Source organism: Rhodococcus sp. UYP9 (assembly GCF_040547235.1).
In the GTDB taxonomy this organism is placed as follows: Bacteria; Actinomycetota; Actinomycetes; order Mycobacteriales; family Mycobacteriaceae; genus Rhodococcoides.
Map to the genome: position 1 here is coordinate 1 of NZ_JBEPPH010000002.1, position 57,280 is coordinate 57,280.

The 57,280-nt window shown below is 62.5% G+C and carries 52 protein-coding genes and 1 riboswitch; of the genes, 29 read left to right on the plus strand and 23 right to left on the minus strand.

Annotation, left to right across the window (positions count from 1 at the left end):
- Positions 1–357: NAD(P)(+) transhydrogenase (Re/Si-specific) subunit beta (locus ABIB36_RS06255; protein ID WP_354560198.1), on the plus strand; the 357-nt coding region annotated here is incomplete at its 5' end.
- An 811-nt stretch (positions 358–1,168) separates the two neighbouring features.
- Here the strand turns inward: ABIB36_RS06255 and ABIB36_RS06260 are convergent.
- A complete protein-coding gene (locus tag ABIB36_RS06260; RefSeq protein ID WP_354560196.1) occupies positions 1,169–2,812 on the minus strand; it encodes a sigma-54-dependent Fis family transcriptional regulator in 1,644 nt (547 codons plus the stop codon).
- Positions 2,813–3,111: 299 nt separating this feature from the next.
- Here ABIB36_RS06260 and ABIB36_RS06265 point away from each other — a divergent pair, with 299 nt between their 5' ends.
- The 9 genes from ABIB36_RS06265 to ABIB36_RS06305 all read left to right on the plus strand — a co-directional run bounded on the left by ABIB36_RS06265 (position 3,112) and on the right by ABIB36_RS06305 (position 13,166).
- On the plus strand, positions 3,112–4,566 hold the full coding sequence (locus ABIB36_RS06265; RefSeq protein ID WP_354560194.1) for an aldehyde dehydrogenase family protein: 1,455 nt from the start codon (positions 3,112–3,114) through the stop codon (positions 4,564–4,566).
- A 115-nt stretch (positions 4,567–4,681) separates the two neighbouring features.
- Positions 4,682–5,794: an NDMA-dependent alcohol dehydrogenase gene (locus ABIB36_RS06270; RefSeq protein ID WP_088942683.1), complete on the plus strand. Its 1,113-nt coding sequence runs from the start codon at positions 4,682–4,684 to the stop codon at positions 5,792–5,794.
- Positions 5,795–5,892: 98 nt separating this feature from the next.
- Entirely contained in the window at positions 5,893–6,792 is a 900-nt protein-coding gene (locus ABIB36_RS06275; RefSeq protein ID WP_354560192.1) for a DUF7973 family transport facilitator, read from the plus strand.
- Positions 6,793–6,928: 136 nt separating this feature from the next.
- On the plus strand, positions 6,929–7,705 hold the full coding sequence (locus ABIB36_RS06280) for an enoyl-CoA hydratase-related protein (protein WP_354560190.1): 777 nt from the start codon (positions 6,929–6,931) through the stop codon (positions 7,703–7,705).
- Complete coding sequence (locus ABIB36_RS06285; protein WP_354560188.1) at positions 7,698–9,620, plus strand: AMP-binding protein; 1,923 nt, start codon at positions 7,698–7,700, stop codon at positions 9,618–9,620. Before ABIB36_RS06280 ends, ABIB36_RS06285 begins: the two co-directional genes overlap by 8 nt.
- A 55-nt stretch (positions 9,621–9,675) precedes the next feature.
- Positions 9,676–10,677, plus strand: a complete 1,002-nt coding sequence (locus tag ABIB36_RS06290; RefSeq protein WP_354560186.1) for an acrylyl-CoA reductase family protein — start codon at positions 9,676–9,678, stop codon at positions 10,675–10,677.
- Positions 10,678–10,938: 261 nt separating this feature from the next.
- On the plus strand, positions 10,939–11,820 hold the full coding sequence (locus tag ABIB36_RS06295) for an SGNH/GDSL hydrolase family protein (protein ID WP_084345802.1): 882 nt from the start codon (positions 10,939–10,941) through the stop codon (positions 11,818–11,820).
- A gap of 45 nt (positions 11,821–11,865) precedes the next feature.
- Positions 11,866–12,456, plus strand: a complete 591-nt coding sequence (locus tag ABIB36_RS06300) for a DUF937 domain-containing protein (protein ID WP_354560184.1) — start codon at positions 11,866–11,868, stop codon at positions 12,454–12,456.
- A 68-nt stretch (positions 12,457–12,524) separates the two neighbouring features.
- Positions 12,525–13,166, plus strand: coding sequence for a LysE family translocator (locus ABIB36_RS06305; protein WP_354560182.1), 642 nt, complete (start codon positions 12,525–12,527; stop codon positions 13,164–13,166).
- Between the two features lie 30 nt (positions 13,167–13,196).
- Here ABIB36_RS06305 and ABIB36_RS06310 read toward each other — a convergent pair whose 3' ends face one another.
- Positions 13,197–13,988 (minus strand): SDR family NAD(P)-dependent oxidoreductase, encoded by a 792-nt coding sequence (locus tag ABIB36_RS06310; RefSeq protein ID WP_084345800.1) that lies wholly within the window; start codon positions 13,986–13,988, stop codon positions 13,197–13,199.
- A 124-nt stretch (positions 13,989–14,112) separates the two neighbouring features.
- Here ABIB36_RS06310 and ABIB36_RS06315 point away from each other — a divergent pair, with 124 nt between their 5' ends.
- Positions 14,113–14,619 carry a MarR family winged helix-turn-helix transcriptional regulator gene (locus tag ABIB36_RS06315; RefSeq protein ID WP_084345799.1) on the plus strand — a complete coding sequence of 169 codons (507 nt, stop codon included), beginning with the start codon at positions 14,113–14,115 and terminating at the stop codon, positions 14,617–14,619.
- A gap of 61 nt (positions 14,620–14,680) precedes the next feature.
- Here the strand turns inward: ABIB36_RS06315 and atzF are convergent, their stop codons facing one another.
- The 5 genes from atzF to ABIB36_RS06340 are packed head-to-tail and all read right to left on the minus strand — an operon-like array spanning position 14,681 to position 21,382.
- Positions 14,681–16,396 carry an allophanate hydrolase gene (gene atzF, locus ABIB36_RS06320; RefSeq protein ID WP_354560179.1) on the minus strand — a complete coding sequence of 572 codons (1,716 nt, stop codon included), beginning with the start codon at positions 16,394–16,396 and terminating at the stop codon, positions 14,681–14,683.
- Positions 16,383–18,407, minus strand: a complete 2,025-nt coding sequence (locus ABIB36_RS06325) for a 5-oxoprolinase/urea amidolyase family protein (RefSeq protein WP_354560243.1) — start codon at positions 18,405–18,407, stop codon at positions 16,383–16,385. Before ABIB36_RS06325 ends, atzF begins: the two co-directional genes overlap by 14 nt.
- On the minus strand, positions 18,407–19,033 hold the full coding sequence (locus ABIB36_RS06330; RefSeq protein ID WP_084345797.1) for an urea amidolyase associated protein UAAP2: 627 nt from the start codon (positions 19,031–19,033) through the stop codon (positions 18,407–18,409). The genes ABIB36_RS06325 and ABIB36_RS06330 overlap by 1 nt, the downstream gene beginning before the upstream one ends.
- Positions 19,030–19,827, minus strand: a complete 798-nt coding sequence (locus tag ABIB36_RS06335) for an urea amidolyase associated protein UAAP1 (RefSeq protein ID WP_084345796.1) — start codon at positions 19,825–19,827, stop codon at positions 19,030–19,032. Before ABIB36_RS06335 ends, ABIB36_RS06330 begins: the two co-directional genes overlap by 4 nt.
- Positions 19,828–19,831: 4 nt before the next feature.
- Positions 19,832–21,382, minus strand: a complete 1,551-nt coding sequence (locus tag ABIB36_RS06340; RefSeq protein WP_354560176.1) for an amino acid permease — start codon at positions 21,380–21,382, stop codon at positions 19,832–19,834.
- A gap of 199 nt (positions 21,383–21,581) precedes the next feature.
- Between ABIB36_RS06340 and ABIB36_RS06345 the strand changes: the two genes are divergently transcribed.
- From ABIB36_RS06345 to ABIB36_RS06355, 3 genes are all read left to right on the plus strand, one after another.
- Entirely contained in the window at positions 21,582–22,295 is a 714-nt protein-coding gene (locus tag ABIB36_RS06345) for a TetR/AcrR family transcriptional regulator (protein ID WP_354560174.1), read from the plus strand.
- A complete protein-coding gene (locus tag ABIB36_RS06350) occupies positions 22,285–23,118 on the plus strand; it encodes a spermidine synthase (protein ID WP_084345794.1) in 834 nt (277 codons plus the stop codon). The genes ABIB36_RS06345 and ABIB36_RS06350 overlap by 11 nt, the downstream gene beginning before the upstream one ends.
- Before the next feature lie 66 nt (positions 23,119–23,184).
- Complete coding sequence (locus ABIB36_RS06355; RefSeq protein ID WP_084345793.1) at positions 23,185–23,481, plus strand: putative quinol monooxygenase; 297 nt, start codon at positions 23,185–23,187, stop codon at positions 23,479–23,481.
- Positions 23,482–23,494: 13 nt separating this feature from the next.
- On the opposite strand, the gene ABIB36_RS06360 is transcribed toward ABIB36_RS06355, so the two are convergent.
- From ABIB36_RS06360 to ABIB36_RS06370, 3 genes are all read right to left on the minus strand, one after another.
- Entirely contained in the window at positions 23,495–25,363 is a 1,869-nt protein-coding gene (locus ABIB36_RS06360; RefSeq protein WP_256895504.1) for an EAL domain-containing protein, read from the minus strand.
- A gap of 243 nt (positions 25,364–25,606) precedes the next feature.
- A complete protein-coding gene (locus tag ABIB36_RS06365; RefSeq protein WP_084345791.1) occupies positions 25,607–27,982 on the minus strand; it encodes a lysylphosphatidylglycerol synthase transmembrane domain-containing protein in 2,376 nt (791 codons plus the stop codon).
- Between the two features lie 57 nt (positions 27,983–28,039).
- A complete protein-coding gene (locus ABIB36_RS06370) occupies positions 28,040–28,645 on the minus strand; it encodes a GNAT family N-acetyltransferase (protein WP_354560171.1) in 606 nt (201 codons plus the stop codon).
- 126 nt (positions 28,646–28,771) lie between these two features.
- On the opposite strand from ABIB36_RS06370, the gene ABIB36_RS06375 reads away from it, so the two are divergent.
- On the plus strand, positions 28,772–29,941 hold the full coding sequence (locus tag ABIB36_RS06375; protein WP_354560241.1) for a macrolide family glycosyltransferase: 1,170 nt from the start codon (positions 28,772–28,774) through the stop codon (positions 29,939–29,941).
- Here ABIB36_RS06375 and ABIB36_RS06380 read toward each other — a convergent pair.
- The 5 genes from ABIB36_RS06380 to ABIB36_RS06400 all read right to left on the minus strand — a co-directional run bounded on the left by ABIB36_RS06380 (position 29,922) and on the right by ABIB36_RS06400 (position 33,449).
- Positions 29,922–30,296: an Rv0313 family protein gene (locus ABIB36_RS06380; protein ID WP_354560169.1), complete on the minus strand. Its 375-nt coding sequence runs from the start codon at positions 30,294–30,296 to the stop codon at positions 29,922–29,924. The two genes, ABIB36_RS06375 and ABIB36_RS06380, sit on opposite strands and share 20 nt — an antisense overlap.
- A 27-nt stretch (positions 30,297–30,323) precedes the next feature.
- On the minus strand, positions 30,324–31,070 hold the full coding sequence (locus tag ABIB36_RS06385) for an AIM24 family protein (RefSeq protein WP_354560167.1): 747 nt from the start codon (positions 31,068–31,070) through the stop codon (positions 30,324–30,326).
- Positions 31,071–31,078: 8 nt separating this feature from the next.
- Positions 31,079–31,777: an AIM24 family protein gene (locus ABIB36_RS06390; RefSeq protein WP_354560165.1), complete on the minus strand. Its 699-nt coding sequence runs from the start codon at positions 31,775–31,777 to the stop codon at positions 31,079–31,081.
- A gap of 1 nt (position 31,778) precedes the next feature.
- The gene (locus tag ABIB36_RS06395; RefSeq protein ID WP_084345786.1) at positions 31,779–32,402 is read right to left on the minus strand and encodes an AIM24 family protein; all 624 of its coding nucleotides are present in this window, start codon (positions 32,400–32,402) and stop codon (positions 31,779–31,781) included.
- Positions 32,403–32,471: 69 nt separating this feature from the next.
- Entirely contained in the window at positions 32,472–33,449 is a 978-nt protein-coding gene (locus ABIB36_RS06400; RefSeq protein WP_354560163.1) for an LLM class F420-dependent oxidoreductase, read from the minus strand.
- A 94-nt stretch (positions 33,450–33,543) separates the two neighbouring features.
- Between ABIB36_RS06400 and ABIB36_RS06405 the strand changes: the two genes are divergently transcribed.
- Positions 33,544–33,924, plus strand: coding sequence for a VOC family protein (locus ABIB36_RS06405; RefSeq protein ID WP_084345785.1), 381 nt, complete (start codon positions 33,544–33,546; stop codon positions 33,922–33,924).
- Between the two features lie 4 nt (positions 33,925–33,928).
- Here the strand turns inward: ABIB36_RS06405 and ABIB36_RS06410 are convergent, their stop codons facing one another.
- From ABIB36_RS06410 to ABIB36_RS06425, 4 genes are all read right to left on the minus strand, one after another.
- Positions 33,929–35,014, minus strand: coding sequence for a S1C family serine protease (locus tag ABIB36_RS06410; RefSeq protein ID WP_354560161.1), 1,086 nt, complete (start codon positions 35,012–35,014; stop codon positions 33,929–33,931).
- 226 nt (positions 35,015–35,240) lie between these two features.
- Entirely contained in the window at positions 35,241–37,034 is a 1,794-nt protein-coding gene (locus ABIB36_RS06415) for an HNH endonuclease signature motif containing protein (protein ID WP_354560159.1), read from the minus strand.
- A 73-nt stretch (positions 37,035–37,107) separates the two neighbouring features.
- Positions 37,108–37,869 (minus strand): nuclear transport factor 2 family protein, encoded by a 762-nt coding sequence (locus ABIB36_RS06420; protein ID WP_084345782.1) that lies wholly within the window; start codon positions 37,867–37,869, stop codon positions 37,108–37,110.
- A 167-nt stretch (positions 37,870–38,036) separates the two neighbouring features.
- Positions 38,037–38,828, minus strand: a complete 792-nt coding sequence (locus ABIB36_RS06425; protein ID WP_354560157.1) for an IclR family transcriptional regulator — start codon at positions 38,826–38,828, stop codon at positions 38,037–38,039.
- Between the two features lie 150 nt (positions 38,829–38,978).
- Between ABIB36_RS06425 and ABIB36_RS06430 the strand changes: the two genes are divergently transcribed.
- The 6 genes from ABIB36_RS06430 to ABIB36_RS06455 all read left to right on the plus strand — a co-directional run bounded on the left by ABIB36_RS06430 (position 38,979) and on the right by ABIB36_RS06455 (position 44,821).
- The gene (locus ABIB36_RS06430; protein ID WP_084345780.1) at positions 38,979–39,854 is read left to right on the plus strand and encodes an isocitrate lyase/PEP mutase family protein; all 876 of its coding nucleotides are present in this window, start codon (positions 38,979–38,981) and stop codon (positions 39,852–39,854) included.
- A gap of 17 nt (positions 39,855–39,871) precedes the next feature.
- Positions 39,872–41,134 (plus strand): 3-isopropylmalate dehydratase large subunit, encoded by a 1,263-nt coding sequence (locus ABIB36_RS06435; RefSeq protein ID WP_084345937.1) that lies wholly within the window; start codon positions 39,872–39,874, stop codon positions 41,132–41,134.
- Complete coding sequence (locus ABIB36_RS06440) at positions 41,131–41,676, plus strand: 3-isopropylmalate dehydratase small subunit (RefSeq protein WP_084345779.1); 546 nt, start codon at positions 41,131–41,133, stop codon at positions 41,674–41,676. The genes ABIB36_RS06435 and ABIB36_RS06440 overlap by 4 nt, the downstream gene beginning before the upstream one ends.
- Entirely contained in the window at positions 41,673–43,001 is a 1,329-nt protein-coding gene (locus tag ABIB36_RS06445; RefSeq protein ID WP_084345778.1) for an MFS transporter, read from the plus strand. Before ABIB36_RS06440 ends, ABIB36_RS06445 begins: the two co-directional genes overlap by 4 nt.
- 24 nt (positions 43,002–43,025) lie before the next feature.
- Positions 43,026–43,856 carry a DUF72 domain-containing protein gene (locus ABIB36_RS06450; RefSeq protein WP_354560153.1) on the plus strand — a complete coding sequence of 277 codons (831 nt, stop codon included), beginning with the start codon at positions 43,026–43,028 and terminating at the stop codon, positions 43,854–43,856.
- 89 nt (positions 43,857–43,945) lie between these two features.
- Positions 43,946–44,821, plus strand: coding sequence for an aldo/keto reductase (locus ABIB36_RS06455; protein ID WP_084345776.1), 876 nt, complete (start codon positions 43,946–43,948; stop codon positions 44,819–44,821).
- On the opposite strand, the gene ABIB36_RS06460 is transcribed toward ABIB36_RS06455, so the two are convergent.
- Complete coding sequence (locus ABIB36_RS06460; protein WP_084345936.1) at positions 44,818–45,591, minus strand: GTP pyrophosphokinase; 774 nt, start codon at positions 45,589–45,591, stop codon at positions 44,818–44,820. The genes ABIB36_RS06455 and ABIB36_RS06460 overlap by 4 nt on opposite strands.
- Before the next feature lie 494 nt (positions 45,592–46,085).
- Here ABIB36_RS06460 and ABIB36_RS06465 point away from each other — a divergent pair, with 494 nt between their 5' ends.
- A complete protein-coding gene (locus ABIB36_RS06465) occupies positions 46,086–46,499 on the plus strand; it encodes a DoxX family protein (protein WP_084345935.1) in 414 nt (137 codons plus the stop codon).
- 18 nt (positions 46,500–46,517) lie between these two features.
- Here the strand turns inward: ABIB36_RS06465 and ABIB36_RS06470 are convergent, their stop codons facing one another.
- A complete protein-coding gene (locus ABIB36_RS06470; RefSeq protein WP_084345775.1) occupies positions 46,518–48,515 on the minus strand; it encodes a helicase-related protein in 1,998 nt (665 codons plus the stop codon).
- 225 nt (positions 48,516–48,740) lie between these two features.
- Between ABIB36_RS06470 and ABIB36_RS06475 the strand changes: the two genes are divergently transcribed.
- The 5 genes from ABIB36_RS06475 (at position 48,741) to ABIB36_RS06495 (ending at position 55,001) form a co-directional block, all read left to right on the plus strand.
- Positions 48,741–49,901 carry an alpha-hydroxy-acid oxidizing protein gene (locus ABIB36_RS06475; RefSeq protein ID WP_084345934.1) on the plus strand — a complete coding sequence of 387 codons (1,161 nt, stop codon included), beginning with the start codon at positions 48,741–48,743 and terminating at the stop codon, positions 49,899–49,901.
- Complete coding sequence (locus ABIB36_RS06480) at positions 49,898–51,217, plus strand: alpha-amylase family glycosyl hydrolase (RefSeq protein ID WP_084345774.1); 1,320 nt, start codon at positions 49,898–49,900, stop codon at positions 51,215–51,217. The genes ABIB36_RS06475 and ABIB36_RS06480 overlap by 4 nt, the downstream gene beginning before the upstream one ends.
- Positions 51,218–51,328: 111 nt before the next feature.
- Positions 51,329–51,418, plus strand: a riboswitch (TPP riboswitch).
- Between the two features lie 46 nt (positions 51,419–51,464).
- Positions 51,465–52,235, plus strand: coding sequence for a 3-oxoacyl-ACP reductase (locus ABIB36_RS06485; protein WP_084345933.1), 771 nt, complete (start codon positions 51,465–51,467; stop codon positions 52,233–52,235).
- 1 nt (position 52,236) lies between these two features.
- Entirely contained in the window at positions 52,237–53,508 is a 1,272-nt protein-coding gene (locus ABIB36_RS06490) for an LLM class flavin-dependent oxidoreductase (RefSeq protein ID WP_354560148.1), read from the plus strand.
- Between the two features lie 38 nt (positions 53,509–53,546).
- Positions 53,547–55,001: a glycoside hydrolase family 183 protein gene (locus tag ABIB36_RS06495; protein ID WP_354560146.1), complete on the plus strand. Its 1,455-nt coding sequence runs from the start codon at positions 53,547–53,549 to the stop codon at positions 54,999–55,001.
- On the opposite strand, the gene ABIB36_RS06500 is transcribed toward ABIB36_RS06495, so the two are convergent.
- Positions 54,998–55,891, minus strand: a complete 894-nt coding sequence (locus ABIB36_RS06500) for an alpha/beta fold hydrolase (protein ID WP_084345771.1) — start codon at positions 55,889–55,891, stop codon at positions 54,998–55,000. The two genes, ABIB36_RS06495 and ABIB36_RS06500, sit on opposite strands and share 4 nt — an antisense overlap.
- A 143-nt stretch (positions 55,892–56,034) precedes the next feature.
- Between ABIB36_RS06500 and ABIB36_RS06505 the strand changes: the two genes are divergently transcribed.
- Positions 56,035–56,535, plus strand: a complete 501-nt coding sequence (locus tag ABIB36_RS06505; RefSeq protein WP_354560144.1) for a hypothetical protein — start codon at positions 56,035–56,037, stop codon at positions 56,533–56,535.
- 54 nt (positions 56,536–56,589) lie between these two features.
- Here the strand turns inward: ABIB36_RS06505 and ABIB36_RS06510 are convergent, their stop codons facing one another.
- Positions 56,590–57,072, minus strand: coding sequence for an alpha-isopropylmalate synthase regulatory domain-containing protein (locus tag ABIB36_RS06510; RefSeq protein ID WP_354560142.1), 483 nt, complete (start codon positions 57,070–57,072; stop codon positions 56,590–56,592).
- Positions 57,073–57,280 lie beyond the last annotated feature (208 nt).

Sequence of the window (57,280 nt, forward strand, 5' to 3'; positions counted from 1 at the left end):
GCCGGCCGTATGCCGGGACACATGAACGTGTTGCTTGCCGAGGCCGACGTCGAGTACGACGCGATGAAGGAAATGGACGACATCAACGACGAGTTTTCTCGCACCGACGTCACCTTGGTGATCGGCGCGAACGATGTCACCAACCCGGCTGCTCGCAACGATTCGTCTTCCCCGATCTACGGGATGCCGATTCTGAACGTCGATCAGTCCAAGTCGGTTATCGTGCTCAAGCGTTCGATGTCCTCCGGATTCGCGGGAATCGAGAATCCGCTCTTCTTCGCCGAGGGCACTTCGATGCTCTTCGGTGACGCCAAGAAGTCGGTGTCCGATGTGACCGAGGAACTCAAGGCGCTCTAATGCGACACTACCTTCGGCTCCGCGTATCGAATGCGACTCCGCTCTAGCTGTAGTGCTGGGCTGTGCCAATTTTCCGCAAACAACCCCACCTGCTGGTGTCGCTTGCCCGGCGGGTGGGGTTACCCATTTGCCAGGCCCCTCGTCGCGGGCGGGATCACCCAGCTGAACTGACTCGTCGAGCTTGAACGGATGCTTGTGAAGTAGGCCAGTGGCAGAGCAGGGACTGCGAATCACTGACAGTGCTTGGTCCGTCTGACTCGCGTGGTGCCGGACGAAGCAAAAAACGACCACACCGATTCCGCATGTTTCGCATCTCGGTCAGCGGTGAAAGAAAAATCACCCAGAGACGACCGAGGATGCGGGGCGTCCTGGAGCGGGCTTTGAGTCATTCTGCCGTGCAGGTGAATTCAATGATCGTACGGCCATAGTTCCAGTCTGATCCGCTGCTACCGATGCGCCGGTAGCGGGCAAGTACGAGGCCATGGCACCAGTCGCCCGCTGAACCACATGCGAAGCTCTCACCCGGTGGCTCGCGGTGGACACCCCGCGGCGTCTCGGGAAGAAAAACTCAGTACGATACGTGTGCGAATCAACGAACCACCGTGTCGCGAGGCATACCTTCACATCCGCAGCGACGGCAACGCTTATCGGCTCCACGACTCGCCACGCCAGCGGAACGAGGTCGGCGTCGAGGCGGCAGAGTGCGATCAGGTCGGGGTGGCGAGGAGTTCGTCGGCCCTGGACTCGAGTACTAGTGCTTCGCTGAATTGCGAGTCCAAGGGGTCGATTTGGGGCACAACAAGTTACGAAGCTACCCGATAATCCCGTATTCCTTGATGTGGTGGTAGAGGGTGCTGCGACTGATTCCGAGGTACTCGGCGGCGTGCGCCTTGTTACCGTGACAGCTTTCCAACGCCCTGATGATTGCGTCACGGCTGGCCTGCTGCCACGGGGTCATCGACTTGGTGGTGGATTTCATCCGCAACTCCGTGGGCAGATCGGCAACGTCGATGAGCGCTCCGCGCAAGCGCACCATGGAGCGGAGCACGGTGGACAACTCCCGGTGGTTACCCGGCCATGAATAAGATTCGAGTACGCGAGTCGCTTTCGACGTGAAGCGGTAGCGCACGCCGGGACCCGCCAACTCGTTGAGTGTGGTGATAAGTTCCGAGCGCTGCATGCGCAAGGTCGGCAAGTCCAGGCGACGCTCGAAGAGGTCGAGCATTCGAGCGCTGTCGCTGTCCGAGATCGTGAGCGCGGCCAAAATTCGCGGTGCGCCGACGAAGAGCAGGTTTTCGACGAGCGCCTGCGATAGGGCGGACAGCTGGTCCAGGTTGTCGATGACGAGTAGATCGTGGCAGGGCCTGTCGGCCAGAGCGCGCAGCTTAGCCTCGACCTCGGTCTTGTCCGATGAGCGCCCGTCGATGGTGCAGTGCGACTGAGTACCGGCCGCCTCCCGCAGTGCAGTACTGCGACCGGTACCTGACTCGCCGACGATCACGCCTGAGTCGTTGCCGGTGCGAAAATCGTCGAACCATTGGCGCAGGCGGCTCCAATGGCGCAGAGGCTCTGCGGTGCGCGGGACCATCGGCCGCTGTCTGCTCTGCACCCGGATCAACACCCCGTCCGAGTCTCCGACCAGTTCCATGTCCACCTGGGCGGTATACCCGCTGGTCAGCTCGATTTCGGCGCGGGTGGACCTGTGTAACCCCTCGGCGAGCTGCTGCAGCCAAGCCAGATCGGTCGAGGACAGCACTCTCGCGGCGGCCGAGCTCTGCAACACCATGGACCGCGACACGGCCACCACCATCGCGGCCGGATGCTGAGCGGCCTCCTCGAAGGCTCGGATCACCGACTGGGACTTACTGCCGACGCTGCGCTTGATGTTTCGTTCGATCTCGGCGATCGCCGAATCGACGAACGGCCGCATCAAGGCAGACTCGGCACCTGCATCGCTCATGATGTCCAGCACACCCACCAGCTGACCGTTGAGCGGGCTGAAGATAGGGCGGCCGTAACAACTGTAGTTGTGCAAGCCCTCCACATAATGCTCTGGACCGCGAACGAACAGCGGCTCGCGGGTCACGAACGGTGTGGCCAGAGCATTGGTTCCGGTGGTTTCCTCGCGCCAGAGAGCTCCAGGGGTGGCACCGATGCGCGCAACGACCGAGTCGATCTGAGTGCAGCCGTTGATAGTTGCCAACATCTCGGCCCTCGCGCCGACGAGCATCACCGACAGCCGTTCGCCGTCGATCTCGTTGCGGACCCGGTCGAGGACCGGGGCGGCTGAGCGAAAGAGCCGGCTCTCTGTGTCCACGCTGGCGGAGGTGGGCGGATCCATGGGCTTGGACGGATCGAGACCGGCCTGCTGAGAACGCGCCCAGGACGCCTTCAGATTGCGGCCCTCTCGGCTCGCGGAGAACGTTGCGAATGCACGCTCGACACTGTCGACCATTGACACCAGACCTCTTATCAACTTAGGCGGAGGCTATCCAGCCAGCGGCTCAGCACGTCCTACGCAGCCGCTCGACTGTGAAACCGATCACTGGCAATGGTTCATACCGTAGCCGAACGGACAGCCGGCAGACCCCCGGTATGCGGATGTACGGATCACGGACAAATAGCTGTGACGGAAGTCGCAATGATGATCTTGGCGCTTTTCCCAGTCCGATTGTCGGGCCACTGACCCGCTGGAAGGCATACACGGCAACGGCCTTCCCCGTTCATACATGCACAACATTCGAGAGGATTCTGATGACCTCACTACTCACGCCCAGCACCGCACTGAGCTTCGATCTATCATCCAAGAAGTACGGCCAGCTGATTGACGGCCGACTGGTCGACGGCGCTGACGAGATGCCGGTGTTGGATCCGGGTACTGCGGAGAGAATTGCGACCACTCCGGTCGCGTCGTCCGAGCAGCTGGACCAGGCAGTGCAGGCCGCTCGACGCGCCCTGCCCGGCTGGGCGGCTCTCGGATACGACGAGCGCAGCAAGGTTTTGCACGCAGTGGCAGATGTGCTCGCCGCTCACCACGAAGAACTCGCGCAACTGACCACGCTCGAACAGGGAAAGCCGATAGGCGAGGCCCGCGACGACGTGGCGTGGTCCATCGATTTCACTCGCTACTTTGCTGACTACCGCCTCGACAACGAGATCCTGCGCGACGACGCGTCGAGCTACGTGGAGTTGCGCCGCAGGCCGGTCGGTGTGGTCGGAGCGATCACGCCATGGAACTTCCCGCTGTTCCAGGCCGTCTACAAGTTGGCTCCGGCACTGATCGTCGGCAACACGATGGTCCTCAAGCCCTCACCGACCACCCCGCTTGCCACCATTCACTTCGCCGAGCTGGTGCGTGAGGTGATCCCGGCCGGTGTGTTCAACGTCGTCGGTGATGGCGGAGACCTCGGCCCTCTGCTCACCTCTCACGAGGGGATCGACAAGGTGTCGTTCACCGGCTCTACGGTGACCGGAAGGCGAGTCATGGCTGCGGCCGGCCCCACCCTCAAGCGCCTCACCTTGGAACTCGGCGGCAACGACGCGGCAATCGTGCTGGACGACGCTGACATCGAGAAGACCGCCGACGGTCTGTGCAACTGGGCCTTCGCCAACGCCGGTCAGGTATGCGTGTCCATCAAGCGGATCTACGCGCCGTCCTCGCTCTACGAGCCGTTGGTCGAAGCGCTCGCCCAACGCGTGTCTGCACTGACCGTCGGCCACGGCCTCGACCCGCTGACCCAGCTCGGTCCGGTACAGAACGAGATGGCCTTCCAGAAAGCACGGGAAGCACTGGAGGTGGCTGCACGGGACGGCCGAGTCGTGGCCGGCGGTGAAGTGCTCGACCAGCCCGGTTACTACGTGCAGCCCACGCTGGTGCGCGACCTGGACGAGAACAGCCCCCTGGTTCGCGAAGAGACCTTCGCCCCGATCCGCTCGGTGATGCCCTACGACGATCTGGACGACGCGATCGCGCGCGCGAACGACACCCAGTACGGCCTGGGTGGCTCGGTGTGGGGCAGCGATGTGGAGCGCGCGATCGAGGTCGGCGCTCGATTGAACGTCGGTACGAGCTGGATCAACCACCACTTCCAGCTCACCCCGGACGTGCCGTTCGGTGGCGTAAAGCAGTCCGGTCTGGGTGCGGAGTTCGGCCGGAGCGGAATCGAAGAGTTCACCAACGTTCACGTTGTGAACCTCAAGCGCTCCTAGCAGACGCGTCACCAACAGCCTCGACGGCGCAAGTGCGCTGCCGCCGAAGAGAACTGAACAAAACTTCCGAGCCGCTCCCACCGGGGAGTGGCCGCGGCCAACCGAAGGAACCGAAATGAAAACCCTCGCAGCTGTCGTCATCGAGCCGGGCAAGCCCATCGAGATCGAAGAGCTCACGCTCGAAAAGCCCGGCCCCAACGAAGTGCTGATCCAGTACCTCTACGGCGGCCTGTGTCACTCCGATGTACACATCTCCATCGGCGACACGATCGCCCGCCTTCCGATGGTTCTCGGCCACGAGGGCGCGGGAATCATCCAAGAAGTCGGGCCGGGCGTCACCAGGGTCAAGCCGGGCGACCACGTCGTCTGCTCGTTCACCCCTACCTGTGGCCGGTGCAAGTACTGCGCAACCGGACGTAGCTCGGTCTGCGACATGAACGCCGCAATGCTCGATGGCCACCTGGAAGGCCCGCGCTGGCCCATCAGCGGGCCCCGCGGAACGTACGGCGCAATGTGCACCCTGGGCACCTTCAGCCAGTACAACGTGATCAACCAGTACTCGGTCGTCAAGGTCGACGACGACATCCCCCTCGACAAGGCCGTACTGGTCGGCTGCGGTGTTCCCACCGGCTGGGGTTCGGCTGTGTACGCCGCAGAGACCAAGCCCGGTGACGTCGTTGCCATCTTCGGTATCGGCGGCATCGGCATCAATGCCGTGCAGGGAGCCAAGCATGCCGGCGCTCAGCACATCATTGCCATCGATCCGCTGAAGAACAAGCGCGACAAGGCAATCGAACTCGGTGCCACCCTGGCCTTCGAGACCGCGGCCGAGGCCAAGACGGCCATCGACGACCTGACCAACGGACAGGGTGGCGATTCGGCGATCATCACCACAGACCTGATCACCGACCAGCAGGTTAGCGACGGGCTGTCGATGATCGGACGCTGCGGTGTCATGGTGCTCACCGCGCTCAACCGTATCGACGAGGTGACCGTCAAGGTACCGAGTACCGAGATGAGCTACTTCCGCAAGACCATCAAGGGCTCGCTCTTCGGCGATTGCAACCCGGCCTACGACATTCCGAAGCTCATTCGCATGTACGTCGACGGCAAGCTCGAGCTCGACGGGCTGATCACCAAGGAGTACAGCCTCGATCAGGTCAACGAGGGCTACGCCGACTTGTTGGCAGGCAAGAACATTCGCGGAATCATCAAGCACCAGCACTGACCGCTGCTCGGCCACGCGGTGGGGCAGCGCCATGTAGACGGTGCTGCCACCACCGCGTATCCGGCTGTCTCCATGACACTTCGACTGAAGGGCTTCACATGACGCTCACTGTGAGTGAGTTCGTCGGCGCCGCGGGCGGCGGCGCCTTGGGAGCGGCACTGGGTGCGCTGGGGGGCTTCGCCCTGATGGGCGTCATCGTCGTGGTCGCCACCCTGCTGGCATCGGTCGATCCGGACACCACGCTGGTCGGGGGCCTCGCTTTCGGCCCCGTTTTCGGCCCCCATGTGATGTTCGCCAGCGGTGCGGCGGCCGCCGCTTATGCCACCTACATCCGTCGTCACGACTCCGCGCGTGATATCGCGCAGCCGCTGATTACGTATAACAACATGTCCATCGTTGGTGTCGGCGCATTATTCGGCGTGCTGGGCCAGTTCCTGGCTCGCCTTGCCGGTAGCGTCCCTGCCGTCCGCACCTCTGATGGCAAAGAAATTGCGATGATGGATTCGCTCGCGGTCAGCGTGGTGCTCACTGCGCTGATCGCCGCCGCCCTATGGGCGCGCAAGCCCGCTGCCATACGCCAACAATGGCTGCCCTGGCAGCACAATGCCGCCGCGGTGCTCACTATCGGCGCCGTCGCCGGCGCGGTGGCCGGATCGGTCTATCTAGCCTGGCCGGAGGAGTCCCGGCCGATGGCAGGACTGTTCCTTTACGGCGCGTCAGCGCTTACACTGCTCGCTCTCGTCTTCGGTAAAGCGGTGCCGGTGACCCACCACATCACGCTGCCCGCGGCGTTGACCGCCGGCGTCGCTGCTGCGCACACCGACGAGGCCACGCTGATTCTGCTCGCCGCCGTCGGCTCAGGCCTCCTTGCCTCGGTGCTCGCAGAAGTCTGGGCGAGACTGGTCCTGGAGCGCTGCCGTATGCACCTGGACCCGCCGGCTGTCGCCATTGCGATCATGGCAACCTTGCTGGCCCTCATTCAGCTCGGGATTGGCTGACACGGACACCATCGAGCCGTGAGCCGGGCAGCTCGGCCCGGATGGTGAATGCAGACCACCCGTGAAGAAAATCGCAGCCATTCAAAGAATTCGGTGCATTCCGCACATACGCGAACAGAAAGAAGTCTGTGAACCAATGGCCAATTTTGACACTCTCACCCTGACCGTCGACGACGATGGCATCGCCCAACTGACCTTGGACCGGCCGGAAGCGCTGAACGCTCTGAACTCAGCGATGATGACCGAATTCTCCAAGGCCCTTCGCGAGGCAACCAGATCCGGTGCGCGCGTGCTGGTGCTGACTGGCAACGGCCGCGCTTTCGCTGCCGGCGCGGACATCGCCGAGATGCGCGACCAAACTTTCGGAAGCATGAACGACGCCAACCACCTCGCCTTGTGGGAAGGACTAGCCGACCTACCCATCCCGACCATCGGCGCGATAAACGGGTTCGCGCTCGGGGGCGGCTGCGAAATCGCCATGATGTGCGACATTCTCATCGCCGGCGCGAGTGCGTCCTTCGGCCAGCCGGAGATCGCACTGGGCATCATCCCTGGGATTGGTGGAACGCAAAGGCTGACCCGAATCGTGGGCAAAGCCCAGGCGATGGATTTGATCCTTACCGGACGCCGAATCGATGCCGACGAAGCCCACCGGATTGGTCTGATCAGCCGCGTTGTCCCCGACGGTGAGGTAGTCGAACAGGCTCGCGTCATCGCCCGGCAGATAGCCGGATTCTCCCCGCGTGCGGCGCGGGCGGCTAAAGAATGTGTCCTGCGGGCCGACCAGACCTCGCTGGCGGAGGGTTTGCTCTTCGAACGGCGCTGGTTCCATTCGCTTTTCGCGTTCAGTGACCAGACCGAAGGCATGACAGCTTTCCTGGAGAAGCGTCCGGCCAGGTTCCTCGATGCCTGAGCGCGACGCGGCCGCACCGCCCACGATTTACACCACGACGATGGATGACGCCAGCCGGGACCCGGGTGACTTCTGGATGACAGCAGCACGTGCAATCACCTGGATCGATGAGCCGAAGCGTCCCTATGAGGAGAACCCGAACGGCCTGGTCGATTGGTTCCCCGGGGCGACTCTCAATACCGCGTACAACGCCCTGGATCGGCATGTCGACGCTGGTCGCGGTGACGCGCCGGCACTCGCGTACATTTCGGCCGCTACCGGCCTGGAGTACGTCTACAGCTACCGTGAGCTTCTCGAGCAGGTATCCCGGGCGGCCGGCGCCCTCGCCGGACTGGGCGTGAGCCGGGGCGACCGGGTGCTGATCTACCTGCCGATGATTCCCGAAGCGGTCATCACGATGCTGGCCTGTGCGCGCCTGGGTGCCGTACATGCAGTGGTCTTCGGCGGCTTCGGCGCGGCCGAGCTCGCCTCCCGCATCGATGATGCGCGGCCGGCCGTCATCGTCACTGCGACCGGTGGCCTGGAGCCCGGCCGAATCGTGCCCTACCTGCCGTTGCTCGACGCCGCGCTCACCGAGGCGCAACACCGTCCCGGGAACGTCGTCGTGGTGAACCGGCCACAGATCGAGCCCCCCGCTGGGCGCGGGGTCGACTGGCCGGAACATGGATGGTCCGAACTGCTCGAGGCTGCCGAGCCGGCAAGCTGCGTCCCGGTCGTTGCTACCGATCCGCTATACATCTTGTACACATCCGGCACCACAGGAAAGCCGAAGGGGATCGTCCGTGACAACGGCGGCCACGCCGTCGCCATGCAATGGTCAATGCAGTACGTCTACGGCATCGAGGCCAGCGACGTCGTCTTCGCCGCCAGTGACATCGGCTGGGTGGTGGGGCACTCCTACATCGTCTACGCGCCACTTCTAACTGGTGCCACCACCGTGCTGTTCGAGGGCAAACCGGTCGGCTCCCCCGACGCCGGAGTCTTCTGGGACATCATCGAGCGGTATGGCGTCAACGTGCTACTCACCGCGCCCACCGCGATGCGGGCGATCCGGCGCGAAGATCCGCAGGCTGCTCTGCTCGTTCGGCGGGACCTGCACACGCTGCGCGGAATTTTTCTGGCGGGAGAGCGATTGGACCCCGACACGCAGCGGTGGCTCGGCCAGGTGCAGCCGGCTCCGGTGATCAACAACTGGTGGCAGACCGAGACAGGCTGGCCTGTGGTGTCGAACTTCCTCGGCCTGACTTACTTTCCGCCCAGACCAGGTGCATCGACAAAGCCGGTCCCCGGTTTCGTCGTGGGGATCCTCGACAGCGACGGGAACGAGGTCGAGTCCGGGCAGGAAGGTGCTGTGTGCCTGCGGTTGCCGCTGCCGCCCGGCTTCATGACCAACGTGTGGGGTGATGAAGCCCGCCTGGCGAAGTCATATCTGAACCAGTACCCCGGATACTATGACTCCGGCGACGGCGGCCATATCGACGAGGACGGGTACGTATACATTCTCGGCCGCACTGATGACGTGATGAACGTCGCCGGGCATCGGATGTCGTCGGGGCAGATCGAGGCGGCTATTGCCGAACATCCGGGTGTTTCCGAGTGCGCAGTCGTTGGGGTCAGCGACTATCTCAAAGGGCAGCGTCCTTATGCAGTCGTCGTGCCGGAGCTCGACCACGTGGACCGGGTCGAAGAACTGCGTACGCAGATCCAAGAGCTGGTCCGTCATCAGATCGGACCGATCGCCTCACTAGGCGGCATCGACATCGTTGCCGCTCTACCCAAGACACGTTCAGGGAAGATAGTGCGCCGTTGTCTGCGACAGATCCTCGACGGAGACAAGCCTGATATTCCACCGACTATCGAAAACGCTTCGGTCGTCGACGATCTGATATTCACACTCAAAGCAACAAATCGCTGAATCGGTCCCCGTACGAGGCCACATCGAATCGAATATCCAAGGAGGAAACGCTTCAATGTCCACTTACCTCGCCCTTACCGCCGTCCTCACCGATGGAACCATCCATCCGGAGGTCCGAGAGCTCGAGCAGCAGGCCCTCGGACCCGATGAGCTACGCATCCAAGTCCGCTATTCCAGCGTCAACTTCAAAGACGCTCTCGCCTTCACTCCCGGAGGCGGCGTCGTTCGTGAGTATCCGATCGTCCCCGGCATCGACATCGCTGGTGTCGTCTCCGAATCAACCTCGCCCGACTTCCAGGTCGGCGACAATGTGATCGCCCACGGCTACGGGATTGGAACCGCCCGTGACGGCGGTTACGCGCAGGAGGCCGTCGTGCCGGCGGCATGGACTGTGAAGCTCGAGGGACTCACGCTGCGGGAAGCTGCCACCATCGGCACCGCCGGTTTCACCGCCGCGATGAGCGTGGCCGCAATCCTCGAATGGGGCGTCACCCCCGATTCCGGTCCGGTCATCGTCACCGGCGCTACCGGGGGCGTCGGATCGACGAGCATCGATCTGTTGTCGGCGAAGGGCTTCGAAGTGGTTGCCTCGTCCGGTAAGCCAGATGCCACGCAGCGCCTGCATGACCTGGGTGCCACCGAGGTGATCGGCCGCCTACCGCTGGACCCGGACGCCAAACGTAGGCCGCTGGGTCGGAGCCGGTGGGCCGCGGCCGTCGACTGCGTCGGCGGCGCAGCCCTTGCCGATATTCTGAGCACCATGAATTACGGCGGAGTCGTCACCGCCAGCGGGTTGAACGGCGGTATCGCTCTCGAGACCACAGTGATGCCGTTCATTCTGCGAGGGGTGGGCCTGCTCGGTATCGACTCGGTACAAATGATGATCGCCTCCCGTCGCGCGCTTTGGCAGCGAATCGAAACCGAGCTCAAGCCGCGCAACCTGGAAAACATCTGCGTCGAGGTTCCGATCAGCGAGGTCTCGACAGTGGTGGACGCACTACGGCGCGGTGAGTTCACTGGTCGTGCTGTCATCGACATCAGCGAGAGGTGGGCATGACACTGGTGCGGGGTCACCGGATAACGAGCTGTGCTGTGGGTTATAAGGAGGCATCGAACTTCGTCGAGTGCGTCGACGGCGTTGGTGAGTCGCGGCGGAATTTGCCTCCATCTTGGAGGGCATCGATGACAGCGCCGTGAATTTTGCGGAATGCGCACATAGGAGTGCCATAGCCGATGAGGGCGGTATACGAGGTGGTCGGGTCCATTCATAGGTCCACCCAGCCTCGAACCGGCGTCGAACCGGCGTAGCGTCGATCCAATGCGGCGTGTCGCGGTGGGTCTGTTGGCAGCTCTCGCGCTGGTGAGTTGCTCCCAGAGCCCTTCCGGACAGGATCCCGCCGACCCGGTTACCGAACTGCCTCCGGCCATCGACTACGTCGCACTCGGTGACTCTGCGGCTTCGGGACCGCTGATTCCGGACCAGGTGGGATTCGCAGGGTGCCTGCAATCAGACGAGAACTATCCGCACGTGTTGGCAGGCTTGATCGGGGCCGCGTCGTTCACCGACGTGTCGTGTTCTGGCGCGAAGTCCGAGAACATCACCACGGTCGAGCAGATCACCGACAGCGGGTCGGTGCCCGTCCAACTGAATGCGCTCTCTGCGGATACGGACCTGGTGACCATCACCATCGGCGGCAACGATGTGGATCTGGTGTCGACGGCGCGTCAGTGCATCAACTTCTCGCCGGAGCCGACAGGGCGGTCGTGTCGAGATGCTCTGACCGAGGGCGGCACGGACAAGCTCGCCGACGCGATCGCCGCGGCGGCTCCGCGCTGGGGGCAGGTCTTCGAGGACATCAAGGGACGCGCCCCGAACGCGGATGTCGTCGTAGTCGGCTATGGAACCTATGTACAACCGGGCGGTTGCTATGGCGTGCAGCCGGTATGGGCCCGAGACGCCGACTACCTGCAGCGGAGCATCGACACGATGAACGACGCTCTCGCCGAGCAGGCCTCGCAGCACGGTGCGAGTTTCGTCGATACCAGGCCCGTCAGTGTCGGTCACGACGCATGCGCAGCGGGCGATCAGCGCTACCTCGAGGGTGTGTTCCCTCTGAACCGAGCGGCACCACTTCATCCGACTGCGGCAGGAATGGCGGCATTCGCCCAGGTGGTAGGAGATTCGCTTACGCTGAACTGACCGCGGCTCCCAACGGGGGGAGCCCACGCTCGGTAGGTGGACTTCATGGCATCGCTCGACGAACTTCTCGCACAGATTCCCATCGGTCAGATTGCATCGAAACTCGGTGTCGACGAGGAGACGGCGAAATCTGCTGTCACTCGGGCATTGCCCACATTGGTCGGCGGCCTCGAAGCCAATGCCCAAGACCCGGCAGGTGCTGCGTCTTTGGAGAATGCGCTCCAGCAGCACAGTTCTTCGGGATTGCTCGACGGCGGCGTAGACATCGACCAAGTGGACGAGTCAGACGGTGCGAAGATCGTGTCGAATGTGTTCGGAGACAAGAAGAACGATGTAGCAAGCGCGCTCGGCGGAATCAGCGGCGGCGCGGACAGCAGCCTCGTGAGCAAAGTGCTGCCGATCCTCGCGCCGATCGTATTGGCTTATCTGGCAAAGAAATACACCGGCGGTCAGAGCTCGGGTGGCTCGGGCGGCGGCGGTCTCGGTGACCTGCTGGGCAGTGTCCTCGGCGGAGCAACCAGCGGTTCGGGATCCGGCGGCGGCCTTGGCGGACTCCTCGGCGGCATTCTAGGCGGTGGCTCCGGTGGCGGTATCGGCGATCTGCTCGGCGGATTGCTCGGGGGCGGCAAGAAGTAGCGCGTTCGAAGTCCACGACTCGGGAACTGGCCCGATACAACTTCGTCGACCGGTGCGATCGTTGGACCATGGTGACAATGACGGCGGTGGCGGGGGTGTTCGCCGTCGCTCTGGCGATGGTTCTGACCCCCGGTCCCAACATGGTGTATTTGGTGTCGCGCAGTATTTCTCAGGGCAGGGTCGCTGGGCTCGTCTCGCTCGGCGGCGTCGGGGTGGGGTTGGTCGTTTATGTGGTGGCGACCAATCTCGGGCTGGCAGCGATGTTCGCTGCTGTTCCGGCGCTGTACGCGGTCATCAAGACGGCCGGCGCCTGCTACCTCGCCTGGCTGGCGTGGACGGCACTGCGCGGGAGCCGATCGGTGTTCGAAGTTTCAGGACTGCAGCATGATTCGAATACTCGACTGTTCACGATGGGGATACTGACCAATCTGCTGAACCCCAAAATGGCCGTCATGTACATCTCGATCATTCCGCAGTTCATCGACCCTGCAGCAGGATCGATACTGATGCAAGGACTGGCACTCGGCGGCGTTCAGATTCTGGTCGGGCTTACCGTCAACGCCTTGATCGTGCTTGCTGCAGGATCGATCGCGATGTTTCTGGCGTCGCGGCCGTCGTGGATCAAGCTGCAGCGTTACGTGATGGGCACGGTTCTCGGGCTGTTGGCCGTCCGGCTTGCGGTCGATCCTTCTCGCCCTGTTCCCGCGTGAAATCGCGGCGGCTCGAGTCGAGAGATGACCTCAGACCATGGCCGTCAGGACACCCCCGTCGGCACGCAGTGCTGCACCGTTGGTGGCGGCGGACAGCGGACTTGCCAGGTAGACAGCGAGGTTGGCGATCTCGGTGGGTTCGATGAACCGTTGCAGCAGTGAAGTCGCGTTGCCGCCGATGATGGCGGCCTTGAGGTCATCGGCGGGCATTGCCTGAGCTCGAGCGATCTGGGTGACAGTGGCTGCGACCCCGTCGGAATAGGTCGGCCCACCGAGGATCGTGTTCACGGTTACTTCGGTTCCGCGTGTGAGCTTGGCGAGGCCGTTGCTCAGCGCGAGCATCCCGGCTTTTGTGACTCCGTAGTGCACCATGTCGGCTGGTATGTTCACCCCCGATTCGCTGCCGACGAAGATGATCCGGCCCCACCCGGTTGCGAGCATCTTGCCCAAGACGTGCCGCGACAACCGGACCCCGCTCATGACGTTGATGTCGAAGTAGCGTTGCCATTCTTCGTCGGAAATCTGTTCGAAGGGCGCGAGCTCGAAGAGGCCGACGTTGTTGACGAGTATGTCGATATCGCCGAGAGATTCCAGAAGCCGGCCGACGTCTACTGGATCTTCGAAGTCTGCAACGGCCCCGGAGATCGTCGCGCCCGGAACCTCTAGCCTCAATTGCCGGACGGCCTCGTCGAGCTTGCTCTCGCTGCGCCCGTTGATGACGACCGACGCTCCCTCCTGGAGGAGAGCTCGCGCAATCGCGTAGCCGATTCCTTGCGTAGAACCGCTGATGAAAGCCGACTTGCCGTGCAGCTGCAGATCCATGTCTCTCCTGGTGCGCTCGATCGATGCCGTACAGGGCACCAAATGACTTTCTCAGTCAAGTAAAACTATGGTGATTAACTTTCTCAGTCAAGTCATCGGGCGTGGTGTCGAGTAGTCTGCTCCCATGCCGGACCCCAGCGAACGAGCAGCGCTCAGCGACGAAGACCTCCAAACATGGGCCGCCCTGGCCACTCTGCTGGAGTGGCTGCCCACTGCTCTCGACGCACAACTCCAACGCGACGCGGGCCTGACTCACTTCGAGTACGGCATCCTCTTCGCCCTCTCGAAAGCGGACGACCGCACCCTCCGCATGAGCACGTTGGCAAGCTATTCCAACAGCTCACTCTCACGGCTCTCGCGTGCAGTGGCGCGCCTCGAGACAAAAGACTGGGTACGACGCGCTCCTGATGCTGCGGACGGCCGCTACACCCTGGCGACCCTGACAGAGTTGGGGTCGGCGAAGGTCGACCAGGCAGCCCCCGGGCACGTGGACGTCGTCAACCGGCTCGTCTTCGACCCGTTGACGCAGGTCCAGGCGCGTCAGCTCGGCGGAATCAGTCGTCGCATCATGACGGCGATCCGTTCCGAGGAGGGCTGGCAACCTTCGGCCGACCCCGGGCGCCCACGCTGAGAGCGCACACCCTTTTTCCAAAGCGGCGCGCTACATTCGCGTCCGAGCGCGGCCGATCGGTTTACAAAAAGGGTGCACGGTTCAACGAGCCACCGCTCACCGAAGCCATGTACGCCCGCCAACCACCGAACTCGGTGATGTCGATGCCTGCTTCGCCCGCTTCGTGTGAGCAGCAGAAGCCGGTGACCCAGCGCCCGTCGGACAACTCGACCGACGTCAGACCCATCGGTGCGGGCAGAGCGGCCAGGAAGGTTCCGAGTCCGGCGGCGGACATTCGGTAGAGCTCGCCGACAATTGCCGAACCCTCCCCTGGGTGGTGGCGCACCAAGCCCGGTTTCGCGGGCGTCGTTCCCAGGTCGACCATTCGATACGCGTCGGACGTGTGGACCTCGCCGAGGTATCGCGCGCCGCGATCGGTCAGTTGATGGTGAACCGGAAAGCCCTCGAGATGTGCACCGACAACGAGTACGTCATGGCCGTCGGTGACCAGCGACGGTGAGGGTGTTCCGATGAGCCGCGCAGCAAGGTCGATGGCGATCTGGTCGTGAAACTCGGGTACGACGAACATGACCCCGAACGGATCGCCACTGCTCGTGGGGGTGCCGGGGACAGCGACGGCGGCCATGTTGAGCAGGTTGCAGAAGTTGGTGAAGGTACCCATTCGACGGTTGATGGACACTGGATCTGTTTGAACTGCAACAATTGTCGGATGCTCGGTGGTGGTCGGCAGTAGCAGTCCGTCGAAACCGTCGAGCAACGCCACCGCGAGCCGCTTCGTGCGTTCGAGAACAGAGACATCGTCGACGTATCGGTGCGCCGACGGCTCGGCGGCATTCAGGATGATCTGTGCAACGGTCGGATCGCAACTGGCCCCGTTACTTTCGACGAAACTCCCGACGGCCGAGAATCGTTGCGCGACGATGGCACCGTCGTACAGCAGGGTGGCCGCGTCGAGCAGCGGTGAAATGTCTATCTCGGAGTGCGTGAATCCCTGTGCTTCCAGGCGAGACACCTGGCGAGCGAATGCTTCTCGGTACTCTGGGCAAAGTTGCTCGAGATCAGTTGCTCGCGGAACGGCGATGTGAGGAACAGTGTTCGCAGACAACCGCACGTCCGCGGGCCAACGCCGGCTACGTGGGTCAGCGTCGTCGTAGCCGGCCATGACCCGCGTCGCCAGGGTCGCGGTCTCGAGGTCGGCAGCGAGTACTGTCACGCAGTCGAAGTCGATACATGCTGGGACGACGCCGGTCGTCGGGACGATCCCCAGGCTCGTCTTGACGCCGATGAGGCCGTGGAATGCAGCCGGCACGCGACCGGAACCGGCTGTGTCGGTACCGATGCCGATGTCTGCGATTTCGAGAGCGACGGCGACGGCCGATCCGGAACTGGATCCACCGGACACCCGATCCTGATCCCAGGCGCACCGGACCGCGCCGTACGGACTTCTCGTCCCGACGAGACCGGTGGCGAACTGATCCAGATTGGTCTTGCCGAGGATCACCGCGCCCTGCTCCACCAGTCGCGCTACGGCCGTCGCGGTGCGAGCGGGGATGTAGGCGAACTCCGGGCACGCTGCGGTGGTCGGCAGACCTGCGACATCGACGTTGTCCTTGACGGCTACCAGTAACCCGGCCAGCGGAAGGGCCGTGTCGACTGTTGCGGCATCGGCCAGTACGTCGTCCTCCTCGCGTAGGGTGATCCAGATTTCGGGTCGGTTCACCTCGGCAATGCGCTTGTACGCCTGCCGTACTCGCTCCGAAATATCATGCTGCTGCATCGGAATCACCCTTTGTCGTGAACTCGCCTGCCGCGGACCATGCCATGCGTTCGGCGTCGAAGGCGACTGCCTGCGAGGCCCTGAACTTCTCGATCGAGGAACTGTTCGACGCGAGGAATTGCTCGTGTTCGGCGAGTGAGAATTCGCCGTCGACTATCTCGACACCTCCACCGCGTCCGGCTGCGGTGTCGGCGCGAAGATCCATCAGCTCATCGGGTTCGACTGGGTACCAGGAGATTCGGTCGAAGAACCGCAGCAACCAGGGCGACTCGCGCTCGAACGGTCCGGACTGCTCTGGATATCGGTGATTCCACACCTGCGTCGTCCGGCCGACGAACTGGTATCCGCCGGGCCCTTCCATGCCGTAGATGCACAGATATGCCCCACCGATCCCGACGGCGTTCTCCGGTGTCCAGGTCCGCGCCGGGTTGTACTTGGTGGTGACCAGCCGATGCCGCGGATCGAGCGGAGTCGCAACGGGTGCGCCCAGGTAGACGTCGCCGAGACCGAGCACCATGTAGTCGGCCGCAAAGACGGTATCGAAAACGTCTGCGACGGAACCGAGTCCGTTCATTCGTCGGATGAACTCGATGTTCCACGGGCACCACGGTGCATCCGCTCGTACTCCGTGCATGTAGCGCGCAATTGCTTCTCGGGTCGACGGGTCGTCCCAGGACAACGGCATCCGAACGGTACGGCTCGGGACCACGAGCTCCGAAGCAGCGGGTAGATCGTCTTCGACCTCGGCCAGTAGCCCCATCACTGTGTCGATCGAAAGAACGTCCGGATCCACTTTGACCTGCAGCGAGCGGATGCCCGGGGTCAGGTCCAGCAGCCCCTTCGGTGAGATCGCCTCGATGCGCTGGTGCAGTGCGTGTGCGCGGGCACGGAGCGCGAGGTCCAGCTTCATGTCCCCGTACTCCACCAGCACGTTGTCGTCTCCCGAGCGGCGGTAAGTCACGCAGGTCTCTGCCTCACGCCGGGCAATGACGCCGTCGTCGCCGTCGCCACCGCTCGAGAAGACGAACGGCAATGATGCGCGACGTGCGACACCGAGCGCCCCGAGCGGAGCCGCGTGGGCCGCGCGCACGGGTACGAACCGGATCGTGTCTCCAGCTTTGAGCTGCCCGAGCTTCCATCTTTCGGCGGCGACGACGGTGACCGGGCAGACGAATCCGCCAAGGCTGGGGCCGTCCGGGCCGAGCAGAATAGGGGTGTCGCCGGTGAAGTCGAGTGCGCCGACCGAGTAGGCATTGTCATGGATGTTCGACGGGTGAAGCCCCGCCTCGCCGCCGTCCGTGCGCGCCCACTCCGGCTTCGGCCCGATGAGCCGGACGCCGGTGCGATCGGAGTTGAAGTGCACCTCGTAGTCGGTGGCGAACAACGTGTCCATGTCTGCGCGCGTGAAGAACTCCGGTGCCCCATGCGGTCCCTCGGTGACGGCGATGCTCCACCTCGTCGTCAGTGCCGGTCGGTGTTCGGAAGGAATGCAAGTAATGCGCTCGGCGGCGTCGTTAGGCGTCGAGATCTCCAGAATGTCTCCCTCGCAGAGAGTTCCACCTCGGTGTCCACCGAATTTGCCGAGTGTGAACGTCGATGCACTGCCCAGGTACGGCTCGACGTCGATGGCGCCTTGGATGAGCACGTACACGCGCAAGCCGGCCCCGGTTGTCGTTCCCACATCGAGCGTCGTATTGGCCGGCACCAATACCGGACCCCACTGCGCGACGTCGAGACCGTCGACGCGGACCCGAGCGTCGGCACCGGTGACGCACACCCAGGTATCTGCGTCGAAGGTCAGTGCTGGTCCAGCCATGGCAGATTCGAGTCCAGGTGCGCCCTGCGGGTTGCCGAGGGCGACGTTGCCGAGGCGGAACGAGAGGTCGTCCATCGGCCCGGACGGCGGCACCCCGACCTTCCAGTATCCGACGCGTCCGGGCCAGTCCTGAACCGTGGTCAGCATCCCCGGCCGCAGTACCGTCATCTTCGCTCGCCTGCTGTCGGTCGACATCATGGTCGGGTAACGATCATGCGGACTGCGGTGGGGTCGAATCCGTTGCACGGGTTGTTGATTTGCGGGCAGTTCGAGACGAGTACCAGCGTGTCGATCTCGGCTCGCAGAGTCAGCGATTTGCCGGGTGCCGATAACCCGTCGACGATTCCGAGTGTTCCATCGGTGTCGACTGGCACATTCATGAAGAAGTTGATGTTGGACACCAGATCTCGCTTGCCCAGTCCCCACTTGGATCCTTCGGCCAGGAAGTTCTCGACGCAAGCGTGTTGATGCTGCGTGTGATGCCCGTACCGCAGCGTGTTCGATTCCTGTGAGCAGGCGCCGCCTACTGTGTCGTGATTGCCGACTTCGTCGGAGACGATCGTCATCAGCGACGTCGAATCATCGCTGCGCAGCACGCTGCCGGTGGTGAGAAACAGATTCTGTTGCGCGACCACGGTTGCGGCCGCGCTATAGCGGATGGTGTGATCGTGCGCCGCGTAGACCAGCGTGTCGACGGCCTGGTTGCCGTGCAGATCGACGATGGTCAGCAGGTCTCCGGCCTTCACGACGGCAGACCATGGGCCGAAGGCGTCGGCGATCTGGTCCAGCACTACTGTGCCTGATTCGAGAGTGATTGTCATCGTGCGCCTTTCGCGTATGTGGCGTTCCAAGCGTCTTCGGTGTTGGCAACAGCGCGCAGATACTCGGGGTCGGTATTGGGCAGGTCGTCGAGCTCTTCCGGTGCTTGCCAGGCCAGAACCTCGAGCGCCGTTGTGTCGAAACTCGGCGACGGGTCGAGCGGGTGCGCGGTGTTGGCCAGCAGCACGATTACCGGCAGGTGGATCAGCAGGTCCACTTCGGTGCCGCATCCCGCATTGCCGGTCGAGTGCAGGTGTCCGTCGGCTTCGACGCGTACACCGTGGAAGAACGAGATCGACGGGGGCAAGTCGCGTGGTCGAAGGCCGTTCTTGGAAGCTGCCACCGTGAACAGTTCACGACCGGCAGGCGATACCCCGTGCAACGATCCGTCACCGTACTTGGTGCGATTGGTGGCCAGAGATGTTGTACCGCAGAGTGCGTCGTGCCGGGACGAACTGTCGGCGACGATCGTGGCGAGCACTCGTCCCTGATCCGAGAGCAGTGGGTGCCCGATTCCGAGGTATGCGTTCCACGGAACTTTGACGGTGTCCGCGGCATTCAATCGCTCCCACGGGGCGTCCGCGCGGTACAGCAGTAGGTTGGCGCATGCGGCGCCGTCGACGTCGCGCAGCCGTACTCGGGTACCGCGAGCGAGAACTCTGGTGGTGTAACGACCGCCGGGTACCGATTCGGCCCAGGTGAGTTCGGTGACGCCGTCCGGGGCAACCGGGGCGGAGACTTTCTCTGCCTGGCTCCGAGCATGTTCCTTGGCGGCGAGAGTGGTTGCGGTGCTCATGTCTTCAGGCTCCGATCGTGACTGGCTTGGGGTGTGTTCTGCCGCGCGGCAGGCAGGCGATTCCGGCCAGCACTACCGCGATCACCGTGAGTGGTGCTGCCCACTGCAGAAGCGGGAATTCGCCGGTGGGGTTGAAGATCTCGGCGCGTGGCCAGGAAAGATTGATCACCATCAGCCCGCCGTAGAGTACGGCGGCGATATTCACCGGGATGCCGAACTTACCGAGGGTGAAGAGCTTCTCCTCTGCCGAGATGGGCGTTGCCTGCCGACCACCGTGCGGCCATCCTTTGAGGCGTTGGACCAGCAGTGGCACGGTCACCATCAAGTAGGCCAGGTAGATCAGGACGATGCAGACGCTCGACAAGGTGGTGAAGATCGCCGAGTTCCCTACGTTGACGGCAAGGATTGCCACACAGGCGAATCCGATCAGGACCGACGGTGCGATCGGGGTGCCGGTGCGGGAGTTGACTTTCGAGAGAATCGTCGACGCGGGTAGGCGGCCGTCGCGAGCCATCGAGAACATCAACCGCGATGCCGCTGTCTGGATCGCGAGGGTGCAGATGAAGACGGCGATGGCGACGTCGATCAGCAGTACCGTGCCCCACGGGGAGCTGAGGATGGAGTCGATGACGTACGGAAGTCCCTGCGTCGCAAGGTTGCCGTCGGTGAGAGAAGGCGCGGCCATCAAGGCGCCGACGATCATCAGGCCTCCGCCGAGAGCAGATGCGGAGAGTGCGAGCCGGATCGTGCGAGGCGCCACGCGTCGTGGATTGTGTGTCTCTTCGGCAAGTTCGCCGGCCGAGCCGAAGCCGACCATGACGTATGCAGCCATGAGCCCGGAGACGATCCAGGCCCAGATGTATCCGGGATCGGCACCGGGTGCGCCGGTGTCGAAGACGACCTGAGGTCCGCGTTCGGCGTGCGTGAAGAAGACGAGAACGAGGACGATGACGCCGACGATCTCGCAGGTGACACCGATGCTGTTGATCCGCGACATCCAATTGACGCCGATGCAGTTGATCGTGGTGGTGAGTACCAGGAGGATAGAGCCGAGAATGACGGCGTTGGCGGCGCCGTCGGCCGAGGTCAGTGCGGTGTCTTCCCCGACGAACTGGAGTCCGCTCCAGATGCTGGGCAGGACGACCTGCAGCGCAATTGCGGCGGCCGATGCCGTGACGATCTGCGCGATGATCATGAACCATCCGGCGAACCAACCGGTGATTTCACCGCCCATGCGCCTGGACCATTGGTAGATGGCACCTGAAATGGGATATCGCGCTGCAAGTTCGGCGAAATTGAGTGCCACCATGAACTGACCCAGAAACACCAGCGGCCAGGTGAAGAAGAACGCCGGGCCGCCGAAACTGAAGCCGAGACCGAAGAGCTGGAAGATTGTGGTCAGGATCGATACGAACGAGAAACCGGCGGCGAACGACGCGTACTTGCCGAGACTGCGATGCAGTTGCTGGTCGTACCCGAGTTCGGCGAGGTCCAAGTGGTCAGTGCCGAACGACGGTGCCTTTTCCCCGGGCGAGGGCAGAGTAGTCGAGCTCATGTCTTTGTCTCCGTACAAGAGGTGAGAAGGACCGCCCGTCTGCGTCGACAGGTGCGGGGTTGCCGGTGCGGTTTCTGTCAGTTGATAGTTTTCCGCGCCGTTGTGCCCGGCTGGTGACCGTCGTGAAACGAGCTTGTTTCGTCTATTTCGATCAGATGACAGGAATCTCACGGGCGCGGATTGCTGACAGGATGGACCAATGTCCGTTACCGGTGCCGGGAGGCCGAGGCTTGCCACCAAGAAACGTCCGGGTGACACCGCACGTGAAGAAATACTCGACGCGTCCGCCGAACTCTTCACCACCCGTGGGTACACCAACACCTCGACACGCATGATCGCCGACGCCGTTGGCCTGCGGCAGGCCTCGCTCTATCACCACTTCTCGAACAAGGACGACATCCTCGATTCGCTGCTCAGCGGGACTGTCGACGAGCCACTCGCCGTCGGGCAGGGCATTCAGGGTGTCGAGGAGTCGGCGGTAGTGAAGATGTACGCGATGGCCTGGTTCGATGCCGATCAGCTCAGCCGTTCCCGTTGGAACCTCGGTGCGCTCTATCTGTTGCCCGAGCTCCGGACCGATCGGTTCGGCTCGTTCAGAGAAAGCCGCTTCACGCTGATGAATCTGTATGCCACCATCGCTGGTGGGGTCGTGCAAGAGCTCGAGTCCGACGTGTCCGCCGGCACCGAAGAGTTACCGTTTCGACTTGTCGAGACGATAGTGAACGGCCGGGCCGATACAGAAAACGGTCGAGGCTCGGCGGGCCTGCATCACGCTCCGCTCATTGCCACCGCCGCGGTCCGAGTTCTCGGATTCTCCGGTGACATCGACGGCATCCATGACAGGGCGGTACGCGTGGCGTCCGACGTGACCGCACGCAGTATTTTCGAGAAGAAGGCAGGGCATGGCCAATAAGAAGGCACGGCCGGAAAAACAGACAGGGCCCAAGGCTGGGGTCTACGACATCGACACCGGCACTTGCGAACTGGTACGCGACACGCTGACCGCGGACGGCTGGACGGTCCATGTCAACGGTGTGCCGAGTTCACACATCGATATGGCCGACCCGTCACAGCTGGACTTCGAGTACATGCGTTGGATGGCGGGACTTGTTCGTTACCATACATTTTCGAGCTCCAAGCTGCGCACTTTGCATCTCGGTGGTGGCGCCTGCACTCTCGCACGCTATTTCGCTGCGGAGTATCCCGATGCAAGACAGGTTGTCGTCGAGCTGGACGGCAAGCTGGCCGAGTTGGTACGCGAATGGTTCGACCTCCCCCGCGCACCGATGCTGCGTATCAGAGTCGGTGAGGCCCGTGCGGTGACCGAGACGCTGTCCGAGGACAGTCGAGATGTGATCGTCCGCGACGTTTTTGCCGGAAGTGCCACTCCGGAACCGCTGTTGACTCTGGAATTCACCGAGCAGGTGCGACGCGTACTCGCCCCGTGCGGGATCTACGTCGTCAACTGCGGCGACACCCGTGACCTGACGAGAACCCGTCGAGAGGCTGCCACTATCGGACAGGTCTTTCCGCACACGGTGATCATCGCGGATCCGGCGATGTTGAAGGGGCGCCGTTACGGGAACGTCGTCATCGCCGGGAGCGACACACCGATCGGCGAGGACCCGGCGTTGGCTCGTGAACTGCTCGGCGGAGGAGTGCCTGCGCAGGTATGGCTCGATGAGAGGGTGCGGAGTTTCAGCGGCGACGCGAAAGTCCTACGGGACGTCGTATGAGCGATCGGTAGGCTGGAGAAGTAGTTCGAAGCTCGTACGTTTTCACTGTCGATTTGGGAGAACCGAATGGCGCTCATCGCCCTGCTCGATCTGAAGTTCAAGCCCGAAGCACTCGACGACGCCAAAGTCGTTCTCGCCCGTGTGCTCGCCGAGACGAGGGCATTCGAGGGGTGCCTAGGAGTCGACGTTCTCGTCGACGAAGCCGACCCGACGCACTGGATCGCACACGAGCGCTGGGATTCCGCCGAAGCAGACGCGAAGTACCGCGATTTCCGTGCCGGTCCCGGAAAGATCGCTGACCTGGCGCCACTCCTCGCCGGAGCGCCGAGTTTGACGAAATACACGATCACCGACGCAGTCTAGAAAGTCACCTACGTCAGGCTGGTTCGACCGATGCCGGTCGGCCGGTGAGATAGCCCTGCACCATGTCGATGCCGAGTTCGACGGCGACCCGCAGTTCGCCGTCGGTCTCGACACCTTCCATGATCAGGGTCGCGCCGACTTCCCGCGCGAACGCGGTGAGCGACGCCACGGCCGCCCTGCGGGTCGGATCCAGGTCCACGCCGTGGACGAGTGAATAGTCCAATTTCAGCGTGTCGGGTTTCAGTTCCACGACTTGGCGGAGTCCGGCGAATCCTGCTCCGACATCGTCGACGGATATTTTGACGCCGGCGGCTCTGAGGTCTTCGACGGATCGAGCCACAGCGCGGTAGTCGTCGACCCGTTCATGCTCTGTTATTTCCAAATATATTGTGCGCGTGCCTATGTGCGGCCGCAGGCGGGCCAGCATGTCGGTCGTCCTGATGGTTGCGGCCGAGGCGTTGACCGAGACGAAAGCATCGGCAGGAAGGCCCGCCATGGCGCGTAGCGCCGTATCGATCGCGGCGAGTTCGAGACGTGGACCGACACCGGCACATGTCGCGTCGCGAAACCAGATGTACGGCGAACCGTGACCGAACGGGAAGCGGCAAAGTGCCTCGTACCCGACCACGGCTCGGGTAACGGTGTCGCAGATCGGCTGGAACACGATCGAGGGTCCACCGGAGTCGATGAGCGCCTCGATTCGATCCCGTATACCGAGAGGATCCAAGCAAAGATCGTTCGCCGCCGCGGCCGGATCTGCTTTCTCGCGGTACATCTCGATATCGGCCAGTGCAATCAACCGCCGCATGGGTGCGTCCGTGCTGTCTCCGCAGATCAGGCGGTCGCCGGCCGACCCGATACTGGTGGTGAACGGCGGCCCGCTGAAAGATTCTTCGAGTTCCGCGCGGATCCGCGTCTCGGCGTCGTCGACCTTGTTGCGGCTGCCGATGTGTACACATACGAACTGGTCGCCGCCCAACCGTGACACCACCGCATCGACGGACGCAGCGTGCAGCAACCGGCCAGCAACCTCCGTCAACACCGCATCGCCCGAGGGGTGCCCGAATCGTGCATTGATGGCCTTGAACCTGTCGATGTCGATCACGACTACGCCGATGTAGCGCGTCTCGTGGATCGGCGAGGCGTTGAGGGTATTGAGGTATCCCACCGCATGGAAGAGTCCCCGACGGTTCCACAGCCCGGTCAGCGGATCCCGCAACGCTCCGTCGGCGCGTTCGCGGAGATAGCGGATGTAAGGACGAAGAGCGAACGGCATCACGAACATCGATGCGACGGTGACGGCGCGCGAGGAAACTGTCCAAGGGTCTGCCCCGTCGAGTATCGACATTCCAGCCGTGAGCAACAGTGCTGTGACAGCACACGCGAGATGGATGCCGAGCACCCTGGACGAAGTCCCGATGATGGCAAAAAGGGCGACGATGGCGAACATTGCCGAACTCGACATCGCGAGCATCGGCGAGTTTGGTAGCAGCATTACCGCCAGGATCCCGAGGTCGGCCCAGATGATGAACGCTTTGATCAGAGTCGGACTGGGCCACGCTCCGAGAAACCAGCGGAGTGCGACGGGGATTGTACTCGCAGAGGCGACGAATAGGAGGATTGCCGCGGGGAAGGCCAATTGCCCGGATGGGACCAGCAGAATTCCGGCCAGTCCGAACGACAAGGTCAGTGAACCGATGAGGACCTTGGCCCATCGCTCACTGTTCGGTGGGCGAACTCGAAAGGAGTAGTCGGCCGTTTTCGGGGCCCGAGGTTCGAGCGCGCGAGAGGCCACTGGGTTGGTATCCACTGGGTTGATATTTACTGCGCGGGAAGCCCAGGAGTCAGAGGACTCTTCGTGGAACGCGAGCTTGCCGGTCACCGATCGACAGCCTTTCATGCGGGACCTGCCGGTACTCGAGAACTTTCTTGTCCATGTAACGGCCGATCGTTCGTATTCTCAGGTCCCCGACCCTGTCACGGAACGGTACCAGTGAGCGGGCGGTTCGACGGCCGAAACCGGATCCAGCTGCCGGTTACGACCGACGAATGTGTATGCACGATGCGTTTTACTCGGGCAATGCAATGTGAGTGACTGCCGAGACGCTGAGTATGAGGCGTCGTATCAGACCATGTCCTTTTCGGTCAGCCATCGCAGCGTCGGCCAACCGCAGAACACCGGTAACCAACAGGTGAGCACCCGGTAGAGCAGTACGGATGGAACGGCGATGCTGGCGGGGAGGCCGAATGCCGCGAGGCCACCGATCAGGGCTGCTTCGACGGCTCCGACCCCGCCTGGCGTCGGGGCCGCTGACGCCAACGTTCCGCCGATCATGGTGACGACGGTGACCGTGATGAACGTGGTCCCACCCCCGAATGCCTCGATGCTCGCCCAGAGCGCCAGCGCAGCCCCGAGAGTAGTTGCAGCGCAGCCGAGTACGATGATCGAGAAACGTTTCGGATCACGCGCGAGTTCGCCGAGTTCGCCGAACAGCTCTTTGAGTTGGGGGCGCACGTCGTTCCGCAGCCAGCGGCGCAGTTTCGGTACGAACAGCAAGGTGCCCACGGCGCCGAGGGCAACACCGGCGATGAGGTAGAGAACAGTCGGGTCGGGCACGAAATGCGACAGATCCGCCGACGTGCCGGCAGCGAAGGTGAAGAGGATCAACAATCCCACGTGGGTGATCACCTGAACGGACTGTTGCAGAGCAACTGCGGCCGTCGCTCGAACGGCGCCGAGGCCACCCTTCTGCAGGAACCGCACGCTCAGTGCGAGGCCGCCGACGCCTGCAGGGGTCGTCGTTGCCGCAAACGTATTGGCTAGCTGCATGATCGTCAGGTTGCGGAAACTCACCATGCCCGAAGCGCATGCCCACAATGCTGCGGCAGCGCCGACGTAGGTCAGCGCCGACACGACGAGTCCGAGTAGCGCCCACCACCAGTTCACCGACTGCAGCTCTGTCAGGAATGTGGGCACCGCACTGATGAACGGGTAGGCGACGTAGACGAGGCCGATCAGCAGGACGAGCTGAATGATCTGACTCCGCGAGAAGCGGGTGACCTGCTCGGCCTTGATCTTGTCGGCACCCGTCTGTTTCGCCACCTCGTCACGTACGGCCTTCATGACCTCGTTGCCGTCGGGAACCGATGTGCGGACGCGTTTGGGTACCGCCGATTTCGTCAGCCGGCCCGATGCCGCGAGAACAGTGTCTGCGTCGAGGGCCTCGATGGCACTGCGCACGGCGTGTTCCTTACCGAACAGCGCAGCAGTGGTGATCAGCAGCTGCGCAATGTCGGACTGCATCTGCGCGTCGGTTGCGCCTAGTTCGGCGTTCGCGAATCCACCGAAGAGTGCCTTACCGTCGTCGTTTCTGATCTCCGCGGTGCGCAGGTCGCCATGGGAGATCTGGAACCCGTGCAGAGTCTGCAGTCCCTTCCAGATGCTCGTGACCAGGGCGTCCGGGGAGGTGTCGTCGACGGGACTTCCGATGGGCGCGGTATGCGCATACATTGCCCACCCACGTTCGAGCGCCGACGCCGCAAGCGGGCGGCTGCTCGCGATGGACAGGTTCCCGATCGCAATGCCCATCAACGCCCGGTGCTCGACGGCTCGGTGCAGTGAGCCATGCAATGGAACGAACTCTGCGCTCCGGAAGGACAACCACCTCCACAGTTGGCGCAACGCACCTCCACTGCGCTGATTCTGGCCGTACATTTCGACGATCAGATCTGGTTCTGCACCCTCCGTCGACGCCGCCAGCACGAGGGGTCCCGGGCCTGCAGGTTTCACCACGCGTAGGGAGTCGACGATGTGCCCGCGCTTGGACAGCAGACGTACCGCGTCGTCGAGCGGCACTTCGAGGGCTGGTGTGCCGACGACCAGGACGATCAATGCGCCGATGAGCCAGCCCACCGACAGGCCGAGCAGCGAGCGGGCAGGCACGACAGTGCTGACGAACAGGTGGATCGGAACGAACGCCAGGAGCAGGAACCACCAGACTCGCCGCCAGCGCTGCGGTAGCCACGGCCCGGACACGGTGAGCACCGCGGCGAGCATGCCGATCCAGCGTGGATCGTCCAGGAACTGGGAAAGAAAGGTGTCGAGCTGATCGGGGACTTCGAGGTGCCAGGCGGGCGTCGAGATTCCGCTACCGGTGATCGACAACGCCAGACCGGCGAGCAACCCAGCCGCGCCGTACCCGGCCAGTAGCTTCCATTCCCGGCCGGCGATCAGTCCGATCAGAATTCCGAAGGGCAGCGCCAGGATCGCCACGCCGTACAGCACGTACACCAGATTCGACTTGTCCGGACTGAGCACCCCGACGATGTTCGAGACCGAGTTCTCCAGCGCGTCCCATTGATTTCGAGTGATGAGCGAACCGGCGATGACCGTGGACAGAAGGAGCAGCGCCAGAACGACTCGCATGATGTCACTGGTGCGTCGTACCAGCGGTTGCAGCAGGCTGCCCGTCACCGGTATGTCGCGCCCGTCAACCCGCATGCTGCTATCAGTACCTTCGATCGAACCCGTGCGCGCCGGCCGACGCTATTGGCAAACCTACCGCGCGGGGCCGCGATGGTGCGTGATCCGGCGGTCGAGTTCGTTTCTTACCGCGGGCCACTCCGACTCGATGATCGAGAACACCACGGTGTCACGCAGCGACCCATCGGGCATGCGGGTGTGGTTGCGAAGAACCCCATCCTGTTTGGCCCCGAGTCGCGCAATCGCCGCTCGTGACTGAAGATTCATCCAGTGCGTCCGAAATTCGACTGCAATGCAATCCAATTCGTCGAACGCGTGGCTGAGAAGCAAAAGCTTGCTCGCCGCATTGGTCCCGCTCCGGTGCGCAGATGAAGCGTTCCAGGTGTACCCGATCTCTACCCGTCGGTGCGCCACATCTGCATTCGCGTACGTCGTCATCCCGAGGATCTGGCCAGTGTCGTTTTGTCGCAGCGTGAACGGCAACATCGACCCTGTCTGCTGCAAGCCCAATCGTCGATCGATCTCGGCGGCCATATCGTCGGGGTGCGGAACCGAGGTGTACCAGAGGTTCCATAGCTCACCGTCACGGGCGGCGTCACACAGTCCTTCGAGATGATCGTGACTCAGTGGCTCGAGCGTCACTACATCGTTCGACAGGGTTACCGGCTGCAGGAAAGTCACACTGCGGACGATACGCGAGCGGGCCGACGCCGAACACTGAGATTGATTGTGGCCCGATTCGGCTACATGACCATCCGAAGGAAAACCGTTGGCGTGCGTGCGCACTGCAGTTCTATCGTGACAGCCATGCACATCGGCATGATCGGTTGCACGGCCCCTAGCCACATCTATCCCTCACTCGGCCTCGTGTCCGAACTCGTGCGACGGGGACATCGAGTCACGTACGCCGTCGGCGACGCAGTGGCCGACCTCGTCGAACCCGCTGGGATCGAGCTTGTTTCCTTCACCTCGATCTTGCCTCAGGGGGAAGAGAATTGGCCTGAGGACCCAGCGTCGGCGATGCGGGTATTTCTCGACGAGGCCATCTACGCGTTCGGTGTCCTCACCGACTTCTACGACGACAACAGGCCGGATCTACTGCTCTACGACATCGGCGGGTTGGCGGCGCCCGTTCTGGGTAGGCGCTACAGCGTTCCGGCCGTGCAACTTTCGCCGACCTACGTCGCCTGGGACGGATACGAGGAGGACATGGGCGAGGTGCTCGTGCAGATTCGTGAATCCGAAAGTGGGAGAAGGTACTACAGCGCCTACTCCTCGTGGCTGCGAGAAAACGGTGTCGACGCCGATCCATGGCAATGGATCTCGCACCCCGATGATGTTCTCTCCCTCGTCCCGCGAGTGATGCAACCGAATGCCGACCGGGTACCCGAGACCGTTCGGTTCGTTGGACCTTGTATGGACCTCGCTCGCCTCACGAACTCGTGCTGGGCACCACCGACGGACGGTGCGAGGGTCCTGCTGGTGTCGTTCGGAACAGGATTCAATGAGCGCCCCGACTTCTACCGAACGTGCATCGAAGCCTTCGCCGGAACGGAATGGCATGTGGTCATCTCGATCGGCCACCGCGTCGACGCCGGTGAGCTGGGTCCCGTGCCGTCGAACATCGAGATCCGACCGCACGTTCCGCAGCTCGCCGTACTTGCCGCCGCCTCTGCTTTCGTCACACATGCAGGAATGGGCAGCTGCACCGAGGCATTGTGGTTCGCAGTACCGACCGTCGCCATTCCGCAAGCAGTCGATCAATTCGGCAACGCGACGATGTTGGAGGAACTGGGCGTCGGCGTTCGTCTCGACGACGAAGACGTGACGGCGTACTCGCTGCTTCAGGCCGTCGAAGGCGTCGCGAATTCACCGGAACTAGCCGCGAGACTGGCACATATCAGCGCCGACGTACGAGCGCACGGCGGAATTGCCCACGCGGCCGATGCAGTGGAATCTAGACTTCCAGCACGCTGACGCTGACGCCGTAGGGCAGGAAGCGGACGCGTCTGGCCGGGTCCACATTGTCCTTGTGGGCGCGTAGGGCATCCAGTTCGGTCGCATACAGCTGGTCGATGTGCGCAGAGCCGTCGGAGTCGACGGTGTAGATCGCCCAGACACCATCGCCGGTCTCGCCGGTGGTCTCCGGCTCCGGCTCCGGCTTCCTCTGTGCCGATGGTTCTCCGAAGAACGCGCCCCAAGACCCGCCTGCGCCGGATTGCCCGAAAATTTTACCTACCTGATCGACGACGTCGCGGAGTCCGTCGCTCGCTTCTTTGGCGAAGCGATCGAAGTCCTCGGGGTCGACGCCGAAGGGTCCGTTGTTTGTCATCACTCCATAATGCGCTTGCGAGTCAAGTCAGTGCTGCTGCAGTCGCGAACCGATTGTGCCGTGCAGCGTCCGTAAGCTGTTCTGCCCTAGCGAGACGGTCTGCGACTCGATGTGGCGCAGCAGGTGTCCGTCGTTCAGAACCTTCTCACTGGATTGAATGAGCACCGTTCCTGCGCCGGTGAAGTCGAATTGACGCTCTTCGCCGGTGTTGGCCCCGAGGTATCCATGCGCGGCACCCAGAAAGTTTTGCATCCACCCTGCGTCGAAGTGGTGCGACGGCGACGGACAATCGGCCCAGCCGACCAGTGCTTCGGGGTCGATGCGCAACGGTGGCTCGGCAAACATGACAGGCCCGTTGGACGAGGCCAGGAACTTGCCCGTGCCCAGTAGCGTCAGGAATCCGGGGACGATCGACTGCTTCAGATCGAGCGTTGGTTCGAAGGCCAGGAGGTTCGAGGCTCGGATGGTCAGGTTGCCGTCGTCCAGGTCGTAGCTGTTGATGTTGAATCCACGGTCGCCGAGGATCAACTTCCCTTGTCCTTGCGCGAGCACCCAGTCGTTGGAATACAGCGGCGAGGAGAATCGAGCGGCGACGATGGCAGGCATCGACGTCTGACCGAGCGGCTCGAATCGAATATTGCCGTAGTACGCAATCATCGCGCCCTTGGATGTGAACCAGGGTTGGCCGGCGAGTTCGACGCAGAAGGCGTAATCGTTACCGGGGATGTTGTCGTCGACGGGCAGCGTATGGGGGGTGTGGATCTCGATCGTCATACTCGCCCTCAGAACTTCTTCTCGGAGGCCTGGACCCATACGGTGCCCATGCCGGTCGTCTTCAGCTGAACGGCCTCGCCGCTGCCACGCCCCACCGCGTCACGCCAGCCGACGTTCGCCGAGATGTCGACGGTGATGTTGCCGAGGTGGCAGACATAAGCCTGTGGATCCACCACGACCTGAGGGTGCTCCGGACCGACCTGCAGCGCAATCGCTCCACCGTGTGACAGAACTGCGACGCTGCCCATGCCGGTCAGCTGCGTCGTGAAGAGGCCCCGCCCGGTCATCGCACCACGGACGGCGCCCCGCACTGCACCGCCCTGAGAGCCAAGGGACACAATGGAACTCGACAAATTGCCGTCCTGCGCAAGCAGCCGGTCGGCCTCGACGGTGAGCATCGACGACCCGTCGAGGTGAATCACTTCCACGTACAAGCCGGCGTGGCCGTAGAACACCTCCCCCTGGCCCTCGGCGGCCATCATGGCAACATGCTCGCCCGACATCATTCGTCCCGCCATTCCCGCGACGCCGCTCGCTGAAAAACCCGACCGGCCTCCGGGCATGGAGCCTGCATACCCACCCATCGAATGTGGAATGAAGTGGACGTCGCCGGTGTAATACAGCATCGAACCCTTACGGGCCAAGACGTTCTGCCCGGCCGCGAGAGAGGATTTTACGACTTTGCTGTTGACGAGCTCGAGCGGCATGTCAGCGTTCCTCGGGTTGGATGTAGACGACGCCTTGGCCGTCGAAACGGAGCGAGAAGGCTTCACCGCTCCCACCACCGACGGCGGATCGCCAGGTGACGTCGGTGACGAAACTCTGGTTCAGCTGACCGCGATGTGCCACAAAGGAATCTGGATCGACGACGAGCGGGTACGTCGGGTCGACGGCGAGCGCGATCAAGGGTCCGCCTGCCGAGAGTAAGGCCACCGAACCCGAACCGCTGACGACGGTCGTGAACAGGCCCTGGCCCGAGGATGCGCCGCGGAGGCCGGCGAACTTGACCTCGGTCTTCAGTTGGCCGGTCAGCGCGAGCAGCTGGGAGGCCTCGACGTGCATGGTGTCGTTCGCGATCTCGACGACAGTGATGTCCTGAGCGTCGACGGCGAAATACACCGTGCCCTTGCCGGAAACCTCCATGAGAGAAAGAGATTCACCGGTTGCTTTCTGCTTCAGAGCCGCGCGTAGTCCACCGCCTCCGCCCATTCCTGCACTCTTGAAGGCGACGTCACCCTCGTACGCAATCATGGAACCGGACATCGCACGTAGCGAATCGCCCTGCGGTGATCCCTGAAGGAGATTCGCAACGAGCACCCTGTGCCCGTTCATTGTCAGCTGAGCCACGGGGGAACTATCCCACGCAACGTTCCCCCGTGCCAAAGCTGAAGTCGGTTCGAACTACACGAGCGGGCGCAGTGTCTTACCTGCGAGTTCGACGATGCCGGGCTCGTGACCGTTGGTGATCAGGTTGATGATGATGCCGTCGATACCCTGATCGAGTACACGCGTCTGCACCTGTTCGGCGACGTCGTCAGGTGTGCCGCAGAACTGGCGGTCGGTTGCTGCCGCCTTGTCGGTGTCGGAGAGGTTGGACAAGTCGACCCCGTTCGACAACAAGTAGTCGTTCTGCAGCTTGCGCGCTTTGTCACCGTCCTCGTCGAGGATGACGAAGGCCAAGAAACTTGTCTCGAGATCCTTCGGATCACGGTCTACCTCTTCGCACCGAGCTTCGACTGCCTTCATCTTGCGGGGCAATTCGCTTGCGTCGCAGATGATGTTGAGGTGATCGGCGAACTGGGCAGCGAGACCGAAGGTCTTCTTTTCTCCGCCTCCACCGAGCATGATGGGCAGATCGTCGCGCATACGTGGCTCGTTGATGGCGTTCTCGACCTGGTACCACAACCCGTCGAAGCTCGGCCGTTGCCCGCGGAGCATCGGCTCGATGATCTGCAGTGCCTCGTCGAGACGCTCGAATCGATCGGTGAAGGTACCGAACTCCAGGCCGAAGCTCTGGTGTTCGAGCTCGTACCAGCCGGCTCCGATTCCCAGGATCGCGCGGCCTCCGCTCACGACGTCGAGCGTGGTCACGGTCTTCGCCAAGATTGCCGGGTTGCGGTACGTGTTTCCGGTGACGAGGGCCGAGAGCTGGATCGTTTCGGTAGCGGTGGCCAGAGCCGACAGGGCCGAGTACGCCTCGAGCATCGGCTCGTCGGGCTTGCCGATTCCAGGTAGTTGATAAAAGTGGTCCATGACGAACGCGGTGTCGAATCCTGCTGCCTCGGCTTCGCGCGCTTGCGCGATGACCTTCGGGAACAGCTCTGCGACGGAACCTGAGTAGCTGAAATTGGGCATTTGATAACCGAGGCGGATAGTCACCCGTTCAACGGTACTCCCGTCGGTGACCTGCTCGGAGGCGCAACGACGGCTTCGATACCTCCCCGTACCGACTTCGACAGGGGCACGATGAGGTATGCCCACTATCGAATTGACCCGCGCGCCCTTCTCCGGCTTCGCTGTCGACGACATCGAGGCCGCCCGCATCTTCTACTCCGACATCCTGGGACTTACCGTCGTCGATGGTGAGATGGGCCTGATCAACCTGCAGCTCAGCGAGAGAAACGAAGTGTTGATCTACCCCCGGCCGAATCATGTGCCCGCGGCCTACACCATCCTGAACTTCCCGGTCGCAGACATCGAAGCAGCCGTCGACGCCCTGACCGCCAAAGGTGTGGTGTTCGAGCACTACCCCGACATGGGGACCGATGAGCGGGGAATCTTCAGACACGGCGGCCCGCTGATCGCGTGGTTCACCGATCCCGCAGGAAACGTCCTGTCCGTGTTGCAAGCCTGAGCGACTACGCAGTCGGAGTCCCCAGTTCGAGGGTCACCGATTGCTGCTGACGGACTCCCTGCCCAGAGACCCACTCGAGTTCGATGACGTCGCCCGGACTCTTCTCGACCATCTCTTCGATCAGATCCTTCGACGTACGCACCGGCCTCCCGTCGAACGACACGATCACGTCGCCGCGAAGCAAACCGGTCCGTTCGGCTGGGGAATCGTATCGAACGGACGTGACCGCGGCACCCTGCGATGGTCCCGTCTCACGCGATGCCGAGATATCGCGAACGCCGATACCCAGATACGGGGTCGGCCCAACGTGGACAGTGCCCCCGGATCGGCCGTCACGGACCTGGGCGAGCACGGCCATCGCGGTATCGATGGGAATGGCATACGCCTCGGGGGCAGATACCGCCCGAGCCTTCTCGGACAGGCCAGCCGCGTCGACGCCGATGACATTGCCCCACGCGTCGACGAGCGGGCCGCCCGAATCGCCCGCGCGTACGTCGGCGTCGATTCGAATCATGTCTGTCAGTTCGTTCCGCGACCCATCGACGGAGCTTTCGGCGATGACGGATTCCTGCAGGGCAACCACGCGTCCGGGCGCGGCGACGAGGACTCCCCCGCCGTCCGCGTTGCCTACCGCGGTAACTCCGTCGCCGACGGCAACGTCTGCAGACCTCCCGATCGGGGCCACCGGAAGATCCACGGCAGAAGCCAATCGGAGAACCGCAACATCACGGGTCTTGTCGTAACCGAGCACCGACGCGTCGTAGATCAAGCCATTGCCCATATGTACCGCAGTGACGTCGGTTGCTTCCTCGATTACATGGAAGTTGGTGAGCACGAGGCCGTCCGAATCGACGACGAACCCGGTGCCTGCGACGCCGTAGAAGCTGAATTCCGCCGATATGGTCACGACCGTCGGATTCACCCGAGCGGACAACTCCTTCAGCGTCAGCGGCGCAGGTGGTGGCTCCGCGAGCACAGGTGCCGGGGTAGCCACGAGGGGCTCTCGCACACCGGGCGCAAGGGGCGTCGGCAGAGCCGAGACAGCGAAAACCAGCACCGTGAGGAGCGCCGCCCGACTTGCCGCCTGCATGGGTATCGATTATGGCTGCGATGGCTGCGGAATGGAGTGTTCTGGCGGTGCGGAGTTCTGGGGGCCTGGTGCTGTCGGCGCGCGGCATGACTGTTGGCGGGACAGGTGGTGCTCTGCGACGAGGGGCGGAGCTGTCCGGGACGCCTTGGCTCGTGGCATGACTGTCGGCGGCACGTGTGGGGCTCTGTGCCGCTGGAAGTCACTGGTGGCCGGCTACCCGGTGGTGTCAGGTGGGTGGCGGGTGTGGATCGGGGGCACCGGGCTTCGGTATTCTGGGTTGCATTGAGGGAGAGTGTGTTTCGGTTGTTGGGTAGATGTATTCGTTGGGGTGATGGTAGTGGTTGATGCGGCCTTTTCTGCTGGGGTCGAGTGTGGTCGGGGGATGCCAGAGAGTGCGGCCGGGGTAAGGGTGATCGGGTCCGGCTTTGGTTGTTGCCCAATCGGTGTCGTCGGGTCCGATGAGTGGATGGTGCATGTCGCAGCCGTAGGTGAGGGTGTCGATATCGGTGTTGCCACCGGTGGCCCATTCGTCGATGTGGTGGACCTGTGACCAGGTAGCGGGTCTGGTACATCCAGGGAAGGTGCAGCCGCGGTCGGCGGCGATGAGGACGATGCGTTGATCAGCGGTGGCGATTCGTTTGGTTCGTCCAAGGTGCAGGGACCGTCCGTGATCGTCGAAGAGGACGAGGTAGTGGTGCGCGTGGGAGGCCATCCGGATCGCGTCGCGCATTCGGATGAGGGACCCGGTGGCAGTGACGGCGTGGCCGGTCGCCGATTCGAGGTCGGACAGGCTCATCGTGATGACGGTGGTGACGGGTAGCCCTCGATGGGTGCCGAGGTCGCCGGAGGCGAGCATTTGCCTGACGATGGTTTTCAGTGCGTCGTGTTGGCGTCGTCCTTGGCTGCGGCAGTCCCGTCTGGCGCGATCGTCGGTGTCGGTGTCGGTGTCGGTGTCGGTGCTGCTGGCCTCGGAACTACCACTCCCGCTGCCACTCGGACTGTCACTCCCCTTGGTACTCGCACTGCCACTCGCACCCCCTGTCGCACTGATACTCCGGCCGCTACTCCCGCCGCCACTTTCGCTGCGACGATCACCGCTGCTGCTGCTTCCACTGTCGTGGTGAATGCTGTCGGTGGTGGGTGTGGCATCGGAGGGATTGCACATTCCTGGTTTGGCCCATTTGGCGAAAGCTGCTTCCAGGTAAGCGCGGGTTTCGGCGTCGATGAGGAAGGTGCCTTTGGAGAGTCCGTGTTGGCCTTGGTCTTTGATGCGGAAGTAGCACTGTTCGGCGATCTGTTGTTCGTCTTCGTTGGTGCCGTCGGGGTCGAGCGTGTCGAAGAGTCTTCTGGCGGCAACTTTGAAGTTGTCGGGGCCGAGTTGGCGGGCTAGTTCGGTGAGTTGCTGCTCGGCGTGGTGGCGGGTTTCGGGATCGATGTCGGGACTGAGGGTGCGAAAAAATTTGGTGATGATGTGTTGGTGTTCTTCGTCGAGGGCGCCTTCTGTGGCGGCGGTGGCCGTGGTAGCGAGGATCGGGCCGAGTCGCTCGCCGGTGATAGCTGAGCGTTGACCGTACTGTTCGGCGTGGCGAATGCGTTGGCTGGCGCGTCTTCTGGAGAGTCGCAGGAGTATTGCGAGTGTGTCGGGTACGGATCCGTAGATGTGGTCGAGTCCGTGTTGGGCGATGAGGTCGGCGATCCAGGTGTGTGAGAGCGCGAACAGGGTGCGTTGGACTGTTTCGGTGCGGACCAGTAGTGCTCGTCGATCGGAATTCGATGCTCCGGCGGTATCGAGGCGTCGGAGCATCGAGACTTGATCTTCGATTGTCGCTATCGCGTGTGCGAGGTCGATGTCCTCGATCGTCAACGCCGACGATGGCGTGGGCTCTGCCGAAGCGCAGCTGCCATCGGAAGACACACTGCCGCCGGAAGACATACTGCCACCGGAAGACTTACTGCCACCAGTGAATCGAGCGTCAGCTGCCACCCCGGCTATTCCTGAAATACCATCCCCCGAAAGCATGTAATGAGAGTAACCCCAGCCACCGACAAGAACTCGAACATATGTTCCCATCGTCGATCGGTGGCTTTCCTGCTCACGAGTTCGGTCGAAGTCCGAACGCAGTAATCGAAGCGACGTGCAACGACTTGTCGCCGAACTCGACAAAGACGACGCCCCGTCGAGACTCGTGTTCGACTGTCGCACTGACGGTATTGCCGGCGGCGATCAGCTTCCGGAATGTCATTCCACGCAGTGAACCCGCAGCGACGTCGTCTCCTGCGCCCGTTCGTACGGCCGCACCGTGTCCCTGTGAGACCGCTTCCAGTGCTTCGGTTGCCGCGCGCTTACCTTTGCTCCCGACGCCACGCAGGCCGCCCATGAAACCAACTACGCCACCGATGCCTTGGTTCCCGATCAGCTGAGGTGTCAGCTTCGCCGACGCAGCCAAGCCTTTGGTCCCCGCACGCAGTAATTGTCCGATCATCGATGCCAATTCCCAGTGCGCAGCGAGGCGTGCGATCTTCAGTTCGCCTTCCTCGTCGACGATGTCGTACCGAATATGCATCGGGACGTTCAATGTCGCTCCGGTGGACATGATGGTCTCGAGTGACAGATCCCGGACGACGGACATTCCGTCCACCACATCGTTCTCGACGTGAAAGTTGATCGTGTTGGGAGCGATGAAGGTGTCGTAGAACTTTTCTATCGCCTGCCTGCCCTGATGCGGTCGAGAGCCAACGGGATCGTTGACCACTCCTCCGCGTGCGTACAGGTTCACCCAGGCTTCGCGGTCGTGGACAGCGACCGCGGCGGGGGATGCATCGATCGTTGCCACAAGGTCTTCGGAGGTGTGCACGCCAACGAAGCTATCGGTTCTGCGCGGTCGAGGCGCGGGAATGCTCGCATCTCGCTTGTTGGGACTTGGTGGATTACTGCGTGCTGACGGCAATGATTCCACCGTCGAGTTGGGTGATGGTTGCGGTCCGCGAGGCCGTTCGGCCCACTCAATGACCGTTACGAGTGCTACTGAGGCAGGGCCTCGGCGACCCTGGTGAGCCGGGCGGCCGCATCGCAAACTTGCTCTATCTTCTTTTCGAGAGCTGTCCCGGTGAAGGCTTCGACTCGACCGCCGATGCTGATCGACGCGATCACCGAACCGTCTCGGCCGAGGATGGGTGCCGCCACTGCCGCAACGCCTTGGAGGTAGTCGGAGTTGCTCACGGAATACCCAGCGGCCCGCACCGAGTCCAGGTGCTTGCCGAGCGCGGCGGCATCGGTCAACGTGTGTTCGGTGAACGACGGTAGCCCACGCTCGATCCATCTGCTACGCAACATATCCGAGAACGCCAGCATGACGATCGGTCCTGCCGCGGCGTGGTAGGGCATCACCGATCCGATGTTGATCCCCGCGACGACGAGGGGATTGTTTCCTTCCAGGCGGTCGATACACACTGCGCCCTCTTCAGCAGGGACCATGAGATAGGCAGTGTCACCGAATGTCTCGGCCAGGTCGACCATGAACGGCCTTGCAGCGGTGCGAATATCGAGGTTCACCAGTGCAGCGGAGCCGATCTCGAATACCGGCATCGCAATCCGATACGAGCCCTCGGCGGTTCGATCGACCCAGCCCGCGTGGATGAGGGTCGTCATCAGGCGGTGCACGGTCGTCTTGTTCATACCGCTCGCGGAGGTGAGTTCGTTGAGCGTCCAGACGGGCCGAGCGGCATCGAAGTGTTCCAGAAGGCTGCATGCCTTGAGTACGGCTCCGACTATGTCGCGGCCGACTTGTGCTTCGGACTCGATAGGCGCAGCCACAGGTGCTCACTTTCGTTTCGGCGGGTGGTCGGTCTCGTCATCATACGAACAGATGATGCGGGGCCGAGCCCTTGACATGTGACTCCGACCACTCTAGCTTCGGTGGAGTGATCTGCGGAACGCATTCCGCAATACGAAACGGATGGTGACATGACTGAATCGGCTCCAACTCTCAAAGAACTCACTTCGCGCGGACTCGTCTACGCCCCAGGCGTCTGGGACGGGTTGACTGCGCGACTCGCCGACCAGGCCGGATTCAGCGCTCTGTGTGCGTCGGGATTCGCGGTGTCCGCAGCTCTCGGGCTGCCCGACGCCGAGCTCTACACGATGACCGAGAACCTGAATGCCGTGCGCACCATCGTCGAATCGTCGAAGCTTCCCCTGGTCGCAGACATCGATACCGGGTATGGCAACGCAGTGAACGCAGCCCGGACGGCATCGAAATTCGTCGACGCCGGGGTACAGGGCATGTTCATGGAGGATCAGGTTTCCCCGAAATCATGCCCGATCTGCGTCGGCGAGCCCGTAGATCTGATCGACGTCGCCGAGGCCACCGGAAAAATCCATGCCGTCCGAGACTCGATTCCCGACGGCGTGCTGCTCATCGCACGGACGGATTCACGTGGCGACGACGCCATCCGTCGAGCACAGGCTTATGTAGAGGCAGGTGCGGACATGATCATGCCCGTTACCAAGACGTTCGAGACCATCGAAGAATGGGAGCGCTGCCACGAGGAAGTCGGAGTACCGCTCATGGCGACCCTGACTGCGTCGACGTGGACCGAACGGGACTTCACGCCCGAAGTCCTCGATCGAATCGGGGTACGTCTTGCACTGCTGCCGACACAGGTCCTGATGGCTGCAACGGGAGCAGCGCAGGAAGCGTTGCGCCGGCTGGCTCGGGGTGAAGCACCGGCTGCGGTCAGTGCCGACGCGCTCTCGCATCAGGACTTCGTGAACCTGATCGGCTTTCCCGAGGTGGAGGCAAAGCAACGCAAGTACCTTCCCGCGGAAGCGAAACGGTGACCGGCATGGGATTCACGATGACGGAAAAGATACTGGCACGGACCTGCGACAGTCCGATGGTCCGCGCAGGGGAAAATCATGCCGTGCGTCCGGCGCGCATGATCGCCTACGACTTCCCCGGCTACACCGACGTGATGTTCCGCCAGATGCGGGAGGACTTCGGAATCACCGAGCTGTCGGATCCGAGCCGCTACGTCGTCTTCATCGACCACATGCTGACCAGGAACGACGACAAGGAAGCCGAAGTTCACAAGGTCACTCGTGATTGGTGTGAGTTCTACGGAATCGAACTCCACGAAGGCCGCGGAATCGGTCACCAGCTGACCGCAGAGCTCGGTCTCGCAATTCCCGGCGACTTTCTCGTGCACTTCGACGGCCACATCAGTGGGATCGGCGCCTTCGGTGCGCTCGGTTGGGGAATTCGCCGCGACCTCATCGAAGCCTGGGTGACGGGCCAACTGTTCGTCGACATACCCGCAACCACCAGGTTCGACCTGATCGGCGATTTCGCCCCTGGCGTCGACAGTCGAGATCTGGTGCACACCATCATCGATCTCGTCGGTGCCGACGGCTGCGCCCATCAGGTCATGGAATTCGGCGGCACTGGTGCGAAGACGATGAAGATCGATCATCGTCAGGGGCTGTGCGGTATGGCGATGTTCACCGGGGCCGTGTCCGCGGTGTTCGAACCCGACGAGATCTCGTTGTCTTACGCGAAAGATGTTGCGCGGCGAGAATTCGAGCCGGTCTATCCCGATGCCGACGCGACCTACGCAGCGCGGTACACGATCGATCTTGCCGACGTCGTCCCCCAGGTTGTGCAGCCAGGTTCGGCTCGGGCAGCCAATACCAAGACCGCGAGGGAACTGGCCGGTACACCGATAACCAAGGCTTTCATCGGCTCGTGCGCCAGCGGCCGAATCGAGGATCTCCGCGCGGCAGCGCTGGTCCTCGACGGGCGTCGAGTGGCGCCGGGCGTCGATCTCAACGTGGTGCCGACGTCACAGAAGGTGCACGAGCAGGCAGAACGTGAAGGCATCCTCGACGTACTGCGTGCCGCCGGAGCCACGATCGCGGTGTCGAGTTGCGACTTCTGCTTCGGATATCAGAAACCACTCCAAGCCGGTGAGAACTGTATTTCTACCGGCGTCTTGAATATCTCGGGTCGGATGGGAAGCTCGGACGCGAACATCTACATGGGGTCGCCCTTCACGGTGGCCGCCAGCGCATTGGCCGGTGCCATCACGGAGTCTGCGCAGACGGTGGAGGTCGGTCGATGAGCGCTTACCCACCACCTCCCGACGTGATCACCGGCAAGGTCGCCTGGGTGTTCGGCGACGATTTCGACATCGACCTCGTCGTCGGAGTATCCAACATCAAATCCTATGATCCCGTGCACCTTCGCGCGGTCTGCATGACGGCTTACGACAATAGTTTCGTCGACAGGGTCGGACGGGGCGACATCATCGTCGGCGGTCGCAACTTCGGATACGGGCACCCGCACTATCCACCGATGGTCGCGCTCAGAAACTGCGGGATCGCCGCAATAGTCGCCGAGTCCTTCTCGCCCGGATTCTGGCGAGGCGAGACGTTCAACGGGATGCCGCTCATCACTGTGCCCGGCATATCCACCGCAATCACGACGGGGGATGCAGTGACGCTGGATTGGCGTGCGGCGACGCTGCGGACCGTCGGCGGCCTCGAACTCGTGGGTACTCGCCCCAACGCCCGAACCGTCCAGGTCATCGAAGCAGGCGGGTCGTACGAACTTCTGCTCGAAGAACACTCACGCTCCCTCACAGCACAAGGACAGGCACAATGACGAACGTGGAACATTCCCCCGCTCGCTCTGGCACGGGTGGCTCTTCGCCGGCGCCGACGACTACCGCGCGCCGGGCCGCAATCGCGGGTGGCGTCGGAACGCTCATCGAGTACTACGACTTTGCTGTCTACGGGTTTTTGGCGGTCGTCATCGCGCCCCTGTTCTTTCCGTCGACGAGTCCCGGGGTTTCGATTCTGGCAACCCTCGCCGTCTTCGGAGTTGCCTATGTGGCCCGTCCGCTGGGTGGGATCTTTTTCGGGCGTCTCGGTGACCGGCGCGGTCGTAGGTCCGCACTGGTCATCACCGTCGTGTGCATGGGAATTGCATGTGGTGTTCTAGGTCTTCTACCGACACATTCGTCGGTTGGCGTGCTTGCCCCGATTCTCCTCGTCTTCGTCCGCCTTGCGCAGGGCTTCTCGGCGGGAGGTGAAATCGGCGGGGCAGCAACATATATCGCAGAGTCCGCACCGCCGAACCGTCGTGGATTCTTCGGCTCTTTCACGCCCGTCGGGTCGACCCTGGGCTTCGCCGTCGCGGCCGCAGTGGTCGGTCTGGTGGCACTGGGCACCACCGACGAGCAGATGTCCTCATGGGGTTGGAGAATTCCGTTCCTGCTGGCATTGCCACTCGCATTCGTCTGTCTCCGAGTCCGGTTGAAGCTCGAGGACACCCCTGAGTTCGAAGAGATGGCAGAGAAGAATCAGGTTGCCAAGAGCCCGCTGTCCGACGTGGTGAAGAAGAATCCGAAGTCGGTGTTGCGAGTGGTCGGCATCGCGATCGCCATGAACGGCTCCGGATACATCGGGCTCACATACTTCAGTGTCTATCTGATCAATGATCTCGGGTTCTCGAAGGATGCCGTGTATTGGACGTCGGCGATCAGTATTGCGCTGGCGTGCGCCACATTCCCTCTCAGTGGCATGCTCACCGACCGCTACGGCAGAAAACCGGTGCTACTGGCCGGTTATCTGGGATACATCGTGATTGCGTTGCCCGCGTTCATGATTCTGGGTGCGACGGCAAGCATCTTCGTCGTCGGATGCGTTTACTTCGTGTACATGGTGCTCAACGGTGTCGTTCAGGTTCCGGCCTTCCCATTGTTCACCGAACTCTTTCCTCGATCGGTTCGATACACCGGGGTGTCTCTTGGATTCAACATCGGCACCATCGCCGCCGGCGGCACTGCGCCGTACGTGGCGGCTCAGTTGGTGGAGTCGACCGGCAACAGTATGTCCCCGGCCTATTGGGTGATGGGCGTCTGTGCGATCGGCGTGGCCACCGTGCTGACAATCCGGGAGACCGGAAAGTCCGCGCTTCCCGTGTAATGCAGCGAAGTGCATACTCCTCCTATGTCACGCCGCACGCGAGAGCCAGAGGTTCGAATCGGGATCTCCGGCTGGACGTATGCGCCCTGGCGAGGCGACTTCTATCCACCCGGCCTGCCGCACCGCGCCGAGCTCGGATATGCGTCGACGCACCTGTCCTCGATAGAGATCAACGGCACTTTTTACGCAATGCAGAAGCCGTCGAGTTTCGTGAAGTGGCGCGAGGAGACGCCGGAAGATTTCGTATTCGCCATCAAGGGCGGCCGCTACATTACCCACGTCAAGCGTCTCGTCGGTGCCGAAGTGGCGCTGGCGAACTTCTTCGCTACCGGGGTGTTGAGCTTGGGCGCCAAGCTCGGTCCGATTCTGTGGCAGCTGCCGCCCAATTTTCGGTTCGACGCGGACAAGCTCGCTGCATTCTTCGATGTTCTTCCTCGAACGACAACGGCAGCAATCGAACTCGCCGAGCAACGGGACGACAAGCTGCCCGAGGATCGAGTGAATCTCGACGTCGACGGAGACCGCACGCTGCGGCATGCACTCGAAGTTCGGCACCCGAGCTTTCAGGTGGAAGAAGCTGTCTCGCTGTTGAGGGAGAACGGTATTGCCTTCGTCGTTGCAGACAGTGCAGGTAAATACCCGTACGTCGAGACGCCGACGGCTGAATTGATGTACGTACGGCTGCATGGCGCCGACGAGCTCTACGCGAGCGGCTACACCGAGGAGGCGCTCGACGGTTGGGCCGCAAAGATAGCCGCGTGGGCTGAGCAGGGCCTCGACGTGCACGTGTACTTCGACAACGATGCGAAGGGTTTTGCACCGTTCGACGCCATGAAGCTGATCGAGCGACTGTAGCCCTCTCTATCCTAGTATTGAATAAACGATAGATCTCCATAGATTGGCCGAGACGGAATAGTCGGAGCCTGCGCAGCGTCAGAACCTGCATGACTACTTCGGACAGTGCCACGCCCGCCGCCGCTTCCGGGACGTTCCGTCTCGGTGGCGACCTCGAGATCAACCGCCTCGGATACGGCACGATGCAGCTGCCGGGCGAAGGCGTCTGGGGAGAGCCGAAGGACCGAGCCGCCGCCATTCGCGTTCTCCAGCGGGCCGTAGAGCTGGGCGTGAACTTCTTCGACACCGCCGACAGCTATGGACCCGAGGTTGCCGAGGACCTACTGCGCGAGGCCCTACATCCCTACCGTGACGACGTCGTCATCGCCACCAAAGCCGGACTGACCCGTCAGGGACCCGGTATCTGGACGCCTGTGGGACGCCCCGCCTACCTGCGCCAGCAGGCAGAATTGAGTCTTCGACGTCTCGGGTTGGACCGAATCGATTTGTTCCAGCTCCACCGAATCGACCCCGAGGTGGCGTTGGAGGACCAGGTCGGTGAGCTGAAGAAGCTGCAGGACGAGGGAAAGATCCGCCACATCGGGTTGAGTCAGGTTTCGGTAGCCGAGGCGGAGGCCGCGCAGAAGATCGCGCCGATCGTGTCCGTTCAGAACCTCTACAACCTCTCCGACCGATCTTCGGAAGAGCTCTTGGACTGGTCCACAGCCAACGGCGTCGGCTTCATCCCGTGGTTCCCCCTGGCAACGGGCAAGCTCAGCGGTGAGGGCAGTCCGTTGTCCACGCTCGCAAAGCAGCACAACGCGTCGCCGTCGCAACTTGCACTGGCTTGGCTGCTGAAGCGTTCGCCGGTCGTGTTGCCGATCCCGGGAACCTCGAGCGTGGAGCACCTGGAAGACAACCTCGCGGGTGCAAGCATAGAACTCACCGACGACGAGTTCGACGCGCTTTCTGCCGCAGGAGCCTAGAGCCGGCCCATACTTCCGTGTTCGAGAAGTGACGCGAGCAGTTCCCGAGGCAACGACAGCGACGGCATCGAGCTGAGCTGAATACTGTCCGGGGCATCGAGATTGCTGCTCTTGATTTCGCCGATCTCGTCGTGCAGATGTTCCATTTTCACGTCGAGTCTGTTCGCACTTTCGGCAGCATCGGTGAGCTCGTCGAGCAGCGTGACGGGGATAGCGCCTCGGTACTTGTAGAAGATCTTGTGTTCCAGGCTTGCCCAGAAGTCCATCGCGATGGTGCGGATCTGGAGCTCGACGAGAACGGGCTGGACTCGGTCCGTCATGAAGACTGGTATCTCGACGATCACGTGAAGACTCTTGTAGCCGTTGGGTTTCGGATTGGCGATGTAGTCCTTGATCTCGATGACCTCGACGTCGCTCTGACTGGTCAGCATGTCGGCGACTCGGTAGGTGTCGGAGATGAAGCTGCAGGTGATTCTGATGCCGGCGATGTCGAAGATGTTCTTGCGAATGTCTTCGAAGGTGAGCGGGCAATTCTTGCGTCGCGCCTTCTCGAGCAGGCTCTCCGGCGTCTTGAGTCGAGATGTCACATGTTCGATCGGCGAATACCGATGTATGTGCGTGAATTCCTCTTTGAGGATATTGATCTTGGTCATCAGTTCGTCGGTGCCGAACTTGTACCCCATCATGAACCGCGTGAAGTCGTTCCGCAGTTGAGCTACCTGCGCAGCGGTCGTATCCAAGGAAGCTGCGCCCGAATCGCTGTTCTGCATAGCTCGATTGTCCACCAATGTCCGGATCGACGCGTCAAGCCCCCGCGCTGGGGTCTTGCCTTCCTGCCCGTGAATCGAAACTTGCATCGCCGCAGCGATCTCCGAGTGGTGGCGTGAAGGTGATGTCGCCGCAGACTCGGCAGGCATGAGTGCGGTGGTGACCGCGGCCGCAGGAGCATGCCCTCGACCCGACCAGCACGGTTCGCGGGCCGAGGGCATGACCGCGCGCGCACCGCAAAGGTGCGTTCTCGGACCATCGATCGCCCGATCGATGGAGCGTTCCTGAAGTATCGGGTCCATCTGATATCGCCATGAAGGCCCCGCTTGCCGAATGGTATTGGACCGTCCGCGAGTGCTGATTTCCCGGACGGCTCGATGAGAATAGCACGGCAATCGAACGTATGTTCGTAACCAGCCAATGCGATGAGATTTCGCGTGCCGAGGTGTCGATACAAGCAAGTACCGAATTCCCGGCCCGAACATCGGAGAATGCAATGACCACCACCACAACCACCGCACCGCACACCAACTCACCCGTCGCTGCTCGCGTCGGCTGGGTGCTCACCGCGTTGATTGCGATCTTCCTGATTTTCGACGGAGTCACCAAGCTGATGAACGTGCAGGCGGTGAAGGACGCGACCGTGGATCTCGGCCTTCGAGAGGAGATGATGCCCGTCGTCGGCATCGTTCTACTCGTATCGCTTGCCCTGTACTTGGTGCCGCGCACCGCATTTCTCGGTGCCGTGCTGCTTACCGGTTACCTCGGTGGCGCAGTCCTCACCAACTGGCGCGTCGACAAGCCGCTGTTCAGCACCGTGCTGTTTGCGGTGTACGTCGGAATCGTGGTGTGGGGTGCACTGTATCTCCGGGATCCGAAAGTACGGCAGGTCATGCCCTTCGTACGCTGACAAGACTGCAGTCCGGAATCAAATGGCATCCCTGCCGACCTCGAACAACGCTCCCGGCTGATCGGGGTCGGCTCGTGCCGCCAAGAACGCCTCCGGGTCGATCAGATCCGCTTGACCGACGATCGAACCCAGATCGGCAATGCGTTCGACGCCGGTCAGGACCATGTCCTCCTCTACCGTGCCCTCGGCATATCCGTAATAGCAGGTCGAAGTGGTGTGGTTGTGGTCCTTGTCGATGCGATTCGCGCGCCCCTCGATCTGCCGGATCTCGATGGGTGTCCACCGAGGGTCGTGGATGAGAGTGATGCGAGGAGCGGCCGTCGACACCGTCTTCTCGGGCAGCAGCAACTCGTTGGAATGCAGGTTGATCGCACTGGTCGTCGTAGACACGATGACTCGTGCAGCGCCGGTTTGGAATCGGCGGATCTCGACTTCCTGGGCTGCGCTGCTCATACTGCCGTCGACCACCGCGACATCGAGACCCTCGTCCCGGAGGGACTGCGACAACTCGGCGACGGATTCGCGATAGAACATCGACACGAACACCTGATTGCCGTCTCGCACCCACGCGCGGACCTGATCGGCGGACGCGGGAATGCGTAAGTACGAGCACTTTTGGCGTAACCGCAGTGCGGCCGCTCGCGTACTCGGGTTCTTCTGGAGCACCCGTCTACCGCCTACATTCTTCCAGTTCGGCAGTCCGACCTCCTTGCGGTAATCCACCCACGCCGAGTGATAGAGCCGCTTCTGCACAGCCGTCAGCTCCTGGCCGAGAGGCTCGCGCGGCGTGGGCGGCGACGGCCGCGAAATCGACCACGGGACAGCGCCACCGGACAGCCACCGATGGATGGTGCCGATGTCGCGCTCGCGTCGTGCAGCATCCTCGGGCTCCCACCGCCACGTCTTCAGCCCGGTCGTTGCCTTGCCCTCCTTGAGTGCGAAGCCCGACTCCTCGAGGAACGTCGCCCACTGAGCAGTGATGGCGTGTCCGAGGCCTTCGTCGTCACCGATGATCGGCTCCTGCGCGCGACTCTGCTCGATCGCCCGGGCCATGTACGCGAAATGCATCGGTTGATAACCCGGGGTAGCGGACATCCAGACGACGGCGCGAGCAGCCTCCTGGTAGCGCCAGAGGATCTGCGACTGCTGCGACTCGATATTCATCAACGCATGCGATTCGTCGGCCACCACGATGTCGATGTCGAATCGAAGTTCGCCGAGCGTGATGGTCCTCTTGTTCTGCGTTCGCTTGCGTTTGCCCAGATCTACATCTTCGGGGACGGTCAGCAGCTTCTTCGTCGACTGATACGTCACCAGCAGCCAGCGCTTGCGCTCGGACGGATGAATATCGGCCTCGGTGTCGGCGATGGTGCGCCGCCAACCGGGAAGAGCACCTTTGGGGGCGACCACCAGCACTGTTCCGATACTCGGATCCTCCATCTGGCGGACGGCCTCGCACACGGCAAGAGTTTTGCCCAGGCCCGTCGAGTCCATCTGGGCGAAATACGGGAACCCGTTGTCCAACGCGTCGAGATGCCTCCGAACCGACTCGAGCTGCGTCTCGCGCGGCGTCATCGACCTCTCGTGCATCTCCTCGGGCCGCCACTCCTCGTTGGCGTCGTCCTCGATCCAGCGCTGCAGGCTGTACGGCATCGACTCGAACGACGCCAAACCGTCGGGCAGCTCGGTCCCGTAGAACGCGAACACCCGCGGACCCGGATGCCACCGAGCACCGGACGCCGACGCGAGAGCGCGATCCTCGAACGGGACGTCGAGGACCCACACCCGCTCACCAGGGTCCGGCAACCGCAGGTCCGGCGAGACGGTCTTACGGGGTGCACGCTTGCGCGTCGTGGTCCGCTTGGCCGGTGTCCGTTTGGTAGCGGCCTTCTTCGCGGGGGCTTTCTTGGTCGTCGACTGTGCTGCCGTCGACTCCTTGAACTTGCGCGCAGCGGCGCTCTTGCCTGCGCCGATGGTTCTCGCGGTGGTTGTGGGCTTGCGTCTACGAGGTGGCATCGGATCCAGTCTGTCGTACGGTGTCCGAAATACCGTAGAGGACGGCACAGACATCCCTGGGCGGTGTGAACCGTGCACCCTTTGTGCAAACCGAACACCCTCGCTAGGACGTGATCGCGGGGGTGAGGTTCCGAACAAGGGTGCGCGCTTTCCCAACGCGCTCTCTCCACCGCCCGCTCGGTGATGTCCTGCCATATCGCCCGCGACGGCACTACGGTGGTGACCATGAACTTCAGTGACCATCAAATCGGTATATATGCCCAGGGCATGTTCACCGATCAGAGGCCGCAGATCACCACGAACCTGGCCAGGCTGGAGGAGCAGGCCGCTGCCACCCTCAGCCCGGAAGCTCTCGGGTACATCGTCGCCAGCGCGGGTAGCGGCGCCACGGCCCGCGCCAACCGCGATGCGTTCGACGAGTGGCGGATCGCCCCGCGTATGTTGCGGAGTTCAGCGGAACGAGATCATGCGGTCACCGTGCTGGGCACCTCGATGCCCGCGCCGCTGTTGATAGCGCCGGTGGGTGTGCAGACTCTCGCGCATCCGGACGGTGAGCTCGCGACGGTGCGGGCGGCCGCCGAGCTTTCGGTGCCCTACATTCACTCCACTCAGGCTTCGCATTCGTTCGAGCAGATCGCCGAGGCCGGTGGCGACGCCCCCAGGTGGTATCAGTTGTACTGGCCCACAGACGAATCCGTTCTGCTCAGCTTTCTCGAGCGAGCCAAGGCATCGGGATTCACGACGCTTGTACTGACGCTCGACACGACGCTTCTCGGCTGGAGGCCGGCCGACCTCGACCGTGGATACCTGCCGTTCCTGGCGAACCTCGGGATCGAGAACTATCTGACCGACCCGGCATTTCTGGCGGGTCTGGATCAATCGGTCGAAGCGAATCCTGGGGCTGCAGCTATGCACTGGGCGCAGATGTTCCCCAACCCTGGTTTGAACTGGTCGCAGTTGGCGTTTCTGCGTGAGCAGTGGGACGGACCGATCGTCTTGAAGGGAATCTGCACGGTCGGTGACGCCGAAGCAGCTGTCGATCACGGGGCGGACGGGATCGTGGTGTCCAATCACGGTGGGCGCCAGATCGACGGCGCTCGCTCGTCGTTGAGCGCGCTGCCGGAGATCGTCGACGCCGTCGGTGATCAGCTGACGGTCCTGTTCGATTCCGGCGTGCGCACCGGGTCCGACATGGCGAAGGCGCTCGCGTTGGGGGCCGACGCGGTGCTGCTGGGACGGCCGTTCCTGTACGGTTTGGCGCTCGGCGGCCAGGAGGGTGTGGCGCACGTATTACGTTGCATTCTCGCTGAATTCGATCTCGTCACCAGCTTGTCGGGTCATACCGGTGCTGCCGAACTCGGCCGTGAGTCGGTGATCCGGGCATGAGCAGTCAGCCTGCCTGGGTAGACCACGCCATCTGGTGGCACATCTATCCTCTGGGATTCGTCGGCGCCCCGGTCCATGACTGGGACGGCGGTTCGCTCGAGGACGAGCATCGACTGCACCGCATCGTCGACTGGTTCGACTACGCCGTGGAACTCGGGGCGTCGGGAATCGCCCTCGGCCCCATCTTCGCCTCCGCAAGCCACGGATACGACACCATCGATCACCTTCGCATCGATTCACGGCTCGGGACCGAAGCGGACTTCGACGACATGATCCACCAAGCTCATTCACGTGGACTGCGAGTCATGCTCGATGGCGTATTCAACCATGTGGCACAAGCATTTCCGCGGTTCGTGCAGGCGCTCGAAGCAGGGCCGGATTCACCGGAGTCCGAGTGGTTCCACCTGGACTGGTCCGGGGCGAGACCGACGCATCGCAATTTCGAGGGCCACGATGAACTGGTGACGCTCAACCACGACAGCGTCGAGGTCGAGCAGTATGTCGTCGATGTCATGTCGCACTGGCTCGAACGGGGTGCAGACGGGTGGCGTCTCGACGCGGCATACGCTGTGCCGCCGCGGTTCTGGGCGGCGGTCATTCCGAAGGTTCGGCAGAAGTTCCCTGACGCCTACTTCCTCGGGGAGGTCATCCACGGTGATTATGCAGCCATCGTGAAAGCGAGCTCACTCGATTCGGTGACTCAGTACGAGCTGTGGAAAGCGTCATGGAGTGCAATCTCGGAAAGAAACTTCTTCGAGTTGTCGCACGCGCTCGGACGTCACAACGAGTGGCTCGAGACGTTCGTTCCGGCCACGTTCGTCGGCAATCATGACGTGGCTCGCATCGCCAGCACCATCACCGACGAACGCCATCTCGAGCATGCACTCGTGGTTCTGTTCACGGTCGGGGGTATGCCAATGATCTACTACGGCGACGAACAGGGCTTCCGTGGCGCGAAAGAGGAACGTGTCGGCGGTGATGACGAGGTACGGCCGGAATTCCCCAGCAGCAGAGAAGAACTCGCCCCGTACGGTTGGCCGACGTTCCATCTGCATCAGGAACTGATCGGGTTTCGCCGCAGGCATCCCTGGCTCGTCGAGGCGCGCACCGAAACGGTGGAGCTGTCCAATACCGCGATGTTGTACCGCGTCCACTCGGGTGACGAGCAGTTGCACGTGGCGTTGAACCTCGGTGACGACGAGGTGACGTACCGCATCGGCGGCGATGTGTTTGCCGGCGAGATATTGGCCGGCGAAGCACATGCGGGCGGCGGATCCACCAGGATTCCACCCCACGGCTGGGTGGTGCTGCGTTAGGTGCAGGGCGTCATGAGATGGGCCGACGTGCTGAAACCCGACTTGTCCGGTATCTATACGTATTTCTACGATCAAACCTAGACGAGCGGATATTCGGCAAGAGGTACAGTCCTCTTCGACACGGGGTGCCTAACGGCTGAGAACACACCCGTCGAACCTGATCTGGTCAACACCAGCGTAGGGATGTCTGCACGTGGGATACGTGCATGCTCTGCGCGGTGTGGGCCGGAAGAGCGAAAGGCCTGACATGAACATCCAGTCGAAGAAGTTGGACGAGCAGACAGTGCTCGTCACCGGAGCGGGCAGAGGTCTGGGCACCGCGGTAGCCAGGGCATTCGCGCGAGAAGGTGCGCGCGTCGTGGTGAACTATCGCAGCAGCCGAGTCTCGGCGGAGGCGCTGGCGTCGGAGATCGGCGGGGTTGCCATTCAAGCCGACATCACCGACGCCGAGCAGGTGGACGCATTGTTCACCGAAGCCGAAGCGCACTTCGGTTCCTCCGTGACGACGGTGGTCAACAACGCGTTGGCCGACTTCTCGTTCAACGGGGACGCGCGCAGCAAGGCCGACTCGATCACGTGGGACGAGTTCGACGCGCAGTTCCGTGGCACTGTGCGTGGTGCGCTGACGACTACGCAGCGAGCGCTGAAGGGGATGCGCGCAGCAGGATTCGGCCGAATCATCAACGTGGGCACCAATCTGTTCCAGAACCCAGTGGTGCCGTACCACGACTACACGGCATCGAAGGCTGCGCTGTTGTCTCTGACTCGCACTCTCGCAGCGGATCTCGGTGCGGACGGCATCACTGTGAACATGGTGTCGGGTGGCTTGCTGCGGACCACCGATGCCAGCGCAGCCACACCGGAGGAAGTATTCGACCTCATCGCGGCGTCGACGCCTTTGCAGCGAGTGGTGACACCCGAGGAGTTCGCAGATGCCCTGTTGTTCTTCGCGTCTCCGTGGTCGAGGTCGGTGACCGGACAGAATTTGGTCGTGGACGGCGGCTTGGTCAAGGACTGACATGCTGCATCTCAACGCATTCCTGTACGGCTGTGGGCATCACAGTGCAGCGTGGCGTCACCCGAATTCGAGGGTCGAGGACCTCGGCGATATCACCTACTACCAAGAACTCGCGCAGACCGCCGAGCGGGGCAAGTTCGATGCCGTGTTCTTCGCCGACGGACACTCCGTTCGTGATCCGGCAGGCGCGGGCACCTGGTTTCTGGAACCGATCACGGCGCTGACGGCGATGGCCGGAGCGACCACCCATATCGGCTTGGTCACCACCGTATCCACGACGTTCTACACCCCGTTTCATGCTGCGCGGTTGCTTGCCTCGCTCGATCACATCAGTGGCGGCCGGGCAGGTTGGAACGTCGTGACCTCGATGTTCGACGCCGAGGCGCGCAATCATGGATTCGAGGGCATTCCGGCACGGGCCGAAAGGTACGAGCGTGCAGAGGAATTCGTCGAGGTCGCCCTTGCGCTGTGGGACAGCTGGGAACCGGACGCGCTGATACTGGACCGCGACGGAATGTATGCGGATCCGGCGAAGGTGCACCCCATCGCTCATGTGGGCAAGCACTTTCGGGTGGACGGCCCGTTGACGGTCCCACGGTCTCCGCAGGGGCGTCCGGTGCTGTTTCAGGCAGGCGCGTCGGGACCGGGGCGTGATCTCGCGGCTCGCTACGCGGAGGCGATCTACGCCGTTGCCTATGATGCCGAAGCCGGCGCTGCCTATTATTCGGATGTCAAGCGCCGCATAGACGCTGCCGGACGAGACAGCTCGACCGTCGGAATCATGCCGGGTCTGGTGACGTACGTTGGGTCGACGATGAGCGAGGCCCGTGCGAAGAAGGCCGAGCTCGATGCACTGCTTCCCGTCGAGCAGTCGTTGCGCACGCTGGGGATGTTCGTGGAGCAGGACTGCATCGATTGGGAGCTCGACGCACCGGTTCCTGCTCTTCCGCCGATCGAGGAGTTCACCGGGCCGCACGGTCGATACGAGACGATTTTGCGGATAATCGCCAAAGATGACCCGACTGTCCGTCAACTTCTCGGGACACTCGCAGCAGGTGGAGGGCACGCCACGATGATCGGGACGCCGGAGTCGATCGCCGACGAGATTTCGGAGTGGGTGCGACGAGGAGCTGCCGACGGCTTCAATCTGATGCCACCGCTGTATCCGGACAGTCTCGACGACTTCGTCGACGAAGTCGTGCCAATTCTCCAGTCACGTGATCTCTTTCGTAAGGAGTACTCTTCGCGCTCATTGCGCGAAAATCTGGCATGATGCGCTGGCACGGGTGGTGCATCCGCAGAAGGGGAAGTATGTCGAAGCGAATGGCCGTCGTGAGCGCCGCTGTTGTTCTCGGGTCCGTGGTGATCGTGTACGGGGACAGCGTCCCAGCTGCCGCCGAACCTCTCGTCCCTCCCGGCGCGTGCGCGGCCGACCTGACGAACGAGACCGGGTCACTGGTCCCGGAGGATCTCTCGATTCCGATCCCATTTCCGCAACTCGCACCAGTGCCATACCCAGCACCGACGACGGCCCCGACACGCATCGACCCGGAACCGTTGCCGGCGGACCCCTGCGTGGATCCGTGCCCGGAGCTGACCGATGAGACTCGCGAGCCCACAACGCTCTCGAGCGAATTGAACATTCCCCGGATCGGATTCGAGTTCAAGCCGTTCACCATTCCGATCCCGATTCCCGGGCCCGAAGTGCAGCTTCCGCCTCCTCCCGATCCGGCGTCACCTCCCGTCGAACCGGCGGTCCGAACTCCGGCACCTCCCACGCCGCAGATCGGCAACGTCACCCGTGTTGCCAAACAGACTGGTGCGGGATCGATCAACCGCACCGACAAACGCTGGCAGGTCTACGGAACGGACCTGGGCATGATGTGGGAGAGCGCCCCCGGACAGATAGCGACGGCGTTCGGCGATACCGTCGGCAAAGGCTTCCATCCCCCTGGAGGCCAGGGCCCTGATTGGCGCAGCAATGTACTCGCTTTCAGCACCGATACCGATCTGTCCGACGGGGTCACCTACGACAGCATGGTGCAGGACAGTCGTTGTCACGCAGCCGAACTCCTCAGCAGCCGCAAGCTCGACAACGTCGAGATCACCACGATTCCTACCTCCGGCTTCGCGCTCGGCGACCGCCAATACATGAGCTACATGTCCATCAGGACGTGGAACAGCATCCCGGGAACCTGGTGGACCAACTACGGGGGGATCGCGTACTCGGACGACGGCGGCTCCACCTGGACGAAGGATCCGTACGCGCAGTGGGACAACATCTTCGGCGTCAGCAAGTTTCAGGTGACGTCGATGGTCCCGCAGGGTGACTACGTATACATGTTCGGCACGCCGAACACCCGGCTCGGCGACGTCGGCGTCGCACGCGTCCCGAAGGACCAGGTGCTGAACAAGTCTGCGTATCAGTATTGGAGCGAGGGTAACTGGACGCCGGTCGGAGGGTATACCGCAGCCTCGACGATCGTGGCGGCCCCGGCAGCGGAACTGTCGGTGCGGTACGACGATGCACGCCAGAGTTGGCAGATGACCTACCTCGACACCGCGAAAACGGCTATCACGCTGCGGGAGTCCGACTCTCCGCAAGGGGCGTGGTCCGACGGAGCGCCGATGGTCAGCGTCGCCGACTACCCCGAGCTGTACGGAGGGTTCATGCATCCCTGGTCCACCGGCACCGACCTGTACTTCAACATCTCGACGTGGTCGGACTACAACGTCTTTCAGATGCACGCGGAGTTGACCAACTAGCTCTTTCGCGAATCGATGTACTTCTCGGTGAGCTCGGCGATCTCGACAGCATGAGAGATCGGTGACCAATGACCCGCGTGAATATCGTTGCGAGTCAAGTTCTTCACCCATTTTCCAGTGTCTTCGTAATGATCGGGACGCACCGCGAGGTCCTCGGTGTTGACGATCAAGTGCACCGGGATGGCGATGAATCGATCCCGCGGCTTCATCAGGCGCGGTAAGAGGTTCGCGCGATACAGGTTCACCCCGTTGGTCGCGTCGGAGAACAATGTGGGGTTCTCGGTGACCAGTGACGGGTCGACGCCGGAGAATTCTTGCAGGAATGTAGGCCAACCCTTGGCGAACTGGCGTCGAATTCGCAAAGTGGAGAGGCCGGGTATGTGGAAGGTGACGGTGTACCAGGATGCGCGCGTCTGGGCGAGGACTTGCTTGACGTTATTCCAGCTCGGCGTGGCCAGCCGCGACCGCGACCACTTGCCGAGATGATCCAGGTTCGGACCCGAAATGGAAGTGTACGAACGGATTCGGTCTTCCGCATGGGGTTCGCCGGCTGCTTCCCACACGGTGACGGCGCCCCAGTCGTGCGCAAGGACGTGAACCGGTGCGTTCGGGCTGACTGCGTCGACGACAGCATAGAAGTCCGAGGCCAGATTGGCGAGTCGATAGGCCGAGCGTTCACGCGGAACCGTACTTTCGCCTGCGCCACGCGCGTCGTAGCTGACGATGCGGAAGCGCGCGGTGAGTCGTGGAACGATGTGACTCCACATCTCGTGGGTGTCCGGCCAGCCGTGGACGAGAACGATGGTCTCGCCGTCCGGATTGCCGGTCTCGTAGACCGCCAGTGACATTCCCTCGTTGACCACGGTTGTGCGGGTCACGGTTTCGCTCATCGGGTGGTACGTCCTTTTCGGTCTCGGTTGGGGCGTCACACTCTGTCGAAGATTACTATAAGTACCGGTTACATGTAAATGGATTGTCGGTGCAAGGTGGGAGGATTGTCCAACCTCTTCGCCCAACAAAAGGAACCCTCGAGATGTGGCCCAACGACTGGCCCGCGACACCCCGAGCTATCGCGACCTCCACCGAGGAGGCGCTTGCTGCCGCTCGTGCGCGCTCGGAGGATGCCTATCGCGACGCCGTGGCCGACGTGGAGTCCGAGGACGCGGCGCAGGTCGGTCTGGTGCATGCCGAGATCATCCGAGCGCTGCTCGAAGAACTGCATCCCGACGGGCTGACCGGCGACGATGTTCAGGATGTGCTGGCGCGGACAGTGCGCTCGGCATCGGAATGGTTCGGCGACCTCGATGTCGATGGATTCGTAGAAGTGCTCACAGGTGCGCTCGGGGTCGCGGACACCGAGGCTGTACGTCCGCGACCCCGAGCAGGTCATGCGTTGTTGATCATTGCCGAGCTGTCCAGTCCCACCCGGCGTGCGGCAGACGGACAAGGTGCGCATGCCTCGACGTCGAGTGAGGTCTATATCCGGCGGGCGATCGAGGAGATAGCGCGTTCGCAGACCATCGAAATGCCCTAGTGCTCTCTACCGAGATCTAGCCTGTCGACAAGAGTGCAGTAGAAGGTCGGAGAGTTACCCGTGCAACATGTTGGCCGCACCGATGACGGCTCGGATGGACGAGCTCGTGCCGTCCCCGTCCATCGCCATGGACCACGCGCGGCGGCCGTCGAATTCGCAGAGGACGAAGGTGGCGATCTTGGCGGCATGTATGCCGTTCTCGGAAACGGTCTGCTGGTGAAAGTTCAGGATTTCGATATGGAAACCTGCGTCGTACAACATCGAGGTCAGGGCATCGATCGGGCCGTGAGACGTTGCTGTTGTCGTGTGGATCGCGTTCCCGACGCCGAAGGTCGCGTCGAATCTCGTCTGTCCACCAGGGCCGGGCTGGGCGGACCAGCTGCCCAGTCTGATGGGCCCGGTGCGTGCGCCGAAGCGCTGCAAGAAAGCAGCCCAGCTCATGTTCGCGGCCTGGTCACGAAGGTCGCGCGGTAGTGGTGCGCCATAGCGGGCAGCGAAGCAGTCGCTCGAGAAAGTGGTGGAAGAGAGAGTATTCATGTCGGTGGTTCTCCGAAAGCGAAGGGAGGACCGAGATAGCACGACGACCCGCAGCGAGGGGTCGGTCCGAATTAGACCCCGCTACGGCGGCGTACTACGAGAAGGTGTTCCACAGAGTCCAATGTAGGCGCAGTTTCCGCTCTCGTGCAACCGTGTAGTCGAGTCTATCGAAATCTAGGACATTGTGAAGACTCGTCGATACAAGCCG

Coding starts and splice junctions, on each gene's coding strand:
- ABIB36_RS06260 (WP_354560196.1), bottom strand. CDS start 2,812: ATGGTCGACAGTGTCGAGCGTGCATTCGCAACGTTCTCCGCGAGCCGA.
- ABIB36_RS06265 (WP_354560194.1), top strand. CDS start 3,112: ATGACCTCACTACTCACGCCCAGCACCGCACTGAGCTTCGATCTATCA.
- ABIB36_RS06270 (WP_088942683.1), top strand. CDS start 4,682: ATGAAAACCCTCGCAGCTGTCGTCATCGAGCCGGGCAAGCCCATCGAG.
- ABIB36_RS06275 (WP_354560192.1), top strand. CDS start 5,893: ATGACGCTCACTGTGAGTGAGTTCGTCGGCGCCGCGGGCGGCGGCGCC.
- ABIB36_RS06280 (WP_354560190.1), top strand. CDS start 6,929: ATGGCCAATTTTGACACTCTCACCCTGACCGTCGACGACGATGGCATC.
- ABIB36_RS06285 (WP_354560188.1), top strand. CDS start 7,698: ATGCCTGAGCGCGACGCGGCCGCACCGCCCACGATTTACACCACGACG.
- ABIB36_RS06290 (WP_354560186.1), top strand. CDS start 9,676: ATGTCCACTTACCTCGCCCTTACCGCCGTCCTCACCGATGGAACCATC.
- ABIB36_RS06295 (WP_084345802.1), top strand. CDS start 10,939: ATGCGGCGTGTCGCGGTGGGTCTGTTGGCAGCTCTCGCGCTGGTGAGT.
- ABIB36_RS06300 (WP_354560184.1), top strand. CDS start 11,866: ATGGCATCGCTCGACGAACTTCTCGCACAGATTCCCATCGGTCAGATT.
- ABIB36_RS06305 (WP_354560182.1), top strand. CDS start 12,525: ATGGTGACAATGACGGCGGTGGCGGGGGTGTTCGCCGTCGCTCTGGCG.
- ABIB36_RS06310 (WP_084345800.1), bottom strand. CDS start 13,988: ATGGATCTGCAGCTGCACGGCAAGTCGGCTTTCATCAGCGGTTCTACG.
- ABIB36_RS06315 (WP_084345799.1), top strand. CDS start 14,113: ATGCCGGACCCCAGCGAACGAGCAGCGCTCAGCGACGAAGACCTCCAA.
- atzF (WP_354560179.1), bottom strand. CDS start 16,396: ATGCAGCAGCATGATATTTCGGAGCGAGTACGGCAGGCGTACAAGCGC.
- ABIB36_RS06325 (WP_354560243.1), bottom strand. CDS start 18,407: ATGTCGACCGACAGCAGGCGAGCGAAGATGACGGTACTGCGGCCGGGG.
- ABIB36_RS06330 (WP_084345797.1), bottom strand. CDS start 19,033: ATGACAATCACTCTCGAATCAGGCACAGTAGTGCTGGACCAGATCGCC.
- ABIB36_RS06335 (WP_084345796.1), bottom strand. CDS start 19,827: ATGAGCACCGCAACCACTCTCGCCGCCAAGGAACATGCTCGGAGCCAG.
- ABIB36_RS06340 (WP_354560176.1), bottom strand. CDS start 21,382: ATGAGCTCGACTACTCTGCCCTCGCCCGGGGAAAAGGCACCGTCGTTC.
- ABIB36_RS06345 (WP_354560174.1), top strand. CDS start 21,582: ATGTCCGTTACCGGTGCCGGGAGGCCGAGGCTTGCCACCAAGAAACGT.
- ABIB36_RS06350 (WP_084345794.1), top strand. CDS start 22,285: ATGGCCAATAAGAAGGCACGGCCGGAAAAACAGACAGGGCCCAAGGCT.
- ABIB36_RS06355 (WP_084345793.1), top strand. CDS start 23,185: ATGGCGCTCATCGCCCTGCTCGATCTGAAGTTCAAGCCCGAAGCACTC.
- ABIB36_RS06365 (WP_084345791.1), bottom strand. CDS start 27,982: ATGCGGGTTGACGGGCGCGACATACCGGTGACGGGCAGCCTGCTGCAA.
- ABIB36_RS06375 (WP_354560241.1), top strand. CDS start 28,772: ATGCACATCGGCATGATCGGTTGCACGGCCCCTAGCCACATCTATCCC.
- ABIB36_RS06380 (WP_354560169.1), bottom strand. CDS start 30,296: ATGACAAACAACGGACCCTTCGGCGTCGACCCCGAGGACTTCGATCGC.
- ABIB36_RS06385 (WP_354560167.1), bottom strand. CDS start 31,070: ATGACGATCGAGATCCACACCCCCCATACGCTGCCCGTCGACGACAAC.
- ABIB36_RS06390 (WP_354560165.1), bottom strand. CDS start 31,777: ATGCCGCTCGAGCTCGTCAACAGCAAAGTCGTAAAATCCTCTCTCGCG.
- ABIB36_RS06395 (WP_084345786.1), bottom strand. CDS start 32,402: ATGAACGGGCACAGGGTGCTCGTTGCGAATCTCCTTCAGGGATCACCG.
- ABIB36_RS06405 (WP_084345785.1), top strand. CDS start 33,544: ATGCCCACTATCGAATTGACCCGCGCGCCCTTCTCCGGCTTCGCTGTC.
- ABIB36_RS06410 (WP_354560161.1), bottom strand. CDS start 35,014: ATGCAGGCGGCAAGTCGGGCGGCGCTCCTCACGGTGCTGGTTTTCGCT.
- ABIB36_RS06415 (WP_354560159.1), bottom strand. CDS start 37,034: ATGCTTTCGGGGGATGGTATTTCAGGAATAGCCGGGGTGGCAGCTGAC.
- ABIB36_RS06430 (WP_084345780.1), top strand. CDS start 38,979: ATGACTGAATCGGCTCCAACTCTCAAAGAACTCACTTCGCGCGGACTC.
- ABIB36_RS06435 (WP_084345937.1), top strand. CDS start 39,872: ATGACGGAAAAGATACTGGCACGGACCTGCGACAGTCCGATGGTCCGC.
- ABIB36_RS06440 (WP_084345779.1), top strand. CDS start 41,131: ATGAGCGCTTACCCACCACCTCCCGACGTGATCACCGGCAAGGTCGCC.
- ABIB36_RS06445 (WP_084345778.1), top strand. CDS start 41,673: ATGACGAACGTGGAACATTCCCCCGCTCGCTCTGGCACGGGTGGCTCT.
- ABIB36_RS06450 (WP_354560153.1), top strand. CDS start 43,026: ATGTCACGCCGCACGCGAGAGCCAGAGGTTCGAATCGGGATCTCCGGC.
- ABIB36_RS06455 (WP_084345776.1), top strand. CDS start 43,946: ATGACTACTTCGGACAGTGCCACGCCCGCCGCCGCTTCCGGGACGTTC.
- ABIB36_RS06460 (WP_084345936.1), bottom strand. CDS start 45,591: ATGCAGAACAGCGATTCGGGCGCAGCTTCCTTGGATACGACCGCTGCG.
- ABIB36_RS06465 (WP_084345935.1), top strand. CDS start 46,086: ATGACCACCACCACAACCACCGCACCGCACACCAACTCACCCGTCGCT.
- ABIB36_RS06470 (WP_084345775.1), bottom strand. CDS start 48,515: ATGCCACCTCGTAGACGCAAGCCCACAACCACCGCGAGAACCATCGGC.
- ABIB36_RS06475 (WP_084345934.1), top strand. CDS start 48,741: ATGAACTTCAGTGACCATCAAATCGGTATATATGCCCAGGGCATGTTC.
- ABIB36_RS06480 (WP_084345774.1), top strand. CDS start 49,898: ATGAGCAGTCAGCCTGCCTGGGTAGACCACGCCATCTGGTGGCACATC.
- ABIB36_RS06485 (WP_084345933.1), top strand. CDS start 51,465: ATGAACATCCAGTCGAAGAAGTTGGACGAGCAGACAGTGCTCGTCACC.
- ABIB36_RS06490 (WP_354560148.1), top strand. CDS start 52,237: ATGCTGCATCTCAACGCATTCCTGTACGGCTGTGGGCATCACAGTGCA.
- ABIB36_RS06495 (WP_354560146.1), top strand. CDS start 53,547: ATGTCGAAGCGAATGGCCGTCGTGAGCGCCGCTGTTGTTCTCGGGTCC.
- ABIB36_RS06500 (WP_084345771.1), bottom strand. CDS start 55,891: ATGAGCGAAACCGTGACCCGCACAACCGTGGTCAACGAGGGAATGTCA.
- ABIB36_RS06505 (WP_354560144.1), top strand. CDS start 56,035: ATGTGGCCCAACGACTGGCCCGCGACACCCCGAGCTATCGCGACCTCC.
- ABIB36_RS06510 (WP_354560142.1), bottom strand. CDS start 57,072: ATGAATACTCTCTCTTCCACCACTTTCTCGAGCGACTGCTTCGCTGCC.